The organism is Candidatus Nitrotoga sp. BS (assembly GCF_927797785.1).
Lineage (GTDB): Bacteria > Pseudomonadota > Gammaproteobacteria > Burkholderiales > Gallionellaceae > Nitrotoga.
The window spans coordinates 1-46,225 of the sequence record NZ_CAKMLL010000031.1 but is presented as its reverse complement, the minus strand read 5'-3'; the positions used below and the strand labels follow the sequence as shown (position 1 = coordinate 46,225).

The following is a 46,225-nucleotide window of genomic DNA, read 5'->3' as shown; positions in this document are numbered from 1 at the left end:
ACGCAAAACACAGCAAATTCGATTACAGAGATAGGGGATTTTTAGAGGTGCCCTTAAGACTACCGTTTCATTATGAGCAAAAGGCTGCGTAGAACGCTACTGCAGGTTTATCTGCGGCCAATAATCATTCGTAACTTATTACGCAGGTTATATAAAGTATCTATTCGTTATCCACACGTTCATCCAGCAACCGTTTCACCGCACCCATATCCGCTTGTTTCCCGATCTTGCGGTTGCCGCTGTGCCTTGCATTTTCAGGCAATACTGCGATATTCACCGGTACACCTGTTTCAGTTTTCAGTGTAAAGCTGGGCACAGTTTGTTGTCTGCCCGCCAGATGTACAGACCACTCATCGCCTTCAAAGGGCAGATTATGTTTAAGCAAGAACATCATTATGGCCTTTTCATCATCGGAATAAACCAGAAGATTAATGTCTGAGTGCTCACCCGCCGTACCGTTCAACACGGAGCCGGTGAGGAAGGGATGGAAGGACTCCAATAATTGCATGGCGGCGAGCGCCTGCTGACGTAATTGGTGCAGGGCAAGCGGATGGCTTTCACTTTGATACAGGGCACGGAAGCTACGTAACGCCATTTCAACTTCATCATTGCTGGGCAGGTGCTGCGTATCTTCAGCGCCCATTTGTTTGGCGGCCTTGCGTTTGGCAAAAGCATAATCGGTAATGCCACCTTCGGCCATTAGACGCGCGGCATGATGAGCTAGCCGTTCACGCATCAGATCACGCCGATGTAAACGATCTTTACTCATATCAAATTAAAACATGTGATTAATAATTGATTCGATAAGCGTTTCTTCCGGTGGCGGGACGGCTTGCTCTGGCGGCAAATTTTCTTGGTAAAAATACTCCACTAAATCGCCAGCCTCATCCCGCTTTCCATCGTTGTTAATGCGTGCAGCCACCATATTTTCTGGCATGGTGTAGGTGGCTTCAGGTACGCCCTTGAGTATTTTTCCCATGTAATCCATCCAAATGGGTAATGCTGCCCCGCCGCCGGTTTCCCTCTCGCCCAGACTGCGTGGGTTGTCAAAACCGACCCAGGTAATGCCTACCACGGTGGGATGGAAACCGCTGAACCAGGCATCCCTCGACTCATTTGTAGTGCCGGTTTTGCCCGCTAAATCATGGCGACCCAATTGCATGGCACGGAAGGCCGTGCCATGCTGCACCACGTCTTGCATCATGTTCACCATGGTGTAGGCGTTACGCACATCTATAACCTGCGGGGCCGTTTCTCCGGCCACAACGGGCGCGGCCTGGTGTAGCACATTGCCATTGCTGTCCTCAATGCGTTGGATGAAATAGGGGGTGATGCGGAAGCCGCCATTGGCAAAGACGGAGTAACCCGTCAGTATTTGCATAGGCGTAACCGAACCGGCACCTAATGCCATAGTGAGGTATGGGAGGTGCTTGGCTGCGTCGAAGCCAAACTTGGTGATGTAGTCTTGTGCATATTGCGGTGTAATAGTTTGCAGGATGCGAATAGAGACCATGTTTTTGGATTTAATAAGCGCTTGCCTCATGCGCATAGGACCGTCAAATAACCCATCGTAATTTTTCGGCTCCCAGGCAGCGCCGCCTGTCTCTACCGCATCAATCATTAAGGGTGCGTCGTCAATAACGGTGGCAGGGGTCAGACCCTTTTCCAATGCGGCGGAATATATGAACGGTTTGAAGCTGGAGCCGGGCTGCCTCCAAGCCTGAGTGACATGGTTAAATTGGTTGCGGTTGAAATCGAAGCCGCCTACCAGTGCATAGATCGCGCCATTTTGCGGATTGGCAGAAACGAAAGCTGCTTCCACTTTCGGTAGTTGGACAATTTTCCAAACATTCTTTTCGTCCTTCTGTACGTAGATTAGTGAACCGGTACGTAAACGCCGATTCAGTGCAGTCTTGGTGCTCATATAAGACTGAGCAAATTTCAGCCCTTCCCCGCTAATGTTGGCAATTGCGCCCCCCTTGCTGTAAGCGCGGATAACTTTGGAATTCGCTTCAAGTACCACGGCGGGAATCATGTCGTCACTATCCGCAATATCCTGTAGCGCCTCTTCCATATACTCCTCGGAATCCCCTTTGTTTAGATCAATATAGCCTTCCGGGCCGCGGTAACCATGGCGTCGGTCATAATCAAGCACACCTTTGCGCAGGGCTTCATAGGCTATTGCCTGGTCTCGCTGACGGATAGTTGTATAGACCTTGATTCCTTGCGTATATGTATCATCCTGATAGCGTTTGAATACTTCTTGCCTAACCATTTCCGCCAGATATTCCGCTTTACCTGAAAACTCTTGATAGCTGCGTTTCACCATCAAGGGTTGATGCAGTGCCGTATCTTGTTGCTGGATATCAATGAAACCCAGCTCATGCATGCGACGTAGCACATACGTTTGGCGCAATTTGGCCCGCTTAGGGTTGACCACCGGGTTATAAATGGAAGGGGCCTTGGGTAAGCCGGCCAGCATAGCGAACTCAGCCACGCTGAGTTGGTTAAGGCTTTTGCCGAAATAGCCTTGCGCGGCAGCAGCAAAGCCATAGGCACGTTGACCAAGATAGATATGATTAATATACAGCTGGAGGATTTCATCCTTACTCAGATTATGTTCGATCTTGATGGCAAGCAACACTTCGTTAAATTTGCGCGACAATTTTTTTTCTTTGGTCAGAAAAAAATTGCGTGCCACTTGCATGGTGATCGTACTGGCTCCCTGCTTGACGCCGCCCGAAGTGAAATTGTAATAAGCAGCGCGTAATACGCCCATGTAATCCACCCCACCGTGCTGATAAAACCGATCATCTTCCGCTGCGAGGATGGCCTTTTTCATCAAGTCGGGTACTTCGTCAATCTTGACCAGCGCGCGACGTTCCTCTCCGAATTCGCCGATCAGGATGCCCTCCACACTGTATATGCGTAGCGGGATTTTAGGTCGATAGTCGGTCAATGCTTCTAGCGAGGGTAGTGTGGGGTATACCAGCATCGCCGAAAACACCAGTAACAGCAAAGGTGTGATGATGAAAGCAAGGCCAGCTATGATCGGATAGAGCAACCAGCGGGAAGTCATGGGGTAAGAAATTGTATAAAGGGCATAGTTAGGATTATATCGACTCTTGGTATGTGAATAACCCAACAGCAAAACTTATGAAGCGCAGAACCATCATAACTCTAGTTTTGACCTAACGCTATCTTCTCCAGTGATCTTGGCGAGGATTAAAGTCTGAAACATACGGAAGCGTTTCTAAGAAATGCCGAATCAGGCCAAAGCACCAGTGAATTTGCACGAAAACCGAGCGTGCCCATGCCAATTACCTTACGCGCATTATCAGCCACAAAAAAATACGCACGGTGCCTGAATTGAAACCCCACTCTATACACACGACTTAAATAAGCGCGAATGATTACGCTGCAATTATTCCACCCCGCTTCGCGAGTTTCCAATCGCTTTAACACATTCATTGATCAACTCAGGACCGCGATAAATCAGTCCACTATAAATCTGTACTAGCGCAGCGCCAGCGCGTACCTTTTCCGCTGCATCTTCTCCGCTCAGGATACCTCCTACGCCAATGATAGGCAGCGCTCCCTGAAGTGCAGCGGCAAGTTCGCGGATGACGGCAGTAGATCTGTCACGCAATGGCGCGCCACTCAGTCCGCCCGTCTCCGTATGTTGCGAAACATGTTCGATGCCTGTGCGCGTCAGCGTTGTATTAGTGGCAATCACGCCGTCGATACGGTGGCGTTGCAAAAGGGTCGCTATCTGGCGGATTTGTTCGCTATCAAGATCGGGGGCAATTTTTAACGCCAAGGGAACATATTTACCGTGCACATCAGCCAGTTTTTCCTGCTCCGCTTTAAGTTGCGTGAGCAACGCATCCAGTTCTTCATTCCCCTGTAACTGGCGCAAATTCTTGGTATTAGGCGAAGAAATATTGATGGCAACATAGCTGGCGTAAGTGTATACACGCCTTAACCCAATCAGATAATCAGCGGCAGCATGTTCAATCGGCGTGTCAAAATTTTTGCCAATGTTGATGCCAAGAATGCCGCGATAATCTGTGCGTTTTACGTTTTCAATGAGTGCATCCACGCCGTGGTTGTTGAACCCCATGCGGTTGATAATTCCCTGAGCCTCAGGTAAGCGGAACAAGCGCGGCTTTGGGTTACCTTCTTGGGCACGGGGCGTGACAGTCCCGATCTCAATGAAACCAAAACCCAGCGCGGCCAGCGCATTGATGTGATCGCCGTTTTTGTCTAAGCCTGCGGCCAGCCCGACCGGGTTGGGGAAGATCAGCCCCATCGCTTTATGTGGGTTGTCTGCCGGACGTTTGGCAAACTGCGGCAGCAAGCCAAGCCGATAGGCAAACTGTAGTGCATCAAGCGTAATGAGGTGGGCAGTTTCCGGCTTAAAAGAAAAGAGCAGTGGTCGAATCAGCGGATACATGTCACGGCCTGTTAGTAGGGAGCACTTGCCACTTGTCTTGTATAAGTCCTTGCAGCGGGCGGAAATTGGCTTTGTATGCCATTTTGTCGCTCTTCTCTATCCAATAACCCAGATACAAATATTCCAGTTGCAACTTCCGGCACAGATTGATCTGCCACAGGACGTTGTAGGTGCCAAAGCTGGCTTGCGCTACATTCGGTTCATAAAACGTATAAACCGAGGATAGCCCATCGTCAAGAATGTCGATGATACTCACCATGCGTAGCACTCCATTTTCGCGGAACTCTACTAGAGTGGAATCAACATGGCTTTGCAGCAAAAACTGGCGGTATTGGTTTCGGCTGTCATTTTTCATGCCGCCATCAGGATGTCGTGCCAATTGATAACGCTGATATAAAGCGAAATATTCCTCGTCGTCTTTCAATGCGTGCAACGAGGCCTCCAAACCAACGTGGCGTTGCCTGGATCGGCGCTGTGTACGACTGGGCACGAACGATGCCACTTCGACACGTACCGGAATGCAGGCTTGGCAGGCATCGCAGTGCGGTCTATACGTAACCGATCCGCTCCGGCGGAAGCCGCACCGCACCAGCTCCGAATACACAGCCGGGGGGATCAAAAAGCTGGGCGTGGCAACCTGCGAGCGCGCGAGTCGATCCGGCAGGTAGCTACATGAATACGGGGCTGTAAGGTAAAGCTGCAGCGCCGACAGCGGAATGTCATGCAACAAGGTCATGGTCGAACTGCCATTTGAGCGGAGTATCCGGATAGTGTATCAATTCTTTTAAGCGATGCATAAATTCCGCCCGAGGGATTTCGCGTGCGCCGAGCGAAGCAAGATGCGGTGTGCTCATCTGGCAGTCAATCATGCCATAACCCCAGCGTTGTAGTTGTGCAGTGAGATGAGCGAGCGCAATCTTGGATGCATCAGTGGCGTGGCTGAACATCGATTCGCCATAGAACATGTGCCCGATACTGACGCCATATAGCCCACCCACCAGACTGCCATTCATCCCTACCTCCACCGAGTGTGCTACGCCCATCTGATGCAGCTCTGTATAAGCTGCAATCATCTCTTCATGTATCCATGTTCCTGCTTGTTCGCCACGCGGAGCAGCACAAGCACGCATGACCTGTTCAAAAGCGCTATCAGTACGAATTTCATAGCACTTATTGCGTAAAGTCTTGTGGAGCGACCGGGAAATTTTGAATTCATCAGGAATTAGTACCATGCGTGGACTTGGGCTCCACCAGAGAATGGGGTCCCCTATATTGAACCATGGGAAGATACCTTGCCGATAAGCATCCAGCAGTCTGTGTGCAGAAAGATTGCCCCCCGCAGCCAGCAAGCCATTCGGCTCAAGTAGTGCCTGCTCTACAGGCGGAAAGGGCGTACCAATATTCAACAACGTGATCATCTTTTGCAACAAGCCAGCCAGAGTAAATGTAGTTTAAGCAGACGCACCTGCTTGGCAGATGCTCGCAAATCAAGGCTTAGGAGGTTCTGTATTTAATTTTTGTGTCAGCCAAGTCTCGATATCACGCACTTCTTCCGGGCATACCGAATGTTGCATGCGATATTCATGCCACTCAACCTGATAACCCCGTTTTTTTAATTCGTCTGCCGATTCTATTCCTCGCGCATAAGACACGACTGGGTCACTATTCCCATGTGCCATGAAAATAGGGATATTGAGAGCAGCTGCACTGGCTTCACTCGACAATGTTTCGGCCTGAAGAAGATAGGAAGATAAAGCAAGAATGCCGCCCAGGCGCGACGAATGGCGCAAACCGGTATGCAGCGCAATGGCTCCGCCTTGTGAGAAGCCCGCGAGAAAAATATTATTTGCGATAACGCCACGTTGTTTTTCCTGAGCAATAAGCACTTCAATAGCCGCTTGTGAAGCACGAATACCCTTGGCATCTTGCTTGGTGGCAATGTCAGAAGCCATGATGTCATACCATGCACGCATGATTGCACCGCCGTTGATGGTGACTGGCTGTTTGGGTGCATGCGGAAACAGGTAACGTACCGCTACCGGCAGATTCATTTCTTCCGCAATGGAAACAAAATCCTCGCCGTCAGCGCCCAAGCCATGCAGCCAGATGATGCTGTGCTGGGGGGATTTCCCGGTTTCGAGAGTGATATGTGGTAGCACGCTATTCATGGTTTGATGTTATGCATCTGAAATGGTGGATGAGTCTATGTCGGGTGCTTTTGAAATTTGTTCTGGCATAATTTCACGCAGCAGCTGAAAAATTTCACGATAGTTCTTCGGCGGTTTTGCCAGTTCTTTTTCCTTGATCGCATTTCGAACCAGTGCCCGCAGTCTTTGTGCATCTGTTTCTGGATGATCAGCGAGCAACTCGGTCAGCGCTGTATCGCTTTCCAGTAGACGATCTCGCCACCTTTCCAATTGATGCAACCAAGCGATGTGCTGGTTCGATTTGCCGCTCCATGCTTCCAGCTTGGCCACGATGGGCGCAGTTTCTACGTCGCGCATTAATCTGCCGATATATTGCATTTGTCGTCGTTGCGCGCCAAATTTATTGATGCGTTTCATCTCACGGACGGCGTCAAACAAGCTTTCCGGCAAATCCATCTGTTTCAGCTTGTCGGTACTGAGCCCAACCAATTGCTCACCAATATCTTGCAAATCATGCATTTGCTGCTTGATCTTGGTCTTGCTGGGCGGCAAATTTAATTCTTCGGTATTGTCATTGTAGTGGTGCATAGGTGCGAAATTATAAATAGATATTGTTATGATAACGCTTTCCCATAAAAGCGTTTAACCTTATGAATGACATTACACCACCCAAACATCGTTTTTCTCATTCCGCCGATACCCTGCGCCAAATTGCGCGGGACATGCTTGAATATGCCAACCACCAAGGGGCAACCGCCGCTACAACCGAAGTGTCGGATGGCTTCGGCCAAGCCGTCACAGTGCGTCATGGGGAAGTAGAAACCATAGAATACAACCGTGACAAAGGCCTTGGCATTACCGTCTATATCGATCAGCGGCGCGGCAATGCCAGCACTTCCGATTTCTCGCCGCAAGCAGTTCGTGACGCGGTGGACGCCGCCCTCTCAATTGCTCGCCACACCGCCAGCGACGAATGTGCCGGGTTGCCTGAAAAAGATATGCTGGCTACCGAATTTCCCGATTTCGACCTGTACCATCCCTGGTTGCTGGACGTGGAAGGTGCAATTGAGCTGGCCAAGACCTGTGAACAAGCTGCATTTGAGGCCGATAAGAAGATTAACAATTCAGAAGGTGCCACGGTAAATATACATGAGTCCCAATTTGTGTATGCCAACAGCTTGGGCTTTATCGGTGGATATCCTACCTCACGCCATGGCATCAGCTGCGCCGTCATCGCTGGCAAAGACGACGCCATGCAGCGCGATTACTGGTACAGCGAAGCGCGTGCCGCGAGCGACTTGCTGGCAGCGGAAAAAGTTGGCCGAATCGCGGCAGAACGCGCCGTGAGGCGACTCAGTGCCCGCAAGCTCGATACTATGCAAGTGCCCGTATTGTTCGAGGCGCCGATAGCCGCCAGCTTGCTCGGCCATTTTGTTGGTGCAGTGAGCGGTGGCAGCCTGTACCGAAAATCGTCCTTTCTGCTCGACCACATGGGCAAGCAAGTGTTCTCACCCAACATCTGTATTGATGACATACCCGACATTCCTCGCGGCCTGGCCAGCAGCGCTTTCGATAACGAGGGCGTAAAAACGCAACGCCGCACTATCGTTCAAGATGGAGTACTGCAAAGCTATTTTCTCGGCACCTATTCCGCGCGCAAACTAGGTATGAAAACGACTGGCAATGCAGGCGGCAATCACAATCTGATTCTGCGTCCTGGTGAACTGAATTTTGACGACATGCTAAAGAAAATGGGACGTGGTTTGCTGGTCACCGAACTGCTCGGGCAGGGCGTAAATCACATTACCGGGGATTACTCGCGCGGTGCGGCGGGCTTCTGGGTGGAAAACGGAGAAATTCAATATCCGGTAGAAGAAATCACTATCGCCGACAATTTGAAGGATATGTACACACATATTGCGGCTGTGGGTAATGATGTACTGGTGCAGGGGTCACGGCAGTGTGGTTCCATCTTGGTTGAAAATATGATGGTGGCAGGGCAATAAACTTATTTAAAGCGGTGAGCTGCCGATGCTAATTGCTTTGCAGGCACTTCACAGGCTGGAGGGCATCTTTCTGGTGGAACTTACTATTCGAATGCCCGATGGCTGAGATCGGCCGCCATTCGAAGTACACTAAATGAGACTAAGTTGCGAATCCCCCAAAACCAGCTTTTGCGGAAGCTGGAAATTAAAAAATGGCCAAAAAAAATTTCACATGAGCGGGAAAGGAAAAATACATGAGCTTCTCCCAACAGCCTGTTAGTCTGGAAACCCCATTAAAACCACGTAACGAACAACTGAAGATGGGGCGGTTTATTATTCGCCGTTGGCTCGGTAGTGGCCTTCAAGGGAAAGTTTTTCTGGCTTTTGATCCGGTATTGGAAAGGCAGGTTGCGATCAAGTGGTTAAATCCCACAGGCGGCGACAAACCTCCCGCGAACTGCGAAGCTTTTCCGAGCGAAGCGCGCATTGTCGCCAAACTGGAACATCCGAATATCGTGCCATTGTACGAGGCTGGTCTGTATCGCGACTTCCCGTATCTCGTTTTTGCCTACGTCGAAGGTACGACCCTTCGCGAGAAACGGGTGCAAAACGGTGCCATGCCGGTGCAGGAGGCTTTACCCCTGTTTAGTGCGATACTCGCCGGCGTTGCATGCGCCCATGGTCAAGGCATCCTGCACTTAGATCTGTCACCAAGCAATATTATGGTCGACATAGCCGGCGTGCCCCGTATTATGGATTTCGGGCTGGCAAAAATCGCCGGCACGGACGTGGTTGTCCCAGGCGACGAGCTGGTTGGATCGCCACTCTACATGTCGCCGGAACATTTCAACAATCGCCCCTTAACTGCGCGCTCAGACATCTTCGTACTGGGTTTAATCCTTTTTGAAATGGTGAGTGGTAGATCACCCGTGCCAGCGGAAGACCTGCAAGCGCTCATCAGCGCAATAGCGGATAACGAATTGGATCTGGGAGACATGGATCGACTGGGTTTGAATTCCGGACTGCAGTCGGTCATCCGGCGTGCACTGAGTAATGATGCCAGCAAACGTTTTGTCGACGCTGCTGAAATGAAACTAGCCGTTGACGAACTGCTCGAGCCAAATGACCGGGGTGACGACCACAGTACCGTCTTGTTTTTGCTTAAACGCTTGGAGCGAAAGACAGCTTTCCCTGCATTTTCGAACAATTTGGTCGAGATCAACCGCCTGACCGATGAGAACAATGACTCGAGTGCGGACATGCTGACCAACATAGTCCTCAGGGATTACGCTATCACCAACAAGCTTCTTCAGCTTGCCAATTCATCCTTTTACGGAAGCACGGGTCAAGGCATCAAGACGATATCGAATGCGATCAAACGGCTTGGCATGAATGTCATCCGCACGACTTGTAACGGCCTTATGTATTTTGATGCCTTGAAAGGCGGGGACCAAACTCTCAAAGATACTTTGATCAGTTCTTTTGTAAGCGCATTTATTGGTCGCCATTTCGCCATCCGTCTTGGACATAAGGATTTGGCTGAGGAGGCTTTCATATGCGGAATGTTCCACCGGCTTGGCAAGAGCTTAACTATTTTCTATTTTGAAGAGGAATTTTTCGAAATAAAGCGGTTAACCGAAGAATACAGCTTGAGTGACGAGACGGCTTCAGCCCGGGTTCTCGGGATCAGTTACAGCAGCCTCGGCATGGCAGTTGCCGCACGCTGGAAATTTCCCGAAGCGATACAGGGAAGCATCCAATGCCTGGATTTAGGGAAATTGCCGAAGCCCACGAGCATTATTCAGCTTCAGCAGCAAATTGCAGCCTTTGCCAATGAGCTTTGCGAATTGGCAGCGGGTACTTCTGTGGAACAGGGTGCTCTGCGGCTGGATGAGTTCTCAACTCGTTTTGCCGAACTAGTCTTTTTGTCACCAGCAGAACTAGTTAAGCTGCTGGAGGCGGCATTTCAGAAGCTGAAAGAATTTTCTCCGATCTTAGGACTTGAGCTCACCGGAAGCCAATTTGTTAGTAGCGTCGATAATTTTCTCACGGAGATGGCTTTGCTCGCAGAACCGGAGCAAAGTTGAAAAAATCGAGCGGTCTACACCATAGATGGGTGAACATAGCCCGGGTGCGAACCCGTATGCCCAATCGGTGTATAGGGAGCAGCCAGATATGGCTGCTCCCTATACACCGATTGAGCGCTTGAGCTCAGTCGGGTCCAGCCCGATTCCGGACTGAAGCATGGCGATCATCTGTTCTTCCGGGATCGGCCGGCTGAAGTAGTAGCCCTGGATCTCGTCACACCCTTCGGCCACGAGCAACCGAAGCTGTTCGACCGTTTCAACTCCTTCAGCAACCGCGCGCAATCCCAAGCTGTGGGCCAGCTGGATTACGGTCGTGACGATGGCGCCATCTTCCGGCACGAAGGTCAGGCCGCGCGTGAACGACTGGTCAATCTTCAGCTTGTCGACCGGGAAGCGCTTCAAGTAGCTGAGGTTTGAATAGCCGGTGCCAAAATCGTCGATCGACAAGGTGATGCCGATTGCCTTCAGGCGATTCATCAAGGCGATCGAGGATTCCGGGTCTTCCATAGACAAGCCCTCGGTCAATTCGAGACTGAGAAAACGTGGCTCCACGGCATGCCGGTCGAGGGTGGTGCTCACCAGCTTGTCCAGGTCCTGGTTGGCGAATTGCGAGGCAGCCACGTTGATCGCCATCGGCACCAGCGGTACTCCGCTGTCCTGCCAGCGGCGCAGCGTGGCGCAGGCTTCCTCTAGTACCCACTGGCCGATCGCTGAAATCAGGTTGCTTTCCTCGGCCACCGGAATGAATTGCATCGGCGGCACCAGCCCCAGTTCGGGCGACTGCCAGCGCAGCAGCGCTTCGATGCCGATCACCCGCCCGCTGACCAAGTCGACTTGCGGCTGGTAGTGCAGCACGAATTCGTTACGCTGCAAGGCGCGGTGCAGGCCCTGCTCTAGCGCGACGCGCGCATCGAGGCGACGCTGCATCTCCTCGGTAAAAAACTGGAAGCCGTTGCGCCCTCTTTCCTTGGCGCGATACATAGCGATATCAGCTTGGCGTAGCAGCACTTCGGCGTCGTCCCCATCCTCGGGATAGGTGCTGATGCCGATGCTGCCGGTGACGACATGTTCTTGTAGCGCCAACATGACGGGCACGCCAAGCCGTTCGCCGATGCGTTCGGCGATGACGCCAGGCATGGCTGAACCAACCGGATCGTCGAGCAGCAGTACGAATTCGTCGCCGCCCAGTCGCGCCACGGTATCCGATTCGCGTACGCACATTTTGAGCTGGGCGGCGACGATGCGTAGCAGCTCGTCGCCGAAACTGTGACCGAGCGTGTCATTGACGGCTTTGAACTTGTCTAGGTCGACGAACATAACCGCCAGCCGGCTGCCGTGGCGCTCCGCGCGCCGGATCGCATGGTTCAGGCGGTCGAGAAACAAGGTGCGGTTCGGTAGGCCGGTCAGCAGGTCGTGGGTAGCCTGGTATTCCATCGCCTTTTCGTGCGCACGCCGTACGGTGATGTCGTGGGCGACGTTCATGATCGAGTCCGCATCACGAAAGCGAATCGCGCAACCGAAGAATTCCACCTCGACCAGGCGTCCGTCAAGCCGCTCGACCTGCAGCGAGGAGCGAGGCTGGTACTGCGCTGCGGCGATATCGCCGTATGTCCCTTCCAGCATCTGGTTACGGAATGGCACTGGCACCAGGTTCAGCGCATCGGTGCCGATCAGTTGCTCGGGTGCGCTGGCACCGAACAGGATGCAGGCGGCCGGATTGGCAAATACCACCTGGCCGTTGCTGTGGATCCAGATCGCATCGGGAATCAGTTCGACCAGAGTACGGTAGCGCCCCTCGCTTTCTTCCAGGTTCGCGTTGAGGCTGCGCAGGTTCCGGTTGATGTCGTACAACTCGCGGCTCTTTTGCTCGAGCAGCGTTTCGGCTTCCTTGCGCGCCGCGCGTTCCCGCGCCAGACTGCGCGAGACAAGCGTGCTTGGCACGTCGTCCGTCATGCTTATCCGCGCACTAGGTCGAAACGGACCCGATGACAAGCATCTAATTTTTCGAGGTCAGTACGGGATACGCTGATCTGCTCGCCGAAATGTTTGATGCAGCCAGCAATCAGACCGGCGGCAAGGTCGCCAAATCCGCGGGGCGAACTGTACAAGATGGTTAGCTCGTTGGGGGACGGCCGTTCGCACTCGAGCTTGGGCAGCTCGGCGTCGGGATACAGCTTGCGTACTTCAACGTGGATGACGCCGTCGATGCGGCTGAGGAAATCGAACGCATTTTGAACGTCGCTAAACAGCACCGGATAGCTGACGCTGAAGCGCTGGAACAACTGTTCACCGAAGATGAAAATCAGCTGCGGCGTGCTTAGCCCGGTCGCGTTCGATAGTGCTGTGACCAGGCGCACCATTTCAGCGTGATCGTAGGTGCCGACCGAAGTGTAGGCACCATCGTTCGGCAGCTCGGCTTCGGTGATAATGCGATCGAGCATGTCGAGACCCATACGGGACTCGACCATCTCCATGAATTCGGTAAAGACGACACCTTTCACGCTGGTTCCTATACAAGAGATAGAGCCAACATTATAGATGTCGCACTTTCATACAAGCAAGTTATTTGGGCATGAGAACATGACAAGATTGATCTGCGTCCATGTGCAACAACCGCTCTAAAGCTGCACGGCCGCATGCTCACTTCTGAGGCACTAAGCGAGAGTCCGCTGTGCGATCACGGGGGCACCAGCTAGCCCTCTGATAGTCAAAAGTGCGCACAAAACACTCGCAATTAACCGCGATAAAAATTTACTTCCTGGCCATCCCCCACATTTTGCAAAGCTGTTTTGCGCTTATTACCCTTGCAGCTCGGTAGCCTAGGCTGAATGAAATGATGCCTAACTTCGTAGGAGGGGGCGGATGAAAAGATGTGTCACGTCATCACCTCGTTGGGGGCATAAAATTTTACTGGGGGCATAAACGTTATTATCGTGCCCCCAGTACTATCAAGATTGCAATATACGAGAATGGACGTGGTAAAGCAAAAAACCCGCGAATCACTGGGATTGACACGGGTTCTTTGGACTTGCTTGCACTGCTTTATACTACTTTTTGGTGGTGATAGGTGGAGTTGAACCACCGACCTCAGCGTTATGAGTGCTGCGCTCTAACCATCTGAGCTATATCACCTGAAATTTTATCATCGTTTTGGAGTGTCTCTAGAAAGCCAATTCTCGTCGCAAAACGGCGTTACTCGAAAAAACCATCTCCAATATATCGACCATATGCAGAGTTAAACTTTTTTACTCGTGCCTTGCCTTGTCTAGAAATTTGAATTTTTAGAAGCGCGCCTTTGAGGTGCTCCTAAGTCGAACCGCCTTAGCATTGCCACGAAAGCGCGGTATTCTCCAGATTTAACCGCTACTTGTCAATCATGCTGGTGTTTGCACAATGTGCTTAAGTCTAATCACAAGCCGCCAAATGCACAGAGGTGCCGGCAAACTCATTATGCAAGGTCACCATTTTCTCAATTGTGGCTTCGTCTGGGTATTTCAGCACAAATACCGTATGTTTAAATTTACTCATGAGCTCTCCCATTTCGGCAGTTTTAACACCTTTCGCCCGGAAGCTACCTAGCGCTATACGCGCTGCGTTTTCTGTCTTGAAAATGCCCAGCGAAATTGCATTTTTCCATTTTCCGGCGTCCTGTACGGCGAAGTAGCTCTTCACTTTAAACTTCTTAAGTTCGGCGATATTACTATTCATTTTCGCAGTGGTTTGTGCGGGTGGCATGTATACCCAGTAACCAATCGCATATTCAGATTGTCTCTTCGACAGTTTGTCGGCTAGCTTCAATGCTGCCAAAGCTGCCGAGGCTCGCACGCTGTCGGCATCGGAAAACTCTCCCCACTCCAGACAAACATCAGTGAATGCTCGCTGATCCTGCGACGTTGCGGTCTTGGCAGACGGCGTAGACAGCAGCGTGATCTTTTCCACATTCAGCGACGATTGATGCTTCAAACTTTGATTTTCACCTGTTAACGTTTCACCCCATTGAGAAAATGCAAAAAACATCAAATTCGCCAGCAACAATATCCAGAGCAGCCACTTCATCATTGACCTCATTTTATCTTTAGGAACTACTCGCCCCCCACTTCACCAGCCAAAGCCATTCTGATAGCGATCATGGTATCCCCCTTGTGAGCCATAATTTGCAGAACAAGTGATGCGACGAAAAGCGTGAGCCTAGCAGCCTGTGAACCTTTGAGCGGAAGTCTCCGGAAACTTTTTTTGACCGTGCTCATTCTCAAATCACGCTCTCCACGATTATTGGTAAATGGTACCAAAGGCGTTCTTGGTAAAAAGCAATACAAAAGCCTCGTGCTTATAAAATCTCTCAAGCAAATCATGGGCGTCTGACTTGGCCATTTTGCCACGTTTTCCGGCTGGCTTGTCGAGGATGGTGGGCATCTCCCGTATTCCTTGCTCCAAGATTTTGGTAGCATTTTCGGAACTGCGAGTTCGCTATATCGGTCAGGCACTTCCCATCACAAGAAGAAACGCGTTTACAGACAGCTTACAGCAAGCACTTTACGCTGAGTTCACCGGTAACAAAAGGGCATGCATCATCGCATTCGTATAAAAGCAGACTGTTAAATGATCGCCTGCATTTCGGGCGCAATCTTGCCATCAATGCGAAGATGCTCGAAATCGTTTTTAGTTTTCTCACCTTGGCATATCGACCACCATATCCCGCAGCGCGCTTTGTATCACCTGACGCCTATCTGTCATTGAAAAATGGTGCACAGAAAAACCAAATTTATTTGTTAAACGTGTTTATAAACAGGCTGAACCTGACACATAGATAAATTAAGCTTGACATAGCCCCCCGTAAATAATGTAATAGCGGGTTTTCGAGTATCAATTATTAATTAGGGGCATTCACAATGAAACGAACATATCAACCATCCGTCACTAAAAGAAAACGGACTCATGGATTTCTGGTTCGCATGAAGACCAAGGGAGGCAGAGCAGTTATAGCTGCCCGCAGAGCTAAAGGCCGAGCACGTCTTGCCGTTTAATGCCGGACAAACTTTACCTCCATGCCGCCGGATAAGGCAACCGAAAGAGTTTGAGTTGGCGCTTCGTGCCAATTGTTTGACTAATAAATGGTTTGCAGTCTACACACGAAAAAATGAGAATGGCTATTCCCGTCTTGGGGTAATAGCCAGCAAAAGAAGCATGCCAAAGGCTGTATCTAGAAACTTTGCAAAGCGCATGATTCGAAATATATTTAGGCTTAATTTCTCAATCACACACTCAGTGGATGTAGTGGTGCGTGCAAAGCGGCAATTTAATTCTGAAACTGCGGTTGAAGGGCGGTTGGCCTTATTACAATTATTCCAATCTGTCCCTAAGTGATGCGGCAGCTATTAATCAGATTAATTAGTTTATATCAATATTTACTGAGTCCGCTCATGCCGCCGACCTGTCGTTTTACTCCAAGTTGTTCTCAATATGCTCGTGAGGTTATCTCTAAACATGGTGCTTGGCGTGGTACTTGGTTGAGCATAAAGCGGGTGATCCGTTGCAACCCCTGGAATCCAGGTGGTTATGATCCCGCCCCATAGATTTACATAGGCGAAACCAAATGGATTTTCACAAGCTGTTCAGGCTGTTCTTTTTTTTGACGTTCTCAATATCAATCATGGTGCTCTGGAACAGCTGGCAACGCACTCAGCAACCAATCGTGCGAACAGCGCCTGCAGCTGCCGTTCCCCAAGCTACCGTGCCGCCAGATACTGCACCCAATTTAGCAACTACGGTTAGCCCTGAGGCAATTGCAGCTGCAACCCAACAAAAGATTGAAACTGGGCAAAAAATTACTGTAAAAACTGATTATCTAAACGCAGAAATTAATACAGTAGGCGGTGATTTACGTCGTTTGGAATTTGTGCATCAACGGGACAGCAATAACAAGAACAAACCGTTCGTATTGCTTCAAAAACGAGGCGAACACACGTATATCGCTCAAACGGGTTTGCTTGGCACTGGATTACCCACGCACAATACGACATTCACGGCTCTCGCCAACGAATATCGATTAACCGAAGGTAAAGACACAATCGAAGTGCGATTACTTGCAACAAATGTTATTGGTGCAAAAGTCACTAAATTTTATGTATTTCATCGAGAAGGCTATGTGGTAGATGTAGGCTACGAAATCGAAAATATTGGAACCAGTCCGATTTCCCCATCTGCTTATTTTCAGTTGGTGCGAGACAAATCTTCACCCGAAGGTACATCAATGTTCTTGCCTACATACACTGGCACTGCGATTTACACGGAGAAAGATAAGTTTCAGAAGGTAGGGTTTCCAGATATTGAGAAAGGCAATGCCAAACATTCTCAAAGCGCTGACAATGGTTGGGCAGGTATGCTGCAACATTATTTCGTAGCGGCATGGTTACCTAAAGACAAAATTCAACGAGAGTTTTACACCAAACATCTGGAAAACGAGCTTTATTCAGTAGGAATAATTTTTCCAGTAGCGGCAATTGCACCAGGTCAGAGTAAAAAGATTAGTGTGCCGCTTTATGCGGGACCGGCGCAAACCTCGCTGGATGAAATCGCTCCAGGGTTAGGATTAACCGTAGATTATGGCTGGCTGACTATCATTTCCACCCCATTGTTCTGGTTGCTTTCTTACCTGCATGGCTGGGTGTTCAACTGGGGTGTAGCCATTATCTTGTTGACTATGTTTATTAAGTTGCTATTTTTCCCGTTGTCTGCAGCCAGTTATCGCTCCATGGGGAAAATGCGCGTAGTGGCTCCGAAGTTGGAGAAAATCAAGCAGCAATATGGCGATGACCGCGAGCGCCTGCATAAAGCGATGATGGAATTGTACAAGACGGAAAAAATAAATCCGCTTGGGGGTTGTTTGCCGATGATCGTTCAGATTCCAGTATTTATCGCTCTGTACTGGGCTATTCTTGCAAGTGTCGAATTACGTTATGCCCCATTCTTCGGCTGGGTCACCGATTTGTCGGTGCCTGATCCATATTATGTTTTACCATTGATCATGGGCGCCACCATGATCATCCAAAGTAAGCTAAACCCTGTTCCACCTGACCCATTGCAAGCCAAGCTTATGAAGTTATTGCCCATTATATTTAGTGTGGTGTTTTTCTTTTTTCCGGCTGGGCTAGTACTGTATTCCATTGTAAACAATATACTTTCCATCGTTCAGCAGTGGTATATCACGCGTGGGCTGGAGGCTAATGTCAAAGGCGCCGCTAAAGCCTGATGTTATTGCCGCTATCGCCACCCCTCATGGACAAGGTGGCATCGGCGTAGTCAGGCTCTCCGGGCCTGACCTTTCCTTATTGGCACAAACTCTGATCGGCAAAGTACCTGTGCCGCGGCACGCAACTTATGCTTCATTTCTGGATGAGCAAGGGCAGGTTATGGATCAGGGTATTGCTCTGTTTTTTCCCGCCCCACACTCTTACACCGGCGAGGACACTTTAGAATTGCAGGGACACGGCGGTACAGCCATACTGCAATTGGTGTTACAGCGCTGTCTTGAAATCGGAGCTCGCCTCGCCCAGCCGGGCGAATTTACACAGCGTGCATTCCTAAATGAAAAACTTGATTTGGCGCAAGCAGAAAGCGTCGCCGACCTGATTGCCGCTACTACCAGTCAAGCTGCACGCAGTGCCATGCGTTCGTTACAAGGCGAGTTTTCCCAGGTGATTCATCACTTAGTGGACGGGTTAGTTGCGTTACGCATGTTGATCGAAGCCATGCTGGATTTTCCGGAAGAAGAGATTGATGCACTAAATGTCACGCAACGTGATACACGGTTAGTCGTATTGCATGCTGAATTAGAAAAGATTTTGAGTGTGGCACAACAGGGAAGCCTGTTGCGAGAAGGTGCGCATATTGTGCTGGTCGGTCAGCCTAATGTCGGCAAGTCGAGCCTACTCAATCGATTGAGCGGAGAGGATGTCGCGATAGTGAGTGAATTCCCAGGCACCACGCGCGATCTTATTAGCCGATCTATTCAGATCGGGGGAGTGCCGTTGCATATTATAGATACGGCGGGCTTGCGTAAGGCAGAGGACGCAGTGGAACAGATGGGAATTGCGCGTACATACGAAGCGCTGAAAAAAGCGGATGCTATCCTGATCCTGTTGGATGCCAGCCACGGTATGACTGAGGATGATCAGAGAATTTTAGACGAGTTGCCGCGTGAAATTCCGCGATTATATGTCTTTAATAAAGTTGATTTGCTTGCTCAGCATGCCTATGTAAAAGAACAAATTGACGAAAGTCACATTTATCTGTCAGCTAAAACAGGCGAGGGGCTTGAGCTCCTTCGTAATAAGTTGCTGTCATTGCTTGGCTGGCATCAAGAGGCAGGCATCTTTATGGCGCGTGAACGACATGTCCATGCATTATTGAACGCACGTGACCATTTGCAGCGAGCCGCAGGGGAAATCAAACGTCCAGAACTTTGCGCAGAGGAGCTGCGACTGGCTCACGAAGAACTCAATTCTATTACGGGTGAGTTTAGTGCGGATGATCTGCTCGGTGAAATATTCAGCCGGTTTTGCATCGGAAAATAAAAATTAACCTAGCAGCCTGTCAGACTTAAAGAGTCGTAGCGAAAATTGAGCTGAGCGAAGGCAGATTTTGACGATTTTGCAGGGCAATAGTTGTTCTATTGCCCAAAAAAGCGGCGAAATATACACCGTTCAGCTCAATTTGCAGCCGATTTCTTTTAAGACCGACAGGCTGCTAGTAATGTGTGACTAACCCATCCTGATTAGTCATAAAGCTCAGCCGACCTCAGAAAGCGCTCTGGGTCGCTCATACACCCACTTCCGGTTAGAACAAAACCTGTACGGCAGTCGGGGTTGCCGCTCCATCTGTGCGAGGGGCAATTACATTAGAGCGATCATCGGGCGTGCCGGGGGCGCTACCATCGCCAATGAAAGCACAGCTATAGTGTTCCCAGCCGTAAGAGCCGCGCCAGAATCTTATCGTGGAATGTTTGAAGGTATTGGTAGTCAGATCAAGCTGAGTTTCCACGGGGGTGATCGCACCAGAGTCAGGCTGACATAGCTGTATCTTATCGGCAATCGAGGTTGTTGTGCCCGCATCCGTTAACAACACAACGCGCGTATAACTCCGCACCGGTAAATTGCTCACTGTATACAGTGATACAGCACTATTACCAGCGATCCAATCCTGGTTAAGTGTAAGTGGCTGAAAACAAATTGGGGCCAACGTCGGAGGCGAGCTTGCAATGACGCAGTTAGTCGGTTTCACCAGTGCCAGCAAACCCGGATTAGCGTTAACTTGTGGGCGGGTATAGACGTGGCCGGCGATCTGAATGTAATCACTGTCGTTGTGATAGGAAAAGTAAGTGGGCTCGGAAATATCCTTGGTGGCCACCACCACTGCGTCAGCCTCGCTCCCCAGCTGCCCTCGGTAAACCGCCTGGATATAAAGATCAGTCGCATTTTTGGGAATAGGATGCTCGCTAAAATCGAACGTGAATTGAGTCGGGCTGTTGCCGAGCGTGACACCTGTTTGTGGGGCGGACACGACGATTTCTTCATCCTCGCTGCGACAAGTCAGATCGCCGTTCAAGTTCAATGCATCGGAAAGGTCATCTGCATAACACGTATTGCGATGAAATTTAGCGACAGCCACCAGCGTCCCGTCGGTCATGTCTTCACCTGGCGGGCTAGCATTGGTTAATCCCAGTTTGACCTTCGAGAACCCGGTAGTCGTGCCATCGATGAGGCTATACACGCCATCAGGTGGCAAGCTGATTTGCATCTTGCCGCGGAAAAAATAGTTGATCAGGCCGGCGGAATACCCAACGGCGCGGGGAATCAGCAAACTTTGCGCGGTATGAAAGTTGAAACGGTTGAGCGAAAAAATCTGCCCCCCGCCCGCATCTTGCAAATCTTGGTCGAAAATCGATTGGGTGCTGGTGCGTGAATTGACCCGGGTTCCTGCTGTAGTGCGGTAGTTGTCGGTCACGATACTGCTGTACATGGTCATCGCCCCACTCAAGCCGGCGGGGCATGCTGCGTATCCCATAAGTGCATCTTCTCCGCACAGCGTGGCGATGTCGGTATCCAGCGCCGTGGAACTGCCAAGAGCAGGTTGCGCGAATACTGTTGTGTCTAAATTCGTACCCTTGCTCACGAATCCTCTATTCGTGTACTCAGCAATACCTTTTCCCGTATTGTCATTTACGGTAGTAGTCCAGAAGTTGCGCATCGTGTTAAAGGATGCTGTGTCGGCGCTTGAATATACGGGGTCATAACCACCAAAAGGGAGGGTGCCGTCTTCTTTGGCGGTAAAACTCTCATAAAGACTCGGGCTATACTGCCCGACCAACCTACACAGATCGATATCACAATGCTGATCGTCGCGCACATGTTGCGGCTGAGTCATATCTTCCAAATGATGAATCACATGTCCCAGAGACTCGAACATCATGCCAAATTGCTTCTGCCGGAACGCATAACTATTGAGTGGGTTGGCCGTGGCCTGCCATAGATATTCCCGTGCCTGCTTGAAAGAAAACTTCACTGAACTCGGATCGTCCGGAGCGCTAACCGCCCAGTCCGGCGAATCCGACCAAGGCGGGGTGTACATGCTCGCATTCGTTAGCGGATTAAAAAAATGATGCAATGAGCGGAGGCCATCATCTTCGTCGTTGGCACCTTTTGCAAACAGCTCCAAAATGGTCGTCGGTGATGCGAAAAAGGCAGAAGTGGAAAACCTGGGATCAGTTGCGAACGGTGGTAAGCCCAGCTGGCTCATTACCGCGGAATCCTTGTTGATATCCGAAGCTATCACTGCATTTCTTGACATTGCCTCGTGCGTACTTTGTTTGTACGCGGCGACCGGCGGCGCACTAATCAGCGACGCGACTAAAACTAACAAGCGTACTTTCATTTCAGATAATCCTTTAACCATTCTTCTGCCGAACCGCATCCGTCTTGTCGAATGTCATCCAGATTTGGTAGGGCGCTGAAAATAAGCTTTTCGCGGAACGATCTTTTTATTTTTATGACCGTCCCCAACATCCGCGGAATGCGTTTCCAGTTACAAGTGTCATCGCGATAATTTCTGACAAAATTCAAATTCCCGCTCAAATTAGTGAACTGAGCCGCATAGGCTTGCAGGTCACCCTCAAACTTCTTAAGCTTGATCGTCGTGCCATTGAGCTCTGAACTACGGGTGGAACTAGCCGAGTAATCGAAGGTACTCGGGTGGCCATTCGAAATAGCCCAGGGAACGTAGCCTTCCTTGAAGAAGATGAGATGCGGATCACGATCTCCTAGCGCCGCTAACGGCGGTACCGACAACGGCCCCCACGCGGGAAAGTGGAAACGGCCATTCGCATCTGTCACCGTTTCCATGATCTGTAATTGAAATGGCCCGCGCGGGTCATTTACAAAAGGCATGATCGGAACAAAGCTGGGCACCACACGACTCACCTCCCAATGAGCTACAACGATCACCCCTTCCAGAGGCTGATTGGTTTTAGCATCCACAATCTGCGCGTCGATCGCCTCGGCGGAGTAGGTCGTGGCGTGAACTGGCGCAGACAGCAAGACAGACGTCAATAAAATCACGATATGGCTATTCATTCCAGGAATTCCTTTCAGCGACGCGACTAAAAGTAACAAACGTAGTTTCATTTCAGATAGTCCTTTAACCATTCTTCTGCCGAACCGCATCCGTCTTGTTGAATGCTATTCAGGTTTGGTAGGGCGCTGAAAATAAGCTTTTCGCGGAACGATCTTTTTATTTTTATGACCGTCCCCAACATCCGAGGAATACGCTTCCAGTCGCAATTGCCAATGCGCGTATACGTGGCAAAACCCAAATTCACGCTCAAATTAGTGAACTGAGCCGCATATGCTTGCAGGTCACCCTCAAACTTCTTAAGCTTGATCGTCGTGCCGTTGACCTCTGAACTACGGGTGGAACTAGCTGAGTAATCGAAGGTGCTCGGGTAGTAATTCGAAGCACCCCAGGGGACGTAGCCTTCCTTGAAGAAGATGAGACCCGGATCACGATCTCCTAGCGCCGCCAATGGCGGTACCGGCAACGGCCCCCACGCGGGAAAGTGGAAACGGCCATTCGCATCTGTCACCGTTTCCATTATCTGTAATTGAAACGGCCCGCGCGGGTCATTTCCAAAAGGCATGATCGGAACAAAAGTTGGCACCACACGACTCACCTCCCAATGCGCGACGACGATCACCCCTTCCAGGGGTTGATTGGTTTTAGCATCCACAATCTGCGCGTCGATCGCCTCGGCTGAATAGGTCGTGGCGTGAACTGGTGCAGACAGCAAGACAGACGCCAGAAGCGCACAGAAGAAGTTATGGTGTGTCATTGTCGCCCTTTCACATGCTGTCGATGCGCCACACACCGTCGTTGTCGAGCAGGAAGTAGATGAGGAATATCCGGTTCACGCCGTGGATGACCCGGTTGACCGCATATTCACCGATATCTGGGTAGATCTGCAATCGTTGCAGTGGCGAATAGGATGCAATAATTTCTGGCATATCAGGCAGCAACGCATCGAACACAGGCCCATACTTGGCTTGCGCACTGGAATTCAGATAGGTCAACGCTTTCGTCTTGTCGCCAGCGATCAAGGCATTATTCATCCCCGTCCACACCGCGTTAAAGAAACTATCCATCTGCGCCGGATCCCACACCGTAATCGCCAACGCCTGACTGTGACTTCCCAGCGCATCGGTAATGGTCACATTAACGACATAAGTGCCGGGCGCAGGATAGGTCAAGCTAACACTACCATCCAAGTTCAAATCGACACTGCCATTGCCACCTGGATCGATGTTAAAGGTTTGAATCGGACTACCCGTTTGGCTCGTCAGGACAAGATTGACGCTGAGCGATGCCGCAACCGCATAAGCATTGGCCGTAACCTGAAGCGGATTCGTGCCGGTGCTATTAACGCTATGTGTTTGCATCGCCGTTGTTCCATCCGCCTGGGTGTAGATCACCGTCAAGATATTCACCCCCGGCTGCAAGGGCACGTTGTTGGCGTAAAATTTTCCATTCTCGACATTAGCCACCACGCCATTGACGGTCACCCCGTTATTGATTGGAGCCAAGAGCGTACCGCTGACCAGGATGCTATCGCCGTTAATATTGGCGCCATCGGCGGGGCTGACGATGGTCAGCATGGGTGTAGTGCTCGTTACCGTCACCACCGCGCTCGCGGTCGAGTTGTCCGGCGCGGTGACGGTCACTGTCAGCGTATTGCTGCCAAAAGTTAGCGGGACATTCGCTGCGGTGTAGGTGTTCCCGGTTACTGTTGCCGCTACGCCGTTGACCGAGACCGTCGCACCGGTCGAAGCTTGGAACGTGCCGCTCACGGTGACCGAGCTGGCCGCGATTGTTGCGTTGGCTGCGGGAGCGGTAATACTGATGCTCGGCAGTGAGCCAGTCCCCGTGGGTGTAGTGCTTGTTACCGTCACTGCCGCACTCGCGGTCGAGTTGTCCGGCGCGGTGAGAGTCACTGTCAGCGTATTGCTGCCAAAGGTTAGCGGCACATTTGCTGCGGTGTAGGTGTTCCCCGTTACTGTTGCCGCCACGCCATTGACCGAAACCGTCGAACTGGCTGGTCCTTGGAACGTGCCGCTCACGGTGACCGAGCTGGCCGCAATCGTCGCGTTGGCCGCAGGAGCGGTAATGCTGATGCTCGGCAGTGTGCCAGTCCCCGTCGGTGTAGTGCTCGTGACCGTCACCGCTGCACTCGCAGTCGAGTTGTCCGGCGCGGTGAGAGTCACTGTCAGCGTATTGCTGCCAAAGGTTAGCGGCACATTTGCTGCGGTGTAGGTGTTCCCCGTTACTGTTGCCGCCACGCCATTGACCGAAACCGTCGAACTGGCTGGTCCTTGGAACGTGCCGCTCACGGTGACCGAGCTGGCCGCAATCGTCGCGTTGGCCGCAGGAGCGGTAATGCTGATGCTCGGCAGTGTGCCGATCACCGCCACGGCGGTGATCACTGTCGTCGCGCCGGCAGTGAGATTGGCCGTCAACGTATTTGGGCCATAGCGTACCGGAACCGTGGCGGTGTAGGTGTTCCCCGTTATTATTGCCGCCACGCCATTGACCGTGATGCTCGTATTCGATGGCCCATTAAATGTTCCGCTCACCGCGACAATCGCGGTGTTGAGCGTTGCATTGGCCGTCGGACTGGCAATGGCAATTGAGGGCGCCGAGCTAGTGACATTCACCGTTTGCGTCGCACTGAGGAGAATGACTGTGACGGCGGGGGCTGTGGTGGCAGTGGCTACCAGCGTATTGTTGCCAAAGACTAACGGTACCGATGCGGAGAAATTGTTGCCACTAAGCGTGGCCGTGACACCATTCACCGTGACCGTCGCCACCAACCCGGTAAACGTGCCCGTGACCAGCGCGCTATTACCTGTAAACGTTGCGCCATTAAGCGGTGCGGTGATCGCTATACTCGGGGCGTAACTGAAGACGCTGAGTTGCTGGGTTTGAACTTTGCCATCGTCCGCGCGGATACCTGTCACCAGCAGGGTATTGGTACCGGAGATCAGCGGTACGTTAGCCGCCGTGAAATTGACGCCGTTCACACTGGCCGCTACGCCATTGACGCTCACACTCGCATTGCTCGTGCCGCTAAAATACCCCGACACCGTCACCTGATTGCCATAGATCGAGTCATTGTTTTGAGGGGAGCTGACGTGAAGGATAAAGGGGGTATAGGTAAAGCTCAGACTGGTCTTTGTGTTGTTCCCGGCCAAGTCTATGGCGCTAAGATTTATGTTATTGAGTCCCGGCACCAGGGTGGTCGGAAAAGTGAAATTCGGTCCTTCCTGGTTACCAAAAAATATCAACGGTACGCTAGAGAAATAGATGCTAGCGGTGGGATCGTCGATGCTGCCGCTCACTGTGACGGTGGGATTCAGATAAACGCCGCCGCTCGTCGGCGCAAGCGTCAGGAACTTCGGCGCAATGGTGTCGACGGTGAAAGCTCTCGTCAGCGGTGAAGTGAAGTGGCCAAACCGGTCCTGGACCTGTGCGCTGAGGCTGTTGGCTCCTTCCGGTAAACGGCTCGCCGGGGTGTAGCTTGCCGAACCGCCGGGTTGCCCTCCATTCGAGGGCGTCGGATTGAAGGTGGTTAAGCTGCCAATCGGCTGGTTGTTTAGCTGGGCACTCAGGTCGAAGGTGCTGAAGTAATTGTTCGACACTTGGCAAAGGTTGCCATTGCAATCCGTGCCATAAATAAAAAGGACATTCGGTATCGGGTTGTTGAGGAGGTCCGGCCCTGATATAGAAAGAGAAAGCGTCGGCTGCGGCAGGCTGATGAAACTGCCAAACGCGTATGGGCGGGTGCCGACCGTGATTGTATTAGTGATGATATTGCTGGCCGCATCGATCACCGATACCGAGGTGATCGATGTACTGCCGTTGTAGTTGGAGACATACACCCGGCTAGCGTCCGGGCTCACCGCTGCACTTACCGGCCGCATGCCCACGGGAATCGTCGCTGTTACGGCCTTGCGCGCGGTATCTACAACGTACACGGCGTTACTGCTCCAGCCCGTGACATAGAGTTTGCTGCTATCCAAGGTCTGCGCCAACCCGAAGGGATTGCTGTTGGCGGGCAGTGGAATGGTCGCGGACACGCTATTCAGGGTGGCGTCAATCACGGTGATGTCGTTGGTCGCATAGTTCGCGACATACACCTGCTTGTTGTCTTGGCTGACCACGACGCCATGCGGACGCTGGCCCACCGGAATCGTCGCCGTCACGGTGTTGCTAGCGGTGTCGATCACCGAGACATTGTTGCTGAAATAGGCCACGACATATACATGTCGGCCGTCGGGGGAGACCGCCAAGCCGTAGGGGCGGGTCGCAATCGGTACGGTAGCCAGTACGCTATTAGTGGTGGCGTCGATCACCGAGACGCTGCTGCTCACGTAGTTGGCCACATACACCCGGGTGGCGTCGGGCGAGACAGTCACGCCATAGGGGCCATAGCCGACGGCGATGGTCGCCAGCACAGTATCATTCGCGGTGTCGATGACCGAGACGTTGTTGCTGCCGTAATTGGTGATGTAGGCGTAGGGGCCGCTGGTTTGGTTGGGAATGCTGGTAACCGCTTGCGCTTGCTCGGCGCGGACAATAACCCCCGCGCAGCCAAGCAATATGATCCAAACAAAACGCTTGAGCATGCCCATGAAGACCCTGACGGAGAAACTTTAAGGGGAGTTAGACGGAACACGGAGGCCAATAACAAACCACTAGTAGCTACGCTCAGCGTCGCGCCCTCTCCCCTGGACGAACACGCGCTGTATATTTTAGGAGACTGCCATTAACAGCAATGACCTCAAGGATACTAACTTGTAATCTTTGGATATTATTATTGCAAGATAATTTTTAATATGGCGATGGCAGAAAATGGTGGAGCGAATGTTCAAAATATTGTTTGGGGCGCTGCTTCTGAGTGGAATTTTAATCTTGGCGCTGTCGGCGGCACGAATGCGACCCAGATCGGGGCGGTTACGCTCAACGGCTACTCCGAATTAGATCAAATCATTTCCGGGAATTCCGCATTTAGCCAGGCCTTTACGTTCAGCGGTTCGCTGCAATGGGTGCAATACCAGAAAAGCGGCGCATTTAACCCGCTCGGCCTGGGACTCCCCTCCGCTTACACGGATTTGTATTTCCGTTTTGATGGGCTGAGCGGCAACTTAGACAATAATGGTAATGCCGCCTTCAACCCTGGCATTGGAGCAATTAAGTTGTATTTAGGCAATGGTGGCAGCTTAATTCCGGATGCTCAAGCCTTGGAACTCACCTCATATAAATTGGCCATCGCTTCGACTGCCAGCGACATAGCTTATTACGATGGATTCGGGCTCAGCCCAATGTTCAATCTTTCGTTCCAGCTCGTATCAGCTTTGTCAGGATTATTCACCGACAACAATGGCGCGCCAATTCTGCCGCTTGCCACTTTTGACGTAGATATTGACGGATTGCTCGACCCATCGGTTTTAACCAATCCTACCCCGGTGCCGAGTGGTGCCGGAACTTCGACTAATATTCTGGTCAATGCGGGCCAGATTAGTGCGGTGAATGTGGATCCAACTGCTATTCCAGTACCTACTGTTCCCGAACCCGCCACAGTAATGCTTATTGCCGCTGGACTGGTTGGTATTTTTGCGGCTCGGCGCAGAATCGCTGTTTAAGTCTGTCAACGCTAAATAGAAATGTCCGCTTTTCCTGATTTTCTTTGCTACGGTGCTGCTCGCTGCCCGTCGCTTTCCTTCTTGGCACACCGACAACTAGCTTGACAATCACCGGTTCTGCCTTCGCCTTGACGTTATATTCTCCTTCTCAGATCTTGCAAACTAACGGACGTTTTTATCATTTCGTCCCTGCCTTTCTTGTGTCAGAGAAATTACAATGCAGCAGGGTACCTTCGCTCCACGGACATTACTCCGCTTTATCGCTACTACTAACCCGTCCGCCTCCCTCCCGCCTTCAACCCATTTCCCGGATTTACCGGTTATAAGGTCTACCTTGCTCCAGCGACTCCTGCTGAACACGCCAGCCTTCGCTGGACGCACAACCGTGCCTGCACGTTTCGCCGCCGCTGCAACGCGGGTTTGCAGCTCTTCCGGCAAGCGGATAGTGGTTGTGGACATCGCTGCCGCCAAGGGTTAAAGGTGCACGCATAATGCAGCACATTAGCGCTACATGGAACAGCCGGGTCTGCGTCCCATGTTCGATAAAGGGGAGCTTCTATAAACCCAAACCCCATTGTGATACACTAATTTAATAACGTATATCCACAAGGAGTAAACTATGCAAGTTGCAAAATGGGGAAACTCACTGGCGGTCAGATTGCCCGCCGCACTGGTGCAGGCGCTAGGCTTGAAAGAAGGCGAGGAGATTGCTTTGCATGCCGTCGATTCCAGAACCTTTGAGGTTTCCAAGAAAAAAGAGGTGAAAGAATTGCTGGCGCGCTTGCGGCAGTTTCGCGGTCGCTTGCCAGCCGATTTTCACTTTGATCGGCTTGAAGCCAACGAGCAGATATCTGCCAAGTGAGCACGGTTTTTATCGACAGCAATGTGGTTTTGTATTTGCTGTCTGGCGATGCCGCCAAGGCCGACCGCGCTGAAGCCATGCTGAACAAGGGCGGCATCATCAGCGTGCAGGTGCTCAACGAAGTGACTTCCGTTTGCCTGCGCAAACTCAAAATGAGCTGGGAAGAAATTGATGCGGTTTTGTTGGCCGTTAAGGCCGCGTGCGACGTCGTCCCACTCACTTTCGAATCGCATGACAAGGCTGTGCAAATTGCCAAGCGTTTTCAGCTTTCAATTTATGACGCGCACATTTGCGCGGCAGCAATTTTGTCCGGTGCAAAAACGTTGCTGACCGAGGACATGCAAAGCGGGATGAAAATTGCCGACTTGGTAATCAAGAATCCATTTGCCTGATTGCCCACACGCGACTAAAAGGATCTGCTCAGCTTCAGATTAAATTTACGTAGTAACGAAAAGCAATGGCTTCAGACAATCAATTCGATGCTCCCCTTTTAATTACTGTTATACATTACTTCAAGGAGATACAAAATGATTAAAGGGCACCTCTAAAAATCCAATTTTCGTCACAATACTGCGTTACGCGAAAAAAATTATCGCTTACATATCAACTATATGCCTCGCTCAAATTTTTTACTCGCGCCTTGTCTAGTCTAGAAAATTGAATTTTTAGAGGCGCCCTAAAGCTTATGCAGCATTCGAGCCCAAAGGCGTACTCAAACCTTTCGAATACGACCCCGGCGAATTGAAACCACTGGAGGTGGAGATCGACGTTCACTATTGCGGCATTTGCCATAGCGATCTGAGCGTGATCGATAGTGAATGAGGGAAAAGTACATACCCGGTCGTGGCCGGTCGCGAGGTGGTGGGCAAGATTAGCCAGGTCGGCAGCCATGCCAGGGATCTGACGCCCCGTTGTTCTGCGGCGGGAGTACCGTGTTCAACCCCTTGCTGCAATTCGACATTAAACCTGCGGACAAAGTGGCAGTGATCGGCATCGGTGGCCTGGGGCACATGGCGCTGAAATTCCTCAATGCATGGGGCTGCGAAGTGACGGCTTTTACCTCGACTGCAAGCAAGAAAAAAGAGGCGCTCAGTCTGGGCGCGCACCTTACGTTGAACTCTCGCGACGAGAACGAGATCAAGAGCGCGGCAGGCCGTTTCGACTACATCCTTTCCACAGTCGTGGCCGTTGTCGTAGCAGCTTCCCCGGCGCGACATCGATGGCACCATGCCAAACTGATCGAGCAATTTTCTGTACTCATGAATGCAAGACCTGAACCCGATGGCCCATCAAATTGCATGTTTACATTGAGCGAGGAATGGCAGCTTCGGATTTGGGGCGCAAATAGGTATGGAGTATGCAGATTAAAATAATTGCTTATCCGAAGTTCAGGTTAACTAGCGGTATTTATGCATGCACATCAATATTACTACCCAAATTACCCGTTGGCCGAGATTGAGCCGGAGGAATGGCTTCAATTAATTGCATAGCGGTTTGCTTTTGGATATCCATGCTTTTCTTTAAAACAGTAACAGCAACTGCATCGCGCTGATCCAGACCTGATGCCATGGCGGCTACTTGAACACCTGAAATATTCATTATTATTCCCCAAATATTTAATTGATAAACTTAATAGCGGCTAAACTTTATTTATCTTTAGAGAGCCTCTTGCAAAACCCTCCACCAAGCCAAGCAGATAATAGTGTCTAGATAAGCTCCCTGCTTATCTAGACACTATCCTTCCCGCTGCGCATAAAATCAAGCTAGTGCTAGATAAAAACGTCAAGGGTTGGAATTTCATTAAAGGAATTAATTCAACAATTGCCCCCTTTATTTCTTACAACCCAGCCTACTGAACTAAAAGGACGTGCTATGAAAGGGGGTTAGCATGATGAAATGTATGAATGCAAGACCTGACCGTTCGCAGTAACAGCAGTAAATCTAGCGGGTTAAAGTCCCGTCTGTGGAGTTGTCCGTACGCCACAGTAGTATGAGGAAGCGGCGTCGTGGTAACACGGGGTCGTAAGTTTCCAAACAGCAAGATAGCAGGCCGTAACGCAAGTGAACCTAGACGTAGCCTCGTAAACGAATTGGAGAGGCCGACCCTGTGGTCAGAAGGGGAAGGCCGTTGGATGGATGCTGAAATAACGGAAGTGGCATCCATCGACTTCCGGGGTAGCAGGGTCGGCATGTTATCGAAGATTTAATGCCCAGTGCTGGAGACCCGGTATGGTGGTGGGGAGACCATCGACTGTGGCGTATAAGGTAACGAAATCGTCATAGGCTGTATCGGGAGTCGGAGGGGTTCATAGTACTGCTTGAGGCCGAGGGACAACATAACCCCGGCTGAGGGAAGGGACCCTGCTTTGTTCGTGCAACCGAAGAGTGGAGGATCAGGGGATTGCCATGTTGCTAACCACCCCGGGCTGTGATCAGGACGCTACAGAGGAAGCTATTGCCAAGGCCAAATATAGAGGTCACCTGTGTTACGCCAGCAACATTGAGGCACAGGTGCGGTTCTCAGCCGCATTAACAAATACAGGATGAGCTAATGTGCATGCCTTGGACTGAAGAACATCGGAAAGCCGTATGCGTTAGTAGCGCACGTACGGTTTGATGAGGGAGGGCAGGCGAGAACCTGCTCTCTACTCTACCCGTGTACTGCCCGTGCATGTGTGACCCCGTGCATGTGTACTTGTTCGACCCCGTGTACTTGTTCAGTTGACGACTCGCCGCAAAACCTTACAATCTCCATAGGTTCCGCTCTCCGTAAGGTTCAGTCCAACAAGGTTTATCTGTCGCTAATATGGGATGCGAGTTAAACATGTTTGGGCAGGGCGGCAGATAAACGCTATTCATTTAGACTCCACAATCCACTCACATGGCAAGTCGTCGCAAGGACACCGACCTTTCCGCCTTAGCGGCGCGCGCCGAGCGCGCGAAGGCTGATGGCGACCCCGCTGATTTCATCTCGGGCGGACTTGATACTTCGGACTTCTCGATAATTTTGGGAGGGTGTGTCGAGTTCCATCCTGATGTGCCTGAATTTGAGCGCCAGAGAATCGTTACACGCGTCTCGCACGACTCGGCCATTTCTCGCCCTATAACCGCTGAAAGTCTCCTCAAGCAATGCTCCAAGTTAGAGCAGGAGTACCGAACGCTACCGATAAAACCATTCCGCTTGCTTACGGAAATATCGATTTGGTGGACTATTGACATCCCTCGCACCACTGTTGACCAGACTACCATCACATTCAATCCGAAGACAATTAGAGGATTTTCGGAAAGGTCTCGACTCTTCAACGACTCCCAGGCCACTGTCGGCTTCGTGCTCCCAGATCATTACATGCGCTTATCGGCACTGGTGTCAGCAAGAACACCCTACGAAGCTGCGGAAAAGGCCCTGAACAGTATAGATTTGGTGCGAGCGAGTGGAATCTCTCACTCAACCGTGGGAAGGCCTGGCGGCATTCCAGTGGCCGTCCATCACCAGTTAACGATATTCGACTTTCACCGTTCCACACCGTCCACGACGCGATGGGGGCGCTCGCCACTGAGACGTACTGGTATGACCCAGGATATACCAAGCCAGCGAGTTTGTACTCCGACAAGCCGCAGTTCTCCAGGCTCCAAAAGTTCGCAAAGAACTTGCGGACAAGGCTCGCCCGACTACCATATCAACAAGACATTGAGTCGGCGCTACTTCGATATGTCCGTGCATTAGATTCCGCAGACTTGAACGACGCATTCCTCCGACTGTGGAGCTTGCTTGAGTACCTCACTGATAGCGGTCATGACCCATACAAAGTTGCCACACGCCGTGCAGCCTTCATGTTCAAGGATCGCGAGCGGGCGCAGCTCGTACTTACGCACCTCACACATCACAGGAATCGCTTCGTGCATGCAGGTTCCGATTCAAATGAGATTGAGTCTTTGGTGTTCCTGCTGAAGCAGCACGTAGACTCTCTCCTGCTGTTTCACGTTGGCAACTCCTTTGGATTCAAATCCAGAGATGAAGCAGCAAAGTTCATGGATCTACCACCGAACAGAGACGACATTGATCTACGAATCAGTCGGCTTCGCTCGGCGCGCAAGTTTGTCTCCGGCGGGGCCTAAAGAGTAAGGTTAGCCCGGTAGGTTGGACTGAATGAAATGAAGCCCAACAGCAAAGCGGACGGTTGAGCACACGCGTTACCGACATGCCGATACAACGGAAGGTACATGCAACCGGACAGCAACCAGTCCAATAAACTGTCCTCCAACCATACCGCTTCTTCGTCTCTCCTGTTTTTCTTCACCTACCGGTTTCAGGTACAATCCAGCGCAATGACTGATCGCCTACCTCACTCCATTCCCGCTAAATCTCTACACGCACGTCGTGCCGCACGTATTGAATTACTTGCACCAATCGAATTTCCACTTGACCTGCCGGTAGTATTGCGGCGTGAAGAATTAGCACAAGCCATCGTTGCCAATCAGGTGATCATCGTTTGTGGTGAGACGGGTTCTGGTAAAACCACGCAGCTACCTAAAATCTGTTTGAGTCTGGGCCGGGGTGTGCAAGGCGTTATTGCCCACACCCAGCCCCGCCGTGTTGCGGCGCGGTCTGTGGCTGCGCGTATTGCGTTTGAGCTGAAAACCGAGTTGGGTGGCCTGGTCGGCTATAAGATTCGCTTTAATGACAAGGTGTCGCCGGATACCTGCATCAAGCTGATGACAGATGGCATTTTGCTGGCTGAAATCCAGAGCGACCGGCTGCTAAAAAAATACGACACCATCATTATTGATGAGGCGCATGAGCGCAGCCTGAACATCGATTTTCTGTTGGGTTATTTCAAGCAGTTGTTGCCACGCCGTCGTGATCTCAAGCTCATCATTACGTCGGCCACGCTGGATGCGGAGCGCTTCTCTAAACATTTCAGCGGTGCGCCGGTCATGCAGGTCAGTGGCCGCAGTTATCCGGTGGAGGTGCGTTACCGTCCGTTGCAGGAGAATGCCGAAGGCGAGATGCAGGATATTCCACAGGCGGTGTGTACCGCGCTGGATGAGCTGGCGGTGCATGGCTTGCGCGGCGATGTTTTGGTTTTTCTGCCGGGCGAGCGCGAAATTCGCGAAACTGCGGAGGCTTTGCGCAAGCACCATCCCATGGGCGTTGAAATCTTGCCGCTGTTCTCGCGCCTGTCGGCGGCCGAGCAGGATCGCGTGTTTAAAACTTCCGGCAAACGCCGTGTCGTGCTGGCTACCAATGTTGCGGAGACTTCTTTAACTGTACCGAATATCGGTTATGTGATCGACAGCGGGTTGGCTCGTATCAATCGTTACAGCATACGGCAAAAAGTCGAACAATTGCGCGTGGAGAAAATCGCACGTGCTGCCGCCAACCAGCGCGCCGGGCGTTGCGGGCGGGTGATGAGCGGGATATGTGTGCGCTTGTATGACGAGCCGGATTTTATGGCGCGCACAGAATATACCGATGCGGAAATTTTCCGTGTGTCATTGGCAACCGTGATTTTGCGTATGAGTGCGCTGGGTCTGGGCGAAATCGAACAATTTCCATTCATCGAGCCGCCCGGATCGCGTTCAATTGCCGATGGCTATCAGTTGCTGGCGCAATTGAATGCGATCACCGAAGCGCGGCAGCTGACACCGCTGGGACGCGAGTTGGCAAAGTTGCCGCTCGACCCGAAAATTGCCCGTCTGTTGCTGGCGGGAAGGCAATATCACTGCCTGCAGGAAATTCTCATTATCGCCAGCGCGCTATCATTGCAGGACCCGCGTGACCGTCCGACAGAGTGGCGCAAAGCGGCGGATGACGCACATCAGCGTTTTAACGATGAGCGCTCTGATTTTTTGGCCTATTTGAAATTGTGGGTCTGGTTTCAAGATGCAGTGAAGCATAAAAAATCCAAACGCCTGTGGGCAAATGAATGCCGCGAGAAATTCCTGTCGCCACTGCGTCTGCGCGATTGGCATGAGTTGTATCAGCAATTGCACGCGCAGGTTGTCGAGATGGGCATGCGGCTGAATGAAACGCCTGCCAGCTATGAGGAAATCCACAAGGCGTTGTTAACGGGTTTGCTGGGTAATATCGGCTGCAAGAGCGTGGATCGCGAGGCGCATTATCAGGGGGCGCGCGAAATAAAGTTTTTCATCGTGCCCAATTCGGTGCTGGCTAAAAAAACTCCAAAATGGGTTGTGGCAGCTGAATTAACCGAGACGACGAAACTGTATGCCCGTTGTGTGGCGCGCATCGAACCGGAATGGCTGGAAGAAGTGGGTGCGCATCAGATCAAGCGCCACTATTTTGATCCGCACTGGGAGAAGAAAGCGGCACAGGTTGTGGCATTTGAGCGCAGCACCTTGTATGGCCTGATTATCAATCCGAAAAAGCGCGTGCATTACGGCCCGATGAACGTGGCGGAATCACGCGCAATATTTATTCGCCAGGCTTTGTTGGCGGGCGAATTCCATACGCTTGCGCCCTTTTTCTCGCACAACCAGAAATTAATTCAGGATATCGAGGCGTTGGAGCATAAAGCGCGCCGACCGGATGTGCTGGTAGATGACGAATTGATCTTTGCCTTTTACGACAGCATCATCCCGCCGCATATTTACAATGGCGCGGCTTTCGAGGCATGGCGCAAGGAAGCGGAACGCGCCAGTCCACGCCTGCTCTATCTCCAACGTGACGACCTGATGCGGCACGAGGCAGCAGGCATCACCACCGATCAATTTCCACCGCAACTGGTGATGAACAACATCAGCTATGCACTGGCTTATCATTTTGTGCCGGGCAAGAGCGACGATGGTGTGAACCTGACCGTGCCGCTGGCTCTGATTAATCAGGTATCCGCTCCGCGTTGCGAGTATTTGGTACCCGGCTTGCTGGCAGAAAAAGTGACGCAACTGATCAAGACTTTGCCGCAGAAGCTGCGCCGCCATATGGTGCCGGTGCCGGAATTCGCCGCCTTGTTTTGTCGTGATGTGTCGCCCTCGGATATGCCCCTGTTACAGGCGTTAGCACGCTATATTCGCGAACAAAAACAACTCGAAGTGCTGCTGGATGCATTTCGGTTAGAGCAATTACCGGCTCACCTGCTCATGAATTTTTATGTAGTAGACGAGCATGGCAGACAGTTGGGGGTTACACGCAACTTCATACAGTTACGTGCCGAGCTTGCGCCCAAGCTCTCGCCGTCCGCTGCAAAAGGCACAGCCGCAGAACAAAAGCCTGTGCATTTTACCGCTTGGAATATGGGTGCAGATGGTTTGGGTGAATTCAAGGAGACTGCAGAAATACACCGCGCCGGACAAGTTGTAACGCTGTTTAACGCCTTGGTGGATGAAGACAATGCGGTCTCTTTACGAACATTCGATACCCGCGATGAGGCGCTGAGCAGCCATCGTATCGGGTTACGGCGTTTATTTATGCTGGCGCTCAAAGATCAGGTTAAATTTCTGGAAAAGAATCTGGGCCTGCAAACAATGGCAATGCAGTTCTTGTCCTTTGGCAGCCTCCAGGATTTGCGCCGCCAGATTTTGGCGGTCACCTTTGATCGCTGCTGTATGAATGAGCCTTGGCCAACAAATGAAACCGAATTCGCAGCGCGTTGCAAGGAAGCCAAGAGCCGTTTGACGCTGGTGGCGCAGGAAATGGCGCGACTGATCAGCGCAATTCTGAGCGAATATCAACTCGTGCACAAAAAAATACAAGCGACCAAATTACACGGGCAGGCCATCCAGGATATGCGCACGCAGTACGAATGGCTGTTGCACAAGGAATTCATCGCACGTATTCCTTACGAGCGCTTACAGCATCTGCCACGCTATCTAAAAGCGATCAATGTGCGCTTGGAAAAACTGCAAGTTGATGCGGCACGTGATGCGCGTCAATACACGCAAATGCAATCTTTGCAGCAGACCTGGCAACGCAAATTAACTGCGCAACAGGGCAATGTTGATGTGCGGATAGTAGAGTTTGGTTGGCTATTGCAGGAATTGCGCGTGTCGTTGTTTGCGCAGGAATTGAAAACGCCCGTGATTGTGTCAGTGAAGCGACTGGAAAAGTTGTGGGAGACGATGTAGTGCTGCCAAACTTTTCTCCTTGGTTACTAGCCTGCCAATGGAATCCGGGGGAAATTGTCTGTCAGGTATAATCCGCGCAATTATGGTTACCGATAACACACTAGACGAAAAATTGCGGGTAGCTGCGCTGCAATATCATCGCCTGCCCAAACCGGGCAAAATTTCCGTAGTGCCGAGCAAGCCCATGCTAACCCAGCGTGACTTGGCGCTGGCTTATTCGCCCGGTGTGGCAGCGGCATGTGAAGCGATTGTGGCAGACGTAAATGAGGCGAGTAACCTCACCGCTCGCGGTAATCTGGTGGCGGTAATTACTAACGGCACAGCAGTGTTGGGACTGGGCGCGATCGGTCCATTGGCAGCCAAGCCGGTGATGGAAGGCAAGGGCATGCTGTTCAAGAAATTTGCCGGTATTGATGTATTTGATCTGGAGATTAACGAGCGCGACCCAGACAAGCTGGTGGATATCATTGCCGCGCTGGAGCCAACCTTCGGTGGCATTAATCTGGAAGATATCAAGGCGCCGGAGTGTTTCTACATTGAGAAACGCTTGCGCGAGCGCATGAAAATACCGGTGTTCCACGACGACCAGCACGGCACTGCCATCATCGTCGGCGCAGCCTTGCTGAATGGACTTAAAGTAGTCGGCAAGCAAATTGATCAAATCAAACTGGTGGTGTCCGGTGCGGGCGCTGCGGCTCTGGCTTGTCTGGATATGCTGGTGAGCTTGGGTGTGCGTATGGAAAATATTATCGTCACCGACACAAAGGGGGTGGTGTTTCGTGGGCGCATCGGAGAGATGGATGAGCACAAGACGCGTTACGCGGTGGATATTGGCGCACGTACTTTGACTGAAGCGATCTCCGGGGCGGACGTGTTCCTGGGTTTATCTGCAGGCGGCGTGCTCAGACCGGAGATGGTGGAACAGATGGCCCCCAATCCTCTGATTTTTGCGCTGGCCAATCCCACACCGGAAATCTGGCCAGAGCTGGCCAAGGCGGTACGGCCGGATGCCATTCTGGCCACAGGGCGTTCGGACTATCCCAACCAGGTCAACAATGCGCTTTGCTTTCCCTACATTTTTCGCGGCGCGCTGGATGTCGGCGCCACCCGCATTAACGAAGAAATGAAGCGTGCTGCTGTGTTTGCCATCGCTGAACTGGCGCAAGCCGAACAGTCCGATGCGGTAGCGTCAGTGTATGGCGAGGAGAGCTTGAAATTTGGTGCGGAATATCTGATTCCCAAGCCCTTCGACCCGCGCCTGATTACAAAAATCGCTGTGGCAGTAGCCCAAGCTGCCATGGATAGCGGCGTAGCGGAAAGACCACTGGCCGATATGGCGTCCTACCGCGAGCAACTTTCGCTTTTTGTCTATCAGTCTGGTCTGTTGATGAAGCCGGTATTCGATTTGGCAAAAAAAAATCCAAAACGACTGGTATATGCAGAAGGCGAGGATGAACGTGTACTGCATGCGGTGCAGATGGTACTGGACGAAGGCTTGGCCAAACCCATCCTTATCGGCCGTCCGGAAGTGGTGGAACAGCGGATTCAAAAACTCGGTCTTCGAATCTGCGCGGGAGAACACTTCGAACTGGTAAACCCTGAAAACGACCCACGTTTCCGCGCTTATTGGACAGAATACCACCGCTTAATGCAGCGAAAAGGCGTTTCCCCTGAAGACGCCAAGCGCGAAATACGGCGCCACAATACCCTGATAGGCACCATGCTGATACACATGGGGGACGCAGATGCCATGCTGTGCGGAACTTTATCACAACCCCTTAACCACCTGCGTCATGTCAGCAATGTGATCGGCCTGCGGTCAGATGTCAGCGTGTTTGCCGCGATGAATATTTTACTGCTGCCCAACCACACGTTGTTTATCTGCGATACGCAAATCAATCTCGACCCCAGCGCTGAACAAGTAGCGGAAATGACGCTGCTGGCGGCAGAGGAGGTGCACCGTTTCGGCATCGTGCCCAAAGTGGCACTGCTATCGCATTCCAGTTTTGGCAGTTTCGACGACGTCTCCGCGCACAAGATGAGTCGGGCGCGCGAATTGCTGGAGCAGATGGCGCCGGAGCTGGAAGTGGAAGGTGAGATGCACGGTGAAGCTGCTATTTCTGAGAGTCTGCGTATGCAGGTTTTTCCCGGCTCGCGCTTGGAAGGTGGAGCAAATTTGCTCATCATGCCGAATCTGGATGCAGCGAACATTTCCTTCGGTCTTTTAAGAATGCTTGCGGGCGACGGTATCACCATAGGACCGATTTTGCTTGGTGCTGCGAAGTCCATTCATATCCTGACCCCCAATACCACTGTGCGTCGTATCGTAAATATGAGTGCGCTGGCGGTAACAGGGGTTGAAATTCATTGTAAGGAGGAGGTTATATGTCGGACAAACTAAAGACTCAAGAAGTTGCCATGCTGCGCGAAGAGCTGGAAATATTGATGAGTGAGCGTACCTGCTTACTGCAGGTGGCAGGAGCTGCCGCTGTGCTGGTGGCCAATACCGACGGTCGCAACCTGCCGCCTGAGGCAGCAGAAGCGGCAGAGATGCTATCGAAGTATGTAAATGATCTATCCGAGGAAACACTGAAGGATGCGCTGGAAATTGTGCATGCTGAGGTCGGGCCTGGCGATTTGTAAGCCCTTGATGAAGGTGGTCAGATGAGTGCGCCAGAAAAGCTTGGCTTGATTCTGACCGGAGGAGGCGCGCGCGTTGCCTATCAGGTGGGTGTACTGAAGGCCATCGCCGAGTTTCTGCCGCGTCATGCACACAATCCCTTCTCTGTTATCTGCGGAACTTCGTCAGGTTCGCTTAATGCGGTTACGCTCGCAGTGAATGCTCGATCCTTTCGCAAAGGTGTGCAATACCTCCTGAATATCTGGAAAAATTCTCGCGTTGATATTGTTTATCGAACTGACCCGATTGGCGCTTTAAAGAACAGTGCATGCTGGCTCGCAGGGCTGATCTTGAGCAGTATGGGAATTAACAAGTTAAATCACGTGTCGCTGCTGGATAACGCGCCGTTGGTGAAGATGCTGGAAGCAACGCTGCCCTATGAAAAAATTCAGGAGAATATTGATGCAGGACATCTGCACGCGCTGAGTATCACGGCCTCGGGCTATAGTTCGGGGTGCTCGGTGACTTTTTACCAGGGAGTAGCGGGGATTCCGCCCTGGAAGCGGGCGCATCGTCTTGGCATTCCAGCCAAGATCGAGCCCAAACATTTATTGGCATCTTCAGCTATCCCGTTTATTTTTCCAGCTGTACTCATCAACCGTGAACACTTTGGCGATGGCTCGATGCGCCAGATCGCGCCTATCAGTTCTGCGCTGCATCTGGGCGCTACTCGCGTGCTGGTAATCGGCTTAGGTCATAGCAGGGAAGGACAAATCAGTAACAAGATGTGTGACTATCCTTCGCTTGCACAGATTGCCGGCCATGTTATGGATAGCATTTTTCTCAATAGCCTGGGAATGGATGTAGAGCGTGTGCAGCGCATCAATCATTCGATCGGAATGTTGACAGAAGATGCTAAGCAGCAAACAAATTTGCGCCATGTCGATGTGTTGGTGATTGAGCCGAGTCAGCCTATTGAAAAAATAGCTGAACGTTATGCCATGCACTTGCCATGGACTATCCGTTTTCTGTTGCGCGGGATAGGCGCGATGCGCCGTAGCGGGGCAAATCTGGTGAGCTATCTGTTGTTCGAAAAGAATTTTTGTCGTGCGATGATCGAGCTGGGATATCAGGATGCACTGAAACAGAAACAAGAAATCCTGAATTTTATAAATCTGCGCGAGAAAACAGCAGAAAGCCAGCCACTATGAAAGCTGTCAGCATGGGCACCCCCTCCCATGCATCACGATGAAACCGCTTACTTTTGCCCTGCTGCGCCTGTTGGTGGACGGGAAATTTCATTCCGGGGAAATGCTGGCGCAGCGTTTGGGCATATCGCGCGCCAGCGTGAGCAATGCCTTGCATAGGGTAGCTGACTATGGCTTGGTTTTATACAGTGTGCCCGGTCGTGGCTATTGCCTGAGCAATCCACCGCAATGGCTTGATGCTGCACTTATTGCACGTCACTTAGAAGAGCAGGCGGGACAATTTCAGATTGAAATTTTTGACAGCTTGTCCTCCAGCAATACGCTGTTGCTGCAGCGTGCAGCGCGGGGCGTACCCAGCGGCAACGTGCTGGCGGTGGAACTTCAAAGCGGCGGACGTGGGCGATTGGGTCGGACATGGCATTCCGGCTTAGGCAACGCACTTACATTCTCGCTGTTGTGGCGCTTTGAACTTGGTTTGTCGGCGCTGTCCGGCTTGAGCTTGGCAGTTGGAGTGGCACTAATCCGTGCATTGCACGCGCTTGGTATGACAAGCGCACGACTTAAATGGCCGAATGATGTACTGAATGGCAACAAGGGTAAACTGGCCGGTATTCTGCTCGAGGCACAAGGTGATGTGTTGGGCCCGAGTGCTGTAGTAATTGGCATTGGCCTCAACGTGTCCATGCCTAAATACCTGTTGCCGCAGATAGATCAGCCGGTATCGAGTCTGGAAGATATGGTAGCTGGCATGTCGGGAATTAATGTGCCGGAACGAAACTACTTATTCGCGGTAATTTTACGTGAATTGCAGGCCATACTTTATGAATTTGCCAGCTATGGTTTTGCGGCGCTGCGTGCGGAGTGGGAAAGCCATCACGCTTTGCATAACCAGAATGTACAGCTGTTGCTGCCGGATGGCAGAACTGAAATTGGAATTGCGCGAGGCGTAACCGGGAATGGTGCGCTTATTCTGGAAACGGTAGGCGGAATGCAAATATTTAATGCGGGAGAGATTGGTATACGTGCGCCATGAAAATGTTACTGATAGATGCCGGCAATAGTCGTGTCAAGTGGACCACGGTAGAAGATGGCGTGGGGTTACATCAAAACGCGCTTGAAAATACGCAGGCGTCAGCATTGAGCATGGCGTTTTCGGAATTGCCGCCACCGGACAGAATTCTCGTATCCAATGTTGCTGGCGAGAATATGGCGCAACTGCTCTCCGCAGCCTGTGCTGCATGGCATTGTCCCATCGAATTTATTGTGGCCCAAGCAACGCAATGTGGTGTGCGTAACTCATACGCCCCCCCTGCGCAGCTTGGCAGCGACCGGTGGGCGGCGCTAATAGCGGCCTGGCATCAAGAGCGCGCATCCTGTCTCGTGGTAAATTGCGGCACGGCAACTACTGTGGATGCACTGTCGGCCGAGGGAGAATTTTTGGGCGGGCTCATCCTGCCGGGTATGGACATGATGCGTAGCAGCTTGGCTGCCGGCGCTGCCCAATTAGCACAAACAGAGGGAGTCTGGCGGGAATTTCCGCGCAATACCGCCGATGCCACGTTCAGCGGCTCAATCCAGGCGACCATAGGCGCTATTCATTTGCAGTTCGAGGCGTTAGCCGCGCGTGGCAGCGTGCGCTGCCTGTTAAGCGGTGGCGCTGCAGATAATGTACAGTCGCATCTCAAGTTGCCGGTGATGCGGGTGGATAATCTGGTATTGCGTGGCCTGCAAACAATTGGTCAGGAAAATTCATCCTGCACGCGCTAACTTTATTGCTGTTGCACAATGAGATAACCAATGAAACAACTACTATTCTGTATATTTACTGCGCTACTGTTGAATGTTGGTACAACGTGGGCAGATCCGCTCAAAGACGGCCAGGATGCGTATAAGCGTGGTGACTACATCCAGGCGGTGATGTGGTACCACAAAGCTGCAGCGCAAGGGAGTGCGGGTGCGCAATACAATCTCGGCGTGATGTATTACAAAGGGCAAGGGGTTGCGCAGAGCTATACAAAAGCAGCGAATTTGTATCGGCAAGCAGCAGCGCAAGGGAATGTGGATGCGCAATACAATCTCGGCTTGATGTATTACAAAGGGCAAGGGGTTGCGCAGAGCTATGCAAAAGCAGCGAATTTGTATCGGCAAGTAGCAGCGCAAGGGAATGTGGGTGCCCAATACGATCTCGGCGTGATGTATGAGAAAGGAATAGGCGTTTCCCAAGATTATATGGAAGCAGATAAATGGTATCGACTAGCAGCAGCGCAAGGGAATGCGGGTGCGCAATACGATCTCGGCGTGATGTATGAGAAAGGAAAAGGCGTTTCCCAAAATTACATAGAAGCAATTAAATGGTATCGACTAGCAGCAGCGCAAGGAAATGCGGGTGCGCAATACCATCTCGGCGTGATGTATGAGGAAGGAAAAGGCGTTGCGCAGGACTACGTAGAAGCCGTTAAGTGGCATCGTCTGGCAGCCATACAGGGGATTGCGCTGGCGCAATATAGCCTTGCCGTGGTTTATGACGAAGGGCACGGTGTCCCACAAGACGAAGCTGAAGCAGTCAAGTGGTATCGACTGGCAGCAGCGCAAGGGAATGTGGGTGCGCAATACCATCTTGGCTTGAAATATGCCAACGGGCAAGGTGTAAAACAGGACTATGCAGAAGCGGTTAAGTGGTATCGACGGGCTGCAGCACAGGGAAATGTGAATGCTCAATACGAGCTTGGTTTGAAATATGCCAATGGGCAAGGTGTTGCTCAGGATTCCATAGAAGCCCTCAAATTGTGGCGCTTGGCAGCAGCACAGGGGAATGCAAATGCGCAATTTAATCTTGGCTACCTGTATGACAAAGGGAAAGGCGTTGCGCAGGACTATGTGGAAGCAGTTAAGTGGTATCGCCTGGCAGCAGCGCAGGAGAATGTAGAGGCGCAATACCATCTTGGTTTGAAGTATGCCAACGGGCAAGGCGTTGCACATGACGACACAGAAGCACTCAAGTGGTGGCACTTAGCAGCAACCCAAGGGCAAGCGGAGGCGCAATTCAACCTCGGTGTGAGTTATATGAAAGGGCAAGGTGTACCGCAAGATTACGTTGAAGCAGTACGATGGTATCGATTAGCAGCAGCGCAAGCGAATGCACATGCTCAAAACAACCTCGGCTTGATGTATTACCACGGGCAAAGTGTCCCGCAAGACTACCTTGAAGCTGCCAAGTGGTATCGTCTGGCTGCAGCGCAGGGAGATAATCTGGCGCAATACAATCTTGGCTATATGTATTATAAAGGGCAAGGCGTTGAGCAGGACTACACAGAAGCAGTCAAGTGGTGGCGTTTAGCCGCAGACCAAGGACAAGCGGAAGCACAACTTAACCTCGGCATGAGTTATAAGACAGGGCAAGGCGTCCCGCAAAATTTCGCTGAAGCAGTAAGATGGTATCGCCTGGCGGCAGTGCAAGGGAATATGAATGCACAATACAATCTCGGCGAGATGTATGAGGAAGCGCAAGGTGTTGCGCTGGACTATGTACGTGCGCACATGTGGTTTAATCTTAGTGCAGCATCAGGATATGGAGATGCAGCGAAGAGTCGTGACATCGTTTCGAAGCAAATGACCTTACAGCAAATCGCAAGAGCACAGAAGATGGCAAATGATTGCCAGCAGAAAAATTTGAAAGTGTGCGACTGAACCTCATAATCAGTCCGATTCAGCTCGAAAAAACGGCCTGTATACCGTTGCAGTGCTCTGCATGATTAAGGTACAAGGATTGTGTGTTCAGCATGTCAGTCAAAACAGGGGGGCGGCGCAGCAAAAAAGCTATCGTTATGTTCAAAATTACTTGACCACTACACAACTTTCCAGACTCACTTTCAGAAACAGTTTCATCCGGCAGCCCCCGATATACACGTTACGAAACAGTGCGGCGACCAAAGGTTGCGAGAGACGCAGCATTGCCAGCAGAAAGCGGCATGCATTCGTTCTTTCACCTCCCAGTCGCGACACCCATTTGTGAGACGCAATGATGAAGGCTAAATGTCTAAAGTTTGAGTAAAATGAGCAACTTCAAGGGAATTAAAATTGGAGCGGCGCATCTCTGTTTGGATCGCGGCGAAAATTTTTACCTGGTCATCATAAGTTTTTTAACTAGCAACTGGGGATTATCCCTTTTATTTGGAGATAACCATGCAAGAACTACAAAATGCCTGGATCGCATTTAAACTTGGCGGGATGATTATCCTGCCATTGTCTTTGCTGGGGGTAATTGCTTTAGCCATTATGCTTGAGAAGGCATTTCTCTATTGGCGTTATGCACGTCTTTCATATGACTTGCTTAATCTTGTTGAAACTTATGGCTTTGCGTGGGCAGACTTGGAAAAGATGCTTTCCGTGTTGAGTGAACGTCACTATTACAAGCGCTTCTTTGAGGTAGTGATCACCAATCGTCATCGGCCTTCATGGTGGACTGAATCTCGTGCAGCGGATGAAGCCCAGTTGATTGAAACATCCCTTGCGCGCAGGTTATGGGTATTAGAAACTATCGTCACTGCTGCTCCTTTGCTCGGGCTGATGGGAACAATTATTGGAATGATGCATGCCTTCCAGATAATTGGCAGCGGTGTCGTCAATCCTACGGGCGTAACTGGAGGTGTGGCACAGGCGCTCATTGCTACTGCAGTCGGATTATTGATTGCGCTGATTGCATTGTTTGGATTTAATTATTTTTCTCGCCTGCAATCACAAACGATGGATGAAATGGAGCGACTTGGTACACGTCTGATTGATCACATCCGTTTAGATCAACAAGGTAGCGCGCATGAAGCTGCGTAAATCCAGAACGTATCGCAAGGGGCGCATCGAGATCATTCCGATGATTGATGTGATGTTTTTCTTACTGGTGACGTTCATGCTGACTTCATTGTCGATGCAGAATCTGGATTCCCTGCAAGTGAACCTGCCCCAAGGAGAAGCCGAAAAGCTCAGCGTTGACGCACCGGTAACGCTAACCCTGACTGGTAATAGGGAAATCTTTATCAATCGTATTCCTGTAACACTGGAAACCCTGGCCGCCACGCTCAGGCCGCTGTTACGCGATTCACAACAAAGCTTGGTCGTATCAGCGGACAACGAAGCACCACAAGGCATGGTAGTGCAGGCGATGTTGCAGGCTCGAACTGCTGGTGCCCAACATTTTTTGATTGCGATAAAACATAAGTGACGTGGTAAGCATGCCAGACTCTAGATCGAAGGAGATTCGATTCTGGTGGCCAATACCGCTGGCGACCATCATTTGGCTGGCCATCGTTTTGGAATTTGGTTCTCTCCTGGCATCTCCCGAGGTAGAGATGGCTACTTCGCCACCAATTGATGCACGCTTTGTAGAATTGCCTGACACAACACCAGAACAAGAATCCTCATCTACTCCAATAAAGAGTCCTCAGGCTGAGCCCGAACCGAAGCCCGAACCGAAGCCCGAGCCGAAGCCCGAGCCGAAGCCCGAGCCGAAGCCCGAGCCGAAGCCCGAACCAAAAA

Annotated in this window: 40 protein-coding genes, 1 tRNA gene and 2 pseudogenes; 25 read left to right on the top strand and 18 right to left on the bottom strand. The window is 51.4% G+C overall.

Annotated features, from left to right (window positions below; all coding sequences use genetic code 11):
- Positions 1–160: 160 nt before the first annotated feature.
- The 7 genes from MJ769_RS02375 to yjgA form a co-directional block, all read right to left on the bottom strand.
- The gene (locus MJ769_RS02375; RefSeq protein WP_239234244.1) at positions 161–769 is read right to left on the bottom strand and encodes a nucleotidyltransferase domain-containing protein; all 609 of its coding nucleotides are present in this window, start codon (positions 767–769) and stop codon (positions 161–163) included.
- A gap of 6 nt (positions 770–775) precedes the next feature.
- On the bottom strand, positions 776–3,079 hold the full coding sequence (locus MJ769_RS02370; RefSeq protein WP_239234243.1) for a penicillin-binding protein 1A: 2,304 nt from the start codon (positions 3,077–3,079) through the stop codon (positions 776–778).
- A gap of 345 nt (positions 3,080–3,424) precedes the next feature.
- Positions 3,425–4,456 carry a quinone-dependent dihydroorotate dehydrogenase gene (locus tag MJ769_RS02365; RefSeq protein ID WP_239234242.1) on the bottom strand — a complete coding sequence of 344 codons (1,032 nt, stop codon included), beginning with the start codon at positions 4,454–4,456 and terminating at the stop codon, positions 3,425–3,427.
- A 1-nt stretch (position 4,457) separates the two neighbouring features.
- Positions 4,458–5,192 carry an arginyltransferase gene (locus MJ769_RS02360; protein ID WP_239234241.1) on the bottom strand — a complete coding sequence of 245 codons (735 nt, stop codon included), beginning with the start codon at positions 5,190–5,192 and terminating at the stop codon, positions 4,458–4,460.
- Complete coding sequence (aat, locus tag MJ769_RS02355; RefSeq protein ID WP_239234245.1) at positions 5,176–5,874, bottom strand: leucyl/phenylalanyl-tRNA--protein transferase; 699 nt, start codon at positions 5,872–5,874, stop codon at positions 5,176–5,178. Before aat ends, MJ769_RS02360 begins: the two co-directional genes overlap by 17 nt.
- A gap of 69 nt (positions 5,875–5,943) precedes the next feature.
- Complete coding sequence (locus MJ769_RS02350) at positions 5,944–6,624, bottom strand: alpha/beta hydrolase (RefSeq protein ID WP_239234240.1); 681 nt, start codon at positions 6,622–6,624, stop codon at positions 5,944–5,946.
- 9 nt (positions 6,625–6,633) lie between these two features.
- The gene (gene yjgA, locus MJ769_RS02345; protein ID WP_239234239.1) at positions 6,634–7,191 is read right to left on the bottom strand and encodes a ribosome biogenesis factor YjgA; all 558 of its coding nucleotides are present in this window, start codon (positions 7,189–7,191) and stop codon (positions 6,634–6,636) included.
- Between the two features lie 62 nt (positions 7,192–7,253).
- On the opposite strand from yjgA, the gene pmbA reads away from it, so the two are divergent.
- Both pmbA and MJ769_RS02335 read left to right on the top strand, forming a co-directional pair.
- Positions 7,254–8,609, top strand: a complete 1,356-nt coding sequence (gene pmbA, locus MJ769_RS02340; RefSeq protein WP_239234238.1) for a metalloprotease PmbA — start codon at positions 7,254–7,256, stop codon at positions 8,607–8,609.
- A gap of 233 nt (positions 8,610–8,842) precedes the next feature.
- Positions 8,843–10,675 carry a serine/threonine protein kinase gene (locus MJ769_RS02335; RefSeq protein ID WP_239234237.1) on the top strand — a complete coding sequence of 611 codons (1,833 nt, stop codon included), beginning with the start codon at positions 8,843–8,845 and terminating at the stop codon, positions 10,673–10,675.
- Positions 10,676–10,774: 99 nt separating this feature from the next.
- Here MJ769_RS02335 and MJ769_RS02330 read toward each other — a convergent pair whose 3' ends face one another.
- The 5 genes from MJ769_RS02330 to MJ769_RS02310 all read right to left on the bottom strand — a co-directional run bounded on the left by MJ769_RS02330 (position 10,775) and on the right by MJ769_RS02310 (position 15,088).
- On the bottom strand, positions 10,775–12,628 hold the full coding sequence (locus tag MJ769_RS02330) for a putative bifunctional diguanylate cyclase/phosphodiesterase (RefSeq protein ID WP_239234236.1): 1,854 nt from the start codon (positions 12,626–12,628) through the stop codon (positions 10,775–10,777).
- 2 nt (positions 12,629–12,630) lie between these two features.
- Positions 12,631–13,176 carry a heme NO-binding domain-containing protein gene (locus MJ769_RS02325; protein WP_239234235.1) on the bottom strand — a complete coding sequence of 182 codons (546 nt, stop codon included), beginning with the start codon at positions 13,174–13,176 and terminating at the stop codon, positions 12,631–12,633.
- Between the two features lie 554 nt (positions 13,177–13,730).
- A tRNA-Met gene (locus MJ769_RS02320) sits at positions 13,731–13,807 on the bottom strand.
- A 273-nt stretch (positions 13,808–14,080) separates the two neighbouring features.
- Positions 14,081–14,734: a hypothetical protein gene (locus tag MJ769_RS02315; RefSeq protein ID WP_239234234.1), complete on the bottom strand. Its 654-nt coding sequence runs from the start codon at positions 14,732–14,734 to the stop codon at positions 14,081–14,083.
- A 210-nt stretch (positions 14,735–14,944) separates the two neighbouring features.
- On the bottom strand, positions 14,945–15,088 hold the full coding sequence (locus MJ769_RS02310) for a hypothetical protein (protein WP_239234233.1): 144 nt from the start codon (positions 15,086–15,088) through the stop codon (positions 14,945–14,947).
- Positions 15,089–15,564: 476 nt separating this feature from the next.
- On the opposite strand from MJ769_RS02310, the gene rpmH reads away from it, so the two are divergent.
- From rpmH to mnmE, 5 genes are read left to right on the top strand one after another with little or no spacing between them, the layout of a single operon-like run.
- Positions 15,565–15,699 (top strand): 50S ribosomal protein L34, encoded by a 135-nt coding sequence (gene rpmH, locus MJ769_RS02305; protein ID WP_239234232.1) that lies wholly within the window; start codon positions 15,565–15,567, stop codon positions 15,697–15,699.
- Entirely contained in the window at positions 15,689–16,039 is a 351-nt protein-coding gene (gene rnpA, locus MJ769_RS14625; RefSeq protein WP_445083052.1) for a ribonuclease P protein component, read from the top strand. Before rpmH ends, rnpA begins: the two co-directional genes overlap by 11 nt.
- Complete coding sequence (gene yidD, locus MJ769_RS02300) at positions 16,039–16,248, top strand: membrane protein insertion efficiency factor YidD (protein WP_239234231.1); 210 nt, start codon at positions 16,039–16,041, stop codon at positions 16,246–16,248. Before rnpA ends, yidD begins: the two co-directional genes overlap by 1 nt.
- A gap of 20 nt (positions 16,249–16,268) precedes the next feature.
- Positions 16,269–17,924 carry a membrane protein insertase YidC gene (yidC, locus tag MJ769_RS02295; RefSeq protein ID WP_239234230.1) on the top strand — a complete coding sequence of 552 codons (1,656 nt, stop codon included), beginning with the start codon at positions 16,269–16,271 and terminating at the stop codon, positions 17,922–17,924.
- Positions 17,899–19,248: a tRNA uridine-5-carboxymethylaminomethyl(34) synthesis GTPase MnmE gene (mnmE, locus tag MJ769_RS02290; RefSeq protein ID WP_239234229.1), complete on the top strand. Its 1,350-nt coding sequence runs from the start codon at positions 17,899–17,901 to the stop codon at positions 19,246–19,248. The genes yidC and mnmE overlap by 26 nt, the downstream gene beginning before the upstream one ends.
- 262 nt (positions 19,249–19,510) lie before the next feature.
- Here the strand turns inward: mnmE and MJ769_RS02285 are convergent, their stop codons facing one another.
- The 4 genes from MJ769_RS02285 to MJ769_RS02270 are packed head-to-tail and all read right to left on the bottom strand — an operon-like array spanning position 19,511 to position 26,910.
- Positions 19,511–21,604, bottom strand: coding sequence for a hypothetical protein (locus tag MJ769_RS02285; protein ID WP_239234228.1), 2,094 nt, complete (start codon positions 21,602–21,604; stop codon positions 19,511–19,513).
- On the bottom strand, positions 21,601–22,302 hold the full coding sequence (locus MJ769_RS02280) for a hypothetical protein (protein ID WP_239234227.1): 702 nt from the start codon (positions 22,300–22,302) through the stop codon (positions 21,601–21,603). Before MJ769_RS02280 ends, MJ769_RS02285 begins: the two co-directional genes overlap by 4 nt.
- A 47-nt stretch (positions 22,303–22,349) precedes the next feature.
- Entirely contained in the window at positions 22,350–23,057 is a 708-nt protein-coding gene (locus tag MJ769_RS02275; RefSeq protein ID WP_239234226.1) for a hypothetical protein, read from the bottom strand.
- A 10-nt stretch (positions 23,058–23,067) separates the two neighbouring features.
- Entirely contained in the window at positions 23,068–26,910 is a 3,843-nt protein-coding gene (locus MJ769_RS02270) for a cytochrome D1 domain-containing protein (RefSeq protein ID WP_239234225.1), read from the bottom strand.
- 204 nt (positions 26,911–27,114) lie between these two features.
- On the opposite strand from MJ769_RS02270, the gene MJ769_RS02265 reads away from it, so the two are divergent.
- A complete protein-coding gene (locus MJ769_RS02265; RefSeq protein ID WP_239234224.1) occupies positions 27,115–27,921 on the top strand; it encodes a PEP-CTERM sorting domain-containing protein in 807 nt (268 codons plus the stop codon).
- Between the two features lie 162 nt (positions 27,922–28,083).
- On the opposite strand, the gene MJ769_RS02260 is transcribed toward MJ769_RS02265, so the two are convergent.
- Positions 28,084–28,380, bottom strand: a complete 297-nt coding sequence (locus MJ769_RS02260) for a hypothetical protein (RefSeq protein ID WP_239234223.1) — start codon at positions 28,378–28,380, stop codon at positions 28,084–28,086.
- A gap of 160 nt (positions 28,381–28,540) precedes the next feature.
- Between MJ769_RS02260 and MJ769_RS02255 the strand changes: the two genes are divergently transcribed.
- The 3 genes and pseudogenes from MJ769_RS02255 to MJ769_RS02245 form a co-directional block, all read left to right on the top strand.
- Complete coding sequence (locus MJ769_RS02255) at positions 28,541–28,783, top strand: AbrB/MazE/SpoVT family DNA-binding domain-containing protein (RefSeq protein WP_239234222.1); 243 nt, start codon at positions 28,541–28,543, stop codon at positions 28,781–28,783.
- On the top strand, positions 28,780–29,175 hold the full coding sequence (locus MJ769_RS02250; RefSeq protein ID WP_239234221.1) for a PIN domain-containing protein: 396 nt from the start codon (positions 28,780–28,782) through the stop codon (positions 29,173–29,175). The genes MJ769_RS02255 and MJ769_RS02250 overlap by 4 nt, the downstream gene beginning before the upstream one ends.
- Before the next feature lie 618 nt (positions 29,176–29,793).
- Positions 29,794–29,913 (top strand): annotated as a pseudogene (locus MJ769_RS02245) (alcohol dehydrogenase); the annotation flags it as partial.
- A gap of 277 nt (positions 29,914–30,190) precedes the next feature.
- On the opposite strand, the gene MJ769_RS02240 reads toward MJ769_RS02245, so the two are convergent.
- The gene (locus MJ769_RS02240) at positions 30,191–30,382 is read right to left on the bottom strand and encodes a YjfB family protein (RefSeq protein WP_239234220.1); all 192 of its coding nucleotides are present in this window, start codon (positions 30,380–30,382) and stop codon (positions 30,191–30,193) included.
- Positions 30,383–30,789: 407 nt separating this feature from the next.
- On the opposite strand from MJ769_RS02240, the gene MJ769_RS02235 reads away from it, so the two are divergent.
- From MJ769_RS02235 to MJ769_RS02145, 14 genes and pseudogenes are all read left to right on the top strand, one after another.
- Positions 30,790–30,990, top strand: a complete 201-nt coding sequence (locus MJ769_RS02235) for a hypothetical protein (protein WP_239234219.1) — start codon at positions 30,790–30,792, stop codon at positions 30,988–30,990.
- A gap of 199 nt (positions 30,991–31,189) precedes the next feature.
- Complete coding sequence (locus tag MJ769_RS02230) at positions 31,190–31,330, top strand: hypothetical protein (RefSeq protein WP_239234218.1); 141 nt, start codon at positions 31,190–31,192, stop codon at positions 31,328–31,330.
- Positions 31,331–31,664: 334 nt separating this feature from the next.
- The gene (locus tag MJ769_RS02225) at positions 31,665–32,507 is read left to right on the top strand and encodes a hypothetical protein (RefSeq protein WP_239234217.1); all 843 of its coding nucleotides are present in this window, start codon (positions 31,665–31,667) and stop codon (positions 32,505–32,507) included.
- Between the two features lie 11 nt (positions 32,508–32,518).
- Positions 32,519–32,899, top strand: coding sequence for a hypothetical protein (locus tag MJ769_RS02220; RefSeq protein ID WP_239234216.1), 381 nt, complete (start codon positions 32,519–32,521; stop codon positions 32,897–32,899).
- Between the two features lie 210 nt (positions 32,900–33,109).
- Positions 33,110–36,868, top strand: a complete 3,759-nt coding sequence (gene hrpA, locus MJ769_RS02215) for an ATP-dependent RNA helicase HrpA (RefSeq protein ID WP_445083053.1) — start codon at positions 33,110–33,112, stop codon at positions 36,866–36,868.
- 82 nt (positions 36,869–36,950) lie between these two features.
- Positions 36,951–39,269, top strand: a complete 2,319-nt coding sequence (locus MJ769_RS02210; RefSeq protein WP_239234214.1) for an NADP-dependent malic enzyme — start codon at positions 36,951–36,953, stop codon at positions 39,267–39,269.
- Positions 39,254–39,511: a hypothetical protein gene (locus MJ769_RS02205; protein ID WP_239234213.1), complete on the top strand. Its 258-nt coding sequence runs from the start codon at positions 39,254–39,256 to the stop codon at positions 39,509–39,511. Before MJ769_RS02210 ends, MJ769_RS02205 begins: the two co-directional genes overlap by 16 nt.
- A 21-nt stretch (positions 39,512–39,532) precedes the next feature.
- Positions 39,533–40,699 carry a patatin-like phospholipase family protein gene (locus MJ769_RS02200; protein WP_239234212.1) on the top strand — a complete coding sequence of 389 codons (1,167 nt, stop codon included), beginning with the start codon at positions 39,533–39,535 and terminating at the stop codon, positions 40,697–40,699.
- A gap of 37 nt (positions 40,700–40,736) precedes the next feature.
- Positions 40,737–41,729, top strand: a complete 993-nt coding sequence (locus tag MJ769_RS02195; RefSeq protein ID WP_239234211.1) for a biotin--[acetyl-CoA-carboxylase] ligase — start codon at positions 40,737–40,739, stop codon at positions 41,727–41,729.
- Complete coding sequence (locus tag MJ769_RS02190; protein ID WP_239234210.1) at positions 41,726–42,463, top strand: type III pantothenate kinase; 738 nt, start codon at positions 41,726–41,728, stop codon at positions 42,461–42,463. Before MJ769_RS02195 ends, MJ769_RS02190 begins: the two co-directional genes overlap by 4 nt.
- Before the next feature lie 30 nt (positions 42,464–42,493).
- On the top strand, positions 42,494–44,383 hold the full coding sequence (locus MJ769_RS14480; protein ID WP_305854677.1) for a tetratricopeptide repeat protein: 1,890 nt from the start codon (positions 42,494–42,496) through the stop codon (positions 44,381–44,383).
- A gap of 495 nt (positions 44,384–44,878) precedes the next feature.
- A complete protein-coding gene (locus tag MJ769_RS02155) occupies positions 44,879–45,523 on the top strand; it encodes a MotA/TolQ/ExbB proton channel family protein (protein ID WP_239234209.1) in 645 nt (214 codons plus the stop codon).
- Complete coding sequence (locus MJ769_RS02150; RefSeq protein WP_239234208.1) at positions 45,510–45,911, top strand: ExbD/TolR family protein; 402 nt, start codon at positions 45,510–45,512, stop codon at positions 45,909–45,911. The genes MJ769_RS02155 and MJ769_RS02150 overlap by 14 nt, the downstream gene beginning before the upstream one ends.
- Before the next feature lie 10 nt (positions 45,912–45,921).
- Positions 45,922–46,225: pseudogene (locus tag MJ769_RS02145) on the top strand (hypothetical protein); the annotation flags it as partial.

Coding starts and splice junctions, on each gene's coding strand:
- MJ769_RS02190 (WP_239234210.1), top strand. CDS start 41,726: ATGAAAATGTTACTGATAGATGCCGGCAATAGTCGTGTCAAGTGGACC.
- yidC (WP_239234230.1), top strand. CDS start 16,269: ATGGATTTTCACAAGCTGTTCAGGCTGTTCTTTTTTTTGACGTTCTCA.
- MJ769_RS02275 (WP_239234226.1), bottom strand. CDS start 23,057: ATGACACACCATAACTTCTTCTGTGCGCTTCTGGCGTCTGTCTTGCTG.
- MJ769_RS02195 (WP_239234211.1), top strand. CDS start 40,737: ATGAAACCGCTTACTTTTGCCCTGCTGCGCCTGTTGGTGGACGGGAAA.
- MJ769_RS02335 (WP_239234237.1), top strand. CDS start 8,843: ATGAGCTTCTCCCAACAGCCTGTTAGTCTGGAAACCCCATTAAAACCA.
- MJ769_RS02365 (WP_239234242.1), bottom strand. CDS start 4,456: ATGTATCCGCTGATTCGACCACTGCTCTTTTCTTTTAAGCCGGAAACT.
- MJ769_RS02280 (WP_239234227.1), bottom strand. CDS start 22,302: ATGAATAGCCATATCGTGATTTTATTGACGTCTGTCTTGCTGTCTGCG.
- aat (WP_239234245.1), bottom strand. CDS start 5,874: ATGATCACGTTGTTGAATATTGGTACGCCCTTTCCGCCTGTAGAGCAG.
- MJ769_RS02310 (WP_239234233.1), bottom strand. CDS start 15,088: ATGCCCACCATCCTCGACAAGCCAGCCGGAAAACGTGGCAAAATGGCC.
- MJ769_RS02150 (WP_239234208.1), top strand. CDS start 45,510: ATGAAGCTGCGTAAATCCAGAACGTATCGCAAGGGGCGCATCGAGATC.
- MJ769_RS02375 (WP_239234244.1), bottom strand. CDS start 769: ATGAGTAAAGATCGTTTACATCGGCGTGATCTGATGCGTGAACGGCTA.
- MJ769_RS02350 (WP_239234240.1), bottom strand. CDS start 6,624: ATGAATAGCGTGCTACCACATATCACTCTCGAAACCGGGAAATCCCCC.
- MJ769_RS02210 (WP_239234214.1), top strand. CDS start 36,951: ATGGTTACCGATAACACACTAGACGAAAAATTGCGGGTAGCTGCGCTG.
- pmbA (WP_239234238.1), top strand. CDS start 7,254: ATGAATGACATTACACCACCCAAACATCGTTTTTCTCATTCCGCCGAT.
- MJ769_RS02230 (WP_239234218.1), top strand. CDS start 31,190: ATGTTGCTAACCACCCCGGGCTGTGATCAGGACGCTACAGAGGAAGCT.
- MJ769_RS02255 (WP_239234222.1), top strand. CDS start 28,541: ATGCAAGTTGCAAAATGGGGAAACTCACTGGCGGTCAGATTGCCCGCC.
- yidD (WP_239234231.1), top strand. CDS start 16,039: ATGCGGCAGCTATTAATCAGATTAATTAGTTTATATCAATATTTACTG.
- MJ769_RS02205 (WP_239234213.1), top strand. CDS start 39,254: ATGTCGGACAAACTAAAGACTCAAGAAGTTGCCATGCTGCGCGAAGAG.
- MJ769_RS02265 (WP_239234224.1), top strand. CDS start 27,115: ATGGCGATGGCAGAAAATGGTGGAGCGAATGTTCAAAATATTGTTTGG.
- yjgA (WP_239234239.1), bottom strand. CDS start 7,191: ATGCACCACTACAATGACAATACCGAAGAATTAAATTTGCCGCCCAGC.
- MJ769_RS02370 (WP_239234243.1), bottom strand. CDS start 3,079: ATGACTTCCCGCTGGTTGCTCTATCCGATCATAGCTGGCCTTGCTTTC.
- MJ769_RS02330 (WP_239234236.1), bottom strand. CDS start 12,628: ATGACGGACGACGTGCCAAGCACGCTTGTCTCGCGCAGTCTGGCGCGG.
- MJ769_RS02315 (WP_239234234.1), bottom strand. CDS start 14,734: ATGATGAAGTGGCTGCTCTGGATATTGTTGCTGGCGAATTTGATGTTT.
- MJ769_RS02155 (WP_239234209.1), top strand. CDS start 44,879: ATGCAAGAACTACAAAATGCCTGGATCGCATTTAAACTTGGCGGGATG.
- MJ769_RS02200 (WP_239234212.1), top strand. CDS start 39,533: ATGAGTGCGCCAGAAAAGCTTGGCTTGATTCTGACCGGAGGAGGCGCG.
- MJ769_RS02225 (WP_239234217.1), top strand. CDS start 31,665: ATGGCAAGTCGTCGCAAGGACACCGACCTTTCCGCCTTAGCGGCGCGC.
- MJ769_RS02285 (WP_239234228.1), bottom strand. CDS start 21,604: ATGAAAGTACGCTTGTTAGTTTTAGTCGCGTCGCTGATTAGTGCGCCG.
- MJ769_RS02260 (WP_239234223.1), bottom strand. CDS start 28,380: ATGTCCACAACCACTATCCGCTTGCCGGAAGAGCTGCAAACCCGCGTT.
- hrpA (WP_445083053.1), top strand. CDS start 33,110: ATGACTGATCGCCTACCTCACTCCATTCCCGCTAAATCTCTACACGCA.
- MJ769_RS02270 (WP_239234225.1), bottom strand. CDS start 26,910: ATGGGCATGCTCAAGCGTTTTGTTTGGATCATATTGCTTGGCTGCGCG.
- rpmH (WP_239234232.1), top strand. CDS start 15,565: ATGAAACGAACATATCAACCATCCGTCACTAAAAGAAAACGGACTCAT.
- mnmE (WP_239234229.1), top strand. CDS start 17,899: ATGTCAAAGGCGCCGCTAAAGCCTGATGTTATTGCCGCTATCGCCACC.
- MJ769_RS14480 (WP_305854677.1), top strand. CDS start 42,494: ATGAAACAACTACTATTCTGTATATTTACTGCGCTACTGTTGAATGTT.
- MJ769_RS02360 (WP_239234241.1), bottom strand. CDS start 5,192: ATGACCTTGTTGCATGACATTCCGCTGTCGGCGCTGCAGCTTTACCTT.
- MJ769_RS02240 (WP_239234220.1), bottom strand. CDS start 30,382: ATGAATATTTCAGGTGTTCAAGTAGCCGCCATGGCATCAGGTCTGGAT.